Annotated in this window: 41 protein-coding genes, 3 tRNA genes and 1 pseudogene (2 of these 45 cut by a window edge); 15 read left to right on the forward strand and 30 right to left on the reverse strand. The window is 34.9% G+C overall.

The features are described from left to right. From ACFFU9_RS02380 to ACFFU9_RS02425, 10 genes are all read right to left on the reverse strand, one after another. Positions 1-3584 carry the 5' end (the start) of a T9SS type B sorting domain-containing protein gene (locus tag ACFFU9_RS02380; protein WP_379859767.1) on the reverse strand. It extends 10252 nt beyond the left edge of the window, so only the first 3584 of its 13836 coding nucleotides appear in the window; it begins with the start codon at positions 3582-3584; its stop codon lies off the left edge, out of view. An 85-nt stretch (positions 3585-3669) separates the two neighbouring features. After that, positions 3670-6096 (reverse strand): PorP/SprF family type IX secretion system membrane protein, encoded by a 2427-nt coding sequence (locus ACFFU9_RS02385; protein WP_379859768.1) that lies wholly within the window; start codon positions 6094-6096, stop codon positions 3670-3672. Position 6097: 1 nt separating this feature from the next. Further along, the gene (locus ACFFU9_RS02390) at positions 6098-7537 is read right to left on the reverse strand and encodes a T9SS type B sorting domain-containing protein (RefSeq protein WP_379859769.1); all 1440 of its coding nucleotides are present in this window, start codon (positions 7535-7537) and stop codon (positions 6098-6100) included. A gap of 173 nt (positions 7538-7710) precedes the next feature. Then, positions 7711-9024 (reverse strand): beta-helix domain-containing protein, encoded by a 1314-nt coding sequence (locus ACFFU9_RS02395; protein WP_379859770.1) that lies wholly within the window; start codon positions 9022-9024, stop codon positions 7711-7713. 340 nt (positions 9025-9364) lie between these two features. Then, positions 9365-9811, reverse strand: coding sequence for a hypothetical protein (locus ACFFU9_RS02400; RefSeq protein ID WP_379859771.1), 447 nt, complete (start codon positions 9809-9811; stop codon positions 9365-9367). A 315-nt stretch (positions 9812-10126) separates the two neighbouring features. Next, positions 10127-11353: an ATP-binding cassette domain-containing protein gene (locus ACFFU9_RS02405; RefSeq protein ID WP_379859772.1), complete on the reverse strand. Its 1227-nt coding sequence runs from the start codon at positions 11351-11353 to the stop codon at positions 10127-10129. Between the two features lie 113 nt (positions 11354-11466). Then, positions 11467-12330 carry a BadF/BadG/BcrA/BcrD ATPase family protein gene (locus ACFFU9_RS02410; protein WP_379859773.1) on the reverse strand — a complete coding sequence of 288 codons (864 nt, stop codon included), beginning with the start codon at positions 12328-12330 and terminating at the stop codon, positions 11467-11469. A 69-nt stretch (positions 12331-12399) separates the two neighbouring features. Then, entirely contained in the window at positions 12400-13401 is a 1002-nt protein-coding gene (gap, locus tag ACFFU9_RS02415; RefSeq protein ID WP_379859774.1) for a type I glyceraldehyde-3-phosphate dehydrogenase, read from the reverse strand. A 17-nt stretch (positions 13402-13418) separates the two neighbouring features. Next, positions 13419-14405, reverse strand: a complete 987-nt coding sequence (gene pfkA / locus ACFFU9_RS02420) for a 6-phosphofructokinase (RefSeq protein WP_379859775.1) — start codon at positions 14403-14405, stop codon at positions 13419-13421. Positions 14406-14557: 152 nt separating this feature from the next. Further along, entirely contained in the window at positions 14558-18958 is a 4401-nt protein-coding gene (locus ACFFU9_RS02425) for a translocation/assembly module TamB domain-containing protein (protein ID WP_379859776.1), read from the reverse strand. 241 nt (positions 18959-19199) lie between these two features. On the opposite strand from ACFFU9_RS02425, the gene tsaD reads away from it, so the two are divergent. The 7 genes from tsaD (at position 19200) to ACFFU9_RS02460 (ending at position 25232) form a co-directional block, all read left to right on the forward strand. Continuing rightward, positions 19200-20222 (forward strand): tRNA (adenosine(37)-N6)-threonylcarbamoyltransferase complex transferase subunit TsaD, encoded by a 1023-nt coding sequence (gene tsaD, locus ACFFU9_RS02430; protein WP_379859777.1) that lies wholly within the window; start codon positions 19200-19202, stop codon positions 20220-20222. Between the two features lie 125 nt (positions 20223-20347). After that, positions 20348-20986 (forward strand): peptidylprolyl isomerase, encoded by a 639-nt coding sequence (locus ACFFU9_RS02435; protein ID WP_379859778.1) that lies wholly within the window; start codon positions 20348-20350, stop codon positions 20984-20986. Then, a complete protein-coding gene (locus ACFFU9_RS02440; RefSeq protein WP_379859779.1) occupies positions 20986-21693 on the forward strand; it encodes a 16S rRNA (uracil(1498)-N(3))-methyltransferase in 708 nt (235 codons plus the stop codon). The genes ACFFU9_RS02435 and ACFFU9_RS02440 overlap by 1 nt, the downstream gene beginning before the upstream one ends. A 1-nt stretch (position 21694) precedes the next feature. After that, entirely contained in the window at positions 21695-22336 is a 642-nt protein-coding gene (locus ACFFU9_RS02445; RefSeq protein ID WP_379859780.1) for a DUF4159 domain-containing protein, read from the forward strand. Positions 22337-22359: 23 nt separating this feature from the next. Next, positions 22360-22860, forward strand: coding sequence for a TrmH family RNA methyltransferase (locus ACFFU9_RS02450; protein WP_379859781.1), 501 nt, complete (start codon positions 22360-22362; stop codon positions 22858-22860). Positions 22861-22955: 95 nt separating this feature from the next. Continuing rightward, a complete protein-coding gene (locus ACFFU9_RS02455) occupies positions 22956-24044 on the forward strand; it encodes an AI-2E family transporter (protein WP_379859782.1) in 1089 nt (362 codons plus the stop codon). A gap of 6 nt (positions 24045-24050) precedes the next feature. Next, a complete protein-coding gene (locus tag ACFFU9_RS02460; protein WP_379859783.1) occupies positions 24051-25232 on the forward strand; it encodes a class I SAM-dependent methyltransferase in 1182 nt (393 codons plus the stop codon). Between the two features lie 147 nt (positions 25233-25379). Here ACFFU9_RS02460 and ACFFU9_RS02465 read toward each other — a convergent pair whose 3' ends face one another. From ACFFU9_RS02465 to ACFFU9_RS02515, 11 genes and pseudogenes are all read right to left on the reverse strand, one after another. Further along, entirely contained in the window at positions 25380-27452 is a 2073-nt protein-coding gene (locus tag ACFFU9_RS02465) for a hypothetical protein (protein WP_379859784.1), read from the reverse strand. Between the two features lie 281 nt (positions 27453-27733). Continuing rightward, the gene (locus tag ACFFU9_RS02470) at positions 27734-28516 is read right to left on the reverse strand and encodes an MBL fold metallo-hydrolase (protein WP_379859785.1); all 783 of its coding nucleotides are present in this window, start codon (positions 28514-28516) and stop codon (positions 27734-27736) included. Beyond that, positions 28513-28929, reverse strand: coding sequence for an acyl-CoA thioesterase (locus ACFFU9_RS02475; RefSeq protein ID WP_379859786.1), 417 nt, complete (start codon positions 28927-28929; stop codon positions 28513-28515). Before ACFFU9_RS02475 ends, ACFFU9_RS02470 begins: the two co-directional genes overlap by 4 nt. Next, on the reverse strand, positions 28926-29555 hold the full coding sequence (ribA, locus tag ACFFU9_RS02480) for a GTP cyclohydrolase II (RefSeq protein ID WP_379859787.1): 630 nt from the start codon (positions 29553-29555) through the stop codon (positions 28926-28928). Before ribA ends, ACFFU9_RS02475 begins: the two co-directional genes overlap by 4 nt. A 116-nt stretch (positions 29556-29671) precedes the next feature. Beyond that, positions 29672-30001, reverse strand: a complete 330-nt coding sequence (locus ACFFU9_RS02485) for a NifB/NifX family molybdenum-iron cluster-binding protein (RefSeq protein ID WP_379859788.1) — start codon at positions 29999-30001, stop codon at positions 29672-29674. A gap of 82 nt (positions 30002-30083) precedes the next feature. Continuing rightward, positions 30084-30491 carry a DUF134 domain-containing protein gene (locus ACFFU9_RS02490; protein WP_379859789.1) on the reverse strand — a complete coding sequence of 136 codons (408 nt, stop codon included), beginning with the start codon at positions 30489-30491 and terminating at the stop codon, positions 30084-30086. Positions 30492-30762: 271 nt separating this feature from the next. Next, a tRNA-Arg gene (locus tag ACFFU9_RS02495) sits at positions 30763-30836 on the reverse strand. Between the two features lie 29 nt (positions 30837-30865). Continuing rightward, positions 30866-30940: transfer RNA gene (locus tag ACFFU9_RS02500), tRNA-Pro, on the reverse strand. Between the two features lie 16 nt (positions 30941-30956). Beyond that, positions 30957-31040: transfer RNA gene (locus ACFFU9_RS02505), tRNA-Ser, on the reverse strand. 93 nt (positions 31041-31133) lie between these two features. Beyond that, positions 31134-31811 (reverse strand): HDIG domain-containing metalloprotein, encoded by a 678-nt coding sequence (locus tag ACFFU9_RS02510; protein ID WP_379859824.1) that lies wholly within the window; start codon positions 31809-31811, stop codon positions 31134-31136. 72 nt (positions 31812-31883) lie between these two features. After that, positions 31884-33182: pseudogene (locus ACFFU9_RS02515) on the reverse strand (phosphohydrolase); the annotation flags it as partial. A gap of 212 nt (positions 33183-33394) precedes the next feature. Between ACFFU9_RS02515 and ACFFU9_RS02520 the strand changes: the two are divergent. Both ACFFU9_RS02520 and ACFFU9_RS02525 read left to right on the forward strand, forming a co-directional pair. Continuing rightward, on the forward strand, positions 33395-34573 hold the full coding sequence (locus tag ACFFU9_RS02520; RefSeq protein ID WP_379859790.1) for an acetyl-CoA C-acyltransferase: 1179 nt from the start codon (positions 33395-33397) through the stop codon (positions 34571-34573). 128 nt (positions 34574-34701) lie between these two features. After that, positions 34702-35451: a C40 family peptidase gene (locus ACFFU9_RS02525; protein ID WP_379859791.1), complete on the forward strand. Its 750-nt coding sequence runs from the start codon at positions 34702-34704 to the stop codon at positions 35449-35451. Between the two features lie 57 nt (positions 35452-35508). Here the strand turns inward: ACFFU9_RS02525 and ACFFU9_RS02530 are convergent, their stop codons facing one another. Both ACFFU9_RS02530 and gyrA read right to left on the reverse strand, forming a co-directional pair. After that, positions 35509-36753 (reverse strand): tetratricopeptide repeat protein, encoded by a 1245-nt coding sequence (locus tag ACFFU9_RS02530; protein ID WP_379859792.1) that lies wholly within the window; start codon positions 36751-36753, stop codon positions 35509-35511. Between the two features lie 16 nt (positions 36754-36769). Then, complete coding sequence (gene gyrA, locus ACFFU9_RS02535) at positions 36770-39334, reverse strand: DNA gyrase subunit A (protein ID WP_379859793.1); 2565 nt, start codon at positions 39332-39334, stop codon at positions 36770-36772. A 262-nt stretch (positions 39335-39596) separates the two neighbouring features. Here gyrA and ACFFU9_RS02540 point away from each other — a divergent pair, with 262 nt between their 5' ends. Next, positions 39597-42143 (forward strand): ATP-dependent Clp protease ATP-binding subunit, encoded by a 2547-nt coding sequence (locus ACFFU9_RS02540; RefSeq protein ID WP_379859825.1) that lies wholly within the window; start codon positions 39597-39599, stop codon positions 42141-42143. Positions 42144-42207: 64 nt separating this feature from the next. On the opposite strand, the gene ACFFU9_RS02545 is transcribed toward ACFFU9_RS02540, so the two are convergent. After that, entirely contained in the window at positions 42208-42693 is a 486-nt protein-coding gene (locus tag ACFFU9_RS02545) for an Lrp/AsnC family transcriptional regulator (protein ID WP_379859794.1), read from the reverse strand. Positions 42694-42827: 134 nt separating this feature from the next. Between ACFFU9_RS02545 and metE the strand changes: the two genes are divergently transcribed. Continuing rightward, a complete protein-coding gene (metE, locus tag ACFFU9_RS02550; protein WP_379859795.1) occupies positions 42828-45131 on the forward strand; it encodes a 5-methyltetrahydropteroyltriglutamate--homocysteine S-methyltransferase in 2304 nt (767 codons plus the stop codon). Between the two features lie 59 nt (positions 45132-45190). Here metE and ACFFU9_RS02555 read toward each other — a convergent pair whose 3' ends face one another. Next, positions 45191-46492 carry an MFS transporter gene (locus ACFFU9_RS02555; protein WP_379859796.1) on the reverse strand — a complete coding sequence of 434 codons (1302 nt, stop codon included), beginning with the start codon at positions 46490-46492 and terminating at the stop codon, positions 45191-45193. Between the two features lie 131 nt (positions 46493-46623). Further along, entirely contained in the window at positions 46624-47439 is an 816-nt protein-coding gene (locus ACFFU9_RS02560) for a M48 family metallopeptidase (protein WP_379859797.1), read from the reverse strand. Positions 47440-47615: 176 nt separating this feature from the next. Between ACFFU9_RS02560 and msrB the strand changes: the two genes are divergently transcribed. Together msrB and ACFFU9_RS02570 are read left to right on the forward strand one after the other, a co-directional pair. Continuing rightward, on the forward strand, positions 47616-48095 hold the full coding sequence (gene msrB / locus ACFFU9_RS02565) for a peptide-methionine (R)-S-oxide reductase MsrB (RefSeq protein WP_379859799.1): 480 nt from the start codon (positions 47616-47618) through the stop codon (positions 48093-48095). A 121-nt stretch (positions 48096-48216) separates the two neighbouring features. Then, entirely contained in the window at positions 48217-48798 is a 582-nt protein-coding gene (locus ACFFU9_RS02570) for a MiaE family protein (RefSeq protein ID WP_379859801.1), read from the forward strand. Here the strand turns inward: ACFFU9_RS02570 and ACFFU9_RS02575 are convergent. The 4 genes from ACFFU9_RS02575 to ACFFU9_RS02590 all read right to left on the reverse strand — a co-directional run bounded on the left by ACFFU9_RS02575 (position 48795) and on the right by ACFFU9_RS02590 (position 53165). Continuing rightward, on the reverse strand, positions 48795-49322 hold the full coding sequence (locus ACFFU9_RS02575) for a porin family protein (RefSeq protein ID WP_379859802.1): 528 nt from the start codon (positions 49320-49322) through the stop codon (positions 48795-48797). The genes ACFFU9_RS02570 and ACFFU9_RS02575 overlap by 4 nt on opposite strands. Before the next feature lie 150 nt (positions 49323-49472). Further along, positions 49473-50378 (reverse strand): Ppx/GppA phosphatase family protein, encoded by a 906-nt coding sequence (locus ACFFU9_RS02580; protein WP_379859803.1) that lies wholly within the window; start codon positions 50376-50378, stop codon positions 49473-49475. Between the two features lie 3 nt (positions 50379-50381). Continuing rightward, positions 50382-52445, reverse strand: a complete 2064-nt coding sequence (gene ppk1 / locus ACFFU9_RS02585; protein ID WP_379859804.1) for a polyphosphate kinase 1 — start codon at positions 52443-52445, stop codon at positions 50382-50384. Positions 52446-52676: 231 nt separating this feature from the next. Then, positions 52677-53165 carry a SixA phosphatase family protein gene (locus ACFFU9_RS02590; protein ID WP_379859805.1) on the reverse strand — a complete coding sequence of 163 codons (489 nt, stop codon included), beginning with the start codon at positions 53163-53165 and terminating at the stop codon, positions 52677-52679. A 436-nt stretch (positions 53166-53601) separates the two neighbouring features. On the opposite strand from ACFFU9_RS02590, the gene ACFFU9_RS02595 reads away from it, so the two are divergent. Both ACFFU9_RS02595 and ACFFU9_RS02600 read left to right on the forward strand, forming a co-directional pair. Then, entirely contained in the window at positions 53602-54117 is a 516-nt protein-coding gene (locus ACFFU9_RS02595) for a hypothetical protein (protein ID WP_379859806.1), read from the forward strand. Between the two features lie 38 nt (positions 54118-54155). Then, positions 54156-57671, forward strand: the 5' portion of a protein-coding gene (locus ACFFU9_RS02600; protein WP_379859807.1) for a T9SS type B sorting domain-containing protein. The gene runs 816 nt beyond the window's last position; 3516 of the gene's 4332 nt are visible here — the first part of the coding sequence; its start codon is at positions 54156-54158; its stop codon lies beyond the right edge, outside the window.

Here is a 57671-nt window from a genome sequence, read left to right on the forward strand (position 1 = left end):
CCAAATGTTTCATATAACAAATTACTATAGGTGGGTACAGATTCTAATTTATATTTTACCGAAACAGTATGCTCTCCCACTGGTACATTTAAAAAGGTTTTAGGATCGGCTGTGTTCGTGTTTTCTACACCATTTAAAAAATAAGTGTAGGAGTAAGTCGCGTTTTCAGGATTATTAACGGTTATTGTACCAGAAGCCGTACCATCGCAATTATAATCAATAGCTATATTATTATCAATAACAGGATCGACCGGTTTTTTATCTAAAATAATGCCTGGCATGGCATACACACACTCATTAGCATCCTTTACATATACGGTATACGTACCTGGTGCTACATAAGCTTCATTTACAGTGCTCCATGTGGCCTGATTATTAAAACTATATTGATAAGGCGCCGTACCTCCCTGTGGATTGGTAATACGTATTTTACCAAAACCGTTACCTGAAGGGTCGCAACCTGCCAATTCTGCTACTCCAGCAGATGCCGATATGGCGTAATCAGGTTGTGTTATAGTCACTTGCGAAACCTCACTAAAACACTCAATGCCATCCAATGTGTATTTAATTTGCGTGGCATAAGTGCCCGCAGCAAGATTTGAAAAAGTTTCATTTGGCATATAGGTATTACCATTGTCTATACTATATCCAATAGTGTAACCGTTGGCATTGGTAACATCAAAATGTATTTCTCCCGTGTTAGAATCGTAACAGAGAATATTTGTAGAGTTTACTTCGTAAACAGGTTCTGCATTAGCTTCAATGGTTATAGAGGTACTTGCCTCACAATCATTAGAGTCTACAATTCTCACGCTATAATTACCAGCAATTGTGATGGGTATCACCGGATTATCTACAAAGTCTTCGCTCCCATTAATAAAATAGAAATAAGGAGGGGTACCGCCTGTTGGATATACGGTTATCTCTCCATCGGTACATGTTATGGGTTTAGTAATGCTAGAAGTTGCTTCTAATAATGTTGGTGCTATAATTTCAACGTCTTCTGTAAACTCACACCCATCCTCTGTACTTACTACAATAGTGTAGTTTCCTGGGTCAAGACTTGGAAATGTATAGAAATTATCTATAACAAGACCAGAATCGTTTACAGAAGTTCCGTTTTGACTAAGTGTAAATTTATATTGCGGCCTTACATCTCTTGCTTCCACATAAATATGCCCTTTATCTCCATAACATAAAGGTTGGGTTACAGTAGATTTTACAGTAAAATCTCTTTTTCGGATTTGAACTTCTGGAACTTTAAAAATACAGGGATTAGAAGTTACACCAATTTGTCTAACAGAAGCGATATAAGCCCCTGGAACAAGCACTTCAAACTCATTACCTTCCTGATAATCAACACCATTAATACTATACTCATAGCCTGTTGGTACATCACCAATTATAATTTTTCCAGGCGTATTACAAATAATGTCCTCAACGGATGCAGAAGGGGCTAATAAATTTTGATACACATTAAAATAATACTGATTAAAACAGCCGCCTTGATAGTTTAGGGTTAATCTGAATTGACCAGACTGATTAGCATCAAAAGTTGGTCCCCTACTAACTTCACCCCAACTACAAGACTCACTTTCATTAGCACAATCGTCACCAACAGTAGTCGTACAGCTTCCTTCTACTAGTTTTTCCCATATAATGGATGAAGCATCTGTAATTTTTGTATCTATTAATCTAGAATCATTAGCACCGCATAAAAAAACTTTAGGTAATTTCCTACCATTATTTGGGCATTCTGCTGTAACATCCGCAAAAGGAATCACAGGGTTGTTAAGAACCGCACCGACAAAGCTTGTAACCTCAAAAATTTGATCTATACTCTGACAAGGCGCAACAGCCGTATTATGGACATAATAAGTCCCGATTGTACTAACGCTGATGCTTTGATCAGTTCCAATAACAGGAGAACCGCTAGGATGTGTTGACCAAGAGTATTTATCATAACCATTAGCAGCAGTTAGCACCACGCTATCTGCACAAAGCGTAGCATTTTCTCTAAAGATACAGTCATCTAAATCTGCCAAGAAATTAGTAGCTTGAGGAATTAATGCACAGAAAGTATTGCTGTTCACACTTGGATCATCCGAAATTTCAAAAGTAGGATTTTCCACGCCAAAATACGTAGTAAAGGCTTGATTTTGAATAATATTAGAACACATATCATTCAATTCATTACAAGACTCTACAACTTTAACACGAATTCTAATTTCACTTAATGGACTCTCATTTTTCTTTAAATAGGTTTTATCTATTGTAAAAACCAGCTCTCTGGTAAGTGGATCATAGGTATGACTAGAAACGGCAGGGGGCAAATCGACTAAACCAGAGGGATAATTAAAATGCACATTAATAGGCAAAATATCTCGAATCACCATATTTTGAGCATCGTCATTCCCTTTATTTTGGAATCCGATAATATAATTCAATTCCTGTCCTAGATCAACAGTTTGTCCACCAATGTCGTTGTCATCATCATCTAATACAATTTTTGTCAATACAATTTTTGGCTGTATAACATCCACAGCAAAGGCAAAGAAATAAGCAAAATACTGATCTTGAGAACTTTCCATGCGTATAATTGCAGAAGTATCTCCATTCCCAATCACCTTTTTGGTAGGGTTTGGAACGTCCATAATACCGGTATCAAAACCTAAAGTATTCGTGCTATTTGGGTTTCTATTGGTAACTAAACCACCACCGAGCTTTGTAACTGTAGAATTAAAAAAGTTATTAATGGGTCTATCTGCCGTAAACATGGTAGTCCCATTTATTTTTAGTTTATCACCAGTAATTGGCTTATCGCCTTCTAAAGCAGCGAACGCAAACTTAGCGGTTACAGGAATTGGAGCAGGAGGTGTTTGAAATCCAGAAATTAAAACATCCACATCATTCGTTTTATTTACAGAACTAAAGCCATCAAAACTCGTAATGTATTTTCCTGGTAAAGTGGGGTCTTCAAAAACAATAAACAAAGACCATCCCGCAGAATGCCCCGTTCCATTATTGGCGTTTTGTGTTCTTCCTTGACCAGTAGAGACATTCCCTACCGTATAGGTTCCTAAATTATTAGAAAAACCTGTAACAATACTGGTAACATCAGCATAACAAGCATAAGGATAACTATTTCCTGTTGAAGTGCTTTGTGCATCGTAAATAATTTCCCCTTTTATGTCATGATAGCCACCCTCAGGCCCTTTAAATTTAACATCGGTTATGGACTCAGAGTTAGCGCCTCTATTAACAGCACCCCAATATAAACCGGCATGAACAATTTGATAACAACCCGCGTTAGGGATTTCTAAATCGGCACTACTAGAATTAAATGTTGAATTATCATTATCGATATCAACATATTTCATGTTCACCAAATGGTTATATTGATAAGTGCCATAAGGCTCTGTTTTATGCTCACTTAGAATGTTATTCCCAATTAGGCGAATGTCTCCCTGAAGCGTTTTATTAAACTTGGGAGTAAAGTCTACAAAATTTTGGGCAAAAGATTGTAAGCCCAAAAAAAGCATTAGGATATAGAATCCTATTTTTAAATAAGTAGGTTGTTTCATGGCTGGTTATGGTTGTTATTTTTTTTTCCTATTTTTTTGGGGCTAGGAAAAAAAAGACATCATTATTTAGTTCTGTTTCATCGTTTTAGTTCTCTATTTTAACCATAGATCGCTCTTCGTCATAAGGTGCTTGTCCTTTTGATTCCATGGCATTTTTAGCGGTATCTAGATTAATAAATTTCTCATAATAAATATAATATTTGCTTGTATTGGCATCATAGAAAAAATCTATATTATTTTGTCCTAGAGATACTGCTTTTTGTAAAAACTCATCTCTTTTAGCAACGTCACTATGGACTGCCAATACTAGGTAATATCCTTCTTCTGTGTTTTTAACATCTTTTACAATCTGAATATTCTTGTTACGATTTTCTCCAAAATCAAAATCTGATGCACTTAAAGGCGTATTAACTTTTGGTGTAAACGATTTAATTTGTTTTAACGCTGCTCTATCTTTTAAATAACGATCTTCTTCATTATCGTAGCTCGCACGTTTTATGCGTCGCTTTCGTTCTATTTCCGTAGCAATTCTAATTTCTTCTAATCTCGACAGTAAAAAATCTTTTCCTCTAACCGCTAAGATCTGCTCTTTCTTTAAGGTTTCAATAGCGTTTGTATAATAAGCAGTAATAGCATCTTTCTTATTACCTACTCTTTTTAAGCGATTTGTATTTATTTTTTCTAATTCTGAAATTTTAAAATCTTGAGATTTAATAGAGTTATCAAGCTCTATTTTTAATGCCTCCAAGGCTGCATTCTCTGCAGAGATACTTTTAAATGGTTTCGGTTCATTGTAAATACCTTGTTCACTTAAATCATTTTCATCTTTTAAATCTTTAAGATCTTTTTCTCTACCAATTAATTTTTCGTTTAAAGCTTTTAACAGATCCTTCTGTTCTACTTTAGATTTTTGTACTAATGCATTTAAATCTTCTAAAGATTTTGAAGTTGCATCACTCGGTGCTATTTGAGATTTTGCTTCTTCGGCTAAACGAGCTTTTTCAGCTTCGGCTAATTTAGCGCGTTCTGCTGCTTCCGCCTGAGCTTTAGCTGTAGCTTCACGTTTTGCCAAGGCTTCTGCGTCTGCTTTCGCTTTAGCCTCTGCTGCCAATTTCAATCTAGCGGCTTCTTCTGCTTGTAGTCTTGAGGCTGCTTCTTGTTGCGCTCTAGTTTCTGCTTCGGCTAATTTAGCGCGTTCTGCTGCTTCCGCCTGAGCTTTAGCTGCAGCTTCACGTTTTGCCAAAGCCTCCGCATCTGCTTTCGCTTTGGCCTCTGCTGCCAATTTCAATTTAGCCGCTTCTTCTGCTTGTAGTCTTGAAGCAGCTTCCTGTTGCGCTTTAGCCTCTGCTTCGGCTAATTCTAACTTAGCACGAGCCTCCAACTCTCTTTTTTCCTTTGCCTCTTCAGCTAAAACAGTTCTTGCCTCTGATTTTATCTCGGCCTGGGCTATTGCATCTTCCCTAGCCTTATTTTTTGCTTCTTCAATGGCTTCTCTATCCACTTCTGTTTTACTTGAATTGTCTTTCGCTAAGTAACGCTTCGGTTTTTGTTCTGGAATAATTAAAGCGACCTCTTCATCATCTCCACTATAATTGTAGCGGTATCTGTTTTTAAACTTAAAAGCTAATGTAATGTCATGAGAATTTCCAAAACTTGATAAATTCCCCATCGCTTTTTCAAAATTATACTCTATGGCTATTTGAGAAGTAATATTAAGCCCTATACCCGCCGACACTCCGTAAAGGGTATTATAACCTGCTTGTGCCCAAATGCCTTTAGGTACCATTAACATGGCTACTCCTGAAACAATAGTATTATCTTTTTGAAATTCAGATCGTATTAAAGTAGAGAATTTACTATCATCGAAAAAACCAGAAGTATTTACGTAACCTGTGTACATGATGTGTGGTTGTACACTTTGCTGCGGATTATTTTCTATAATTTTAGAGGTATTAAAATTATATGAAACCAAATTATTTACCGACAAACCAAAATCAAAGAAAGAAACTCCGTAGTTTATCCCTGGGTTGATAGTTATTACCGTGTTTGATGGTATGTTATTTAATGAAGGGTCAGAAAAATTTGTGATAATTTTACCATCATTTAAACCGCTTTTATAAACTGCTAGATTCATTCCAAAAGTTAAATGACTATCTGTATTTATAACGGCATTATAGGCATAGTTCAACACGGCACCAAAATTGGTCAATACACCATAATCTTGCTGAAATAACCCAACCCCGATACCTGCATTTTCTCTAAACCTACCAGAAAAACTAAACAAATAGGTTTGCGGCGCATTATCAAACTGAGCCCATTCCCGCTTATTGGAAAACGTAATGTATTTATTTTGTTCCCTTACAAAACTAAAGGTAGGGTTGATAACATATTGATTAAATTTTAAAGAGTTTCTAACGGGTAATGCAAATGCCGCTGCGCCATCCTCCTTTTCTTGAGAATAAAGCTGTGTGAAACACAAAATCAAAACTATATGTAAAAGGTAGTTCCTCATGTTATTTAACAACCGTAATGGAGCCTTTTTTAGTTTTATTGTCTGGGGTAGTAATGATATAATAGTAAACTGGGTTTATATGTTGAAAATCTAATTGGTTTTCTGGCCAATTATTTTGGTAATTATTAGTTTTAAATACCGTTTTACCTTGCGCATTTATAATGAGGACTTCGGTATTTGCCCCATTTACATAATTTTGTGGGATAACCCATGTGTCATTAATACCATCTCCATTTGGACTAATTAAATTTGGAATATCTGCTACATCTGGAAAAGGTTCTTTTACTATAAACTCAAATTCATTAGTACTTATACACCCTATTGTTTGTTTTACTATAGCTTTATATCGCCCAACTTGTGTTGCTTCATAGCTATTAGTGGTTGCTCCTGAAATAACAACCTCATTAAAAAACCATTCGAATTCTGGAGCAGTAGCATCTGTAGTGATAGACGCTATTACAGCCCCCCCTTCGTTTATGGTTTCGGTATCTGCCACATCAATACTACTTGTAAATCCATTACTTTCCAAAAGGATAGAGGCACTAGCCGTACAGCTTCCTAAATTTATAATTACAGAAAACTCTCCAGATTCCTCTGTAACATATGTTTGACTTGTAGCCCCTGAAATTTCTTTACCATCCTTCAACCATATGTAGCTATCTCCGCTTATAGCACTAAGAGTGGTAGCGCCCTCAGTGGAACAAAACGGATTTCCAAGACTAGAGTTTATACTGCTTGTGGTGTTTCCAGAGCCCGCCTCACTTATGGTTACATGATTAGAAGAGGAATCGGAAGTACAGGTACCATAATCCGTTTTAACAAAATAAGTTCCAGGCTCGCTAACAGAGTAGCTAGAGCCATTTGCTACAAAAACGGACGTGGTTGGACTGGTTTTTTTTCGCCATTCGAAAGTAAGAGAAGGATATTGCAATGGAGAATCACTCATGCCGTCACTAGGATTATCGATAGTAAGCAAGTAACTACCACCAGAACAATAGCTCCCATTTTCATTTGAATTGTTTATTGTAAAAGGGCTGTCATGAACTTTATAATATGCTGCAAATGTACTCGAATTTTGACTCGTAACTCCCGAACCCGTGCTTTTTACTCTTATTTTATACGCCTCCCCTGATGTAGAAGTAGGTAAAGAGAAGTTTAATGTGGCAGGCGATTCAACAACACTTCCAGCAGTTGATGTAAATAAAATGTTAGGATTTGCAAAGCTTCCCGAACTATCTGAAAGCTCAATTATAAATTGATTTGTTGGATTTGAATTCGTTTCAGGCGTAAAGGAAAACGTAATATCAAAAGTATTAAATAAAGGTGATGCACAGGCCTGTGTAAAGCCCAAGCTAGGCTTAGATATAAATGCCTGACCACCAACTATTTGAATAAAAAAAACAAAAAAAACAACAAGAAAAGAAATGTAAAGGTGCTTCATGCGATATTATTTTCTTTTGTAAATAAAACGCCTAGATATTATTATACCACCTGCTATGCCTATAAGTCAAACAGGGTGCTCCAAATTTATAAAAATGTAAGATGGAAAATTATAAGGTTCTAGGAAACTTACTAGACAAATAGTTTTGGTTTTTAGTTTATTTATTAATTCCTTTAATCTAAGTTTATGGTGCTTGTTGCGATTATTTTATTAATTCGCAATCTAAAATCTGGTCTTTTAGGATTTTTTAAATCAATAAAGGTTTCAGAATCATCGCTTTTTGAATACACATTGAAGAAAGCACTATTACCATACCAATTCTCTAAATCTTCATTGTTATAATTATTTTCTACAAAAATATTGCCATCACAGTTATTGAAATACATAGCGGTAAATTTAATTTTCTCTAAATTTTCTTGATTCACCATAATACTTTCTTCAAAGAGTACCGCTGGATTAAAACCGGATACAACACTTTTACTCATATCCAATGAAGCATTTTGTCCGATAAAAATAGCTTCCTTAACCAAACCTCTCTCAATATCAGATTTCAAATTATCACTTTCTGTTAAAAGTGTTATGTTTTGCACTTCTACAAAAGAGCCTTTCTTTGTAAAATCTATCTCGTCTTTTTTATCATACGAAATAACTTGCAAGCACCTTGACCGTTGACTACTTGAAACATATGGGCTACGAACCGCTAGTGAGTTGTATAGTTTAGACTGTGTTCCTAAATTAAATTTAAAATCATTACTACTTGATTTATATGACACGACTTTTTCAAAATGAACCTCTCCTCCCCATACTTCATAAGAGTTTCCTGCACAAAAACTAATCATGATATTTTCAAAAATAGTTTCGTTACCAACACCTGCTAAAAACAAACCACTAAAATACGTATCGCTACTAATTCTTTTACCAGCATATTCTATACGAACATATCGCATAACACCAGAATTAGCATTTGGATTTTCTCCGCCGAAATTTGAATTTTTATAAACTGCAGCATTAAGTTCTGTATAATAACTCGATACCGACCCATTACCAAACTTATTGGTAGGGCCATCTCCAAGAATAATAATCCCTCCCCAATCGCCGGGTCTTTTAACACTTCGACTTGAAGTAAATACTATAGGGTCTGTTTCTAAGCCATTAGCAATGATAGACGCTCCTTTAGCAATGGTAAGAGAAGCTTTCGTATTAAAATCACCAATTATCACAGTTCCTGGCTCAATAGTAAGTGTGGCGTTGTTGGTTACGAAAACATTTCCCATTAAAAGATAAACCTCTCTTTTGCTAAGCTTCGTATCTTCAGTTATAGTTCCTGTTAATATTTGTGTAGGCTCGCCATATTCTTTTTGATTAGAATTAAATTCTGTCCAGTTGTTCAACCAGTTATTGGTGCCTACAATTCCTTTTTCCTGTTGCGCAAAAACGCTTCCTACTGCAAAAAGAAATATGAATGAGATTTGGATAAAGTGTTTCATAGTCGAGTATTTATAGTTATATGCGATAAGGTTTTTTTTAATCTATTTTCAAAAATAGAAATAAATCTATGAAATACCAATTATTTCGTTAAAATACACTAAATAAGAGGGATTGTATTAAAAATCAATCGATGAACGGCATTTTATTATAAAAGTTAATATTTATTTAATTTAAAAATATATGTTTCAATAGCTGCTGTATTAAATTACAATATATGTACGAAAAATTACTCTGTTTTAAATTGTTTCAAAAACAACCATTTAATCCATTTCTTACAGCAGAAGCATATTAAAAAAAATATTAGTAATATGGTTTTTATATGCCCCTTAAACAGACCTCTTAATTAAATTGACTATATTGATGTAAAGACTTCATGGTTTCTTCATAAAATAGAATTGCTGAAACCAATTTATTGGTATCGGAATAGGGCAATATCCTGCCATGAAAATCAGAAGTACTACTTAAAAAAGCATCAGTAGCTTTAAATTGATTGTCGAGTGCTTTACTATTATCACTATCATTAGGAATCCCTAATGTTGTCATCGTTACTCCTGGTTTGGTAGCAAATGCAATATAGGGCAATAATTTTACCAGACTTTCTATACGCTCTTTATATAGTGTAAGTAATTCTCCTTTTGGCAAACGCTCCAGTTCCTCTTTATTGTGATATTTTTTAATAGAAACCTTATCACTGATAATGCTTTTGGCTTCTCCTTTCTTTTGAGCAAAACCCGTACCTATTGCGAGAAAAAGAGCGAAGCAGAATAAAGTAATTTTCATATTCATATCTATAAATTTTAGATTAACAAAGCAAATCTATGTAATTAATCGTAAAAAGCAAGCATTTTATCGTGTATTTTGAAAATATTTTTAAATCGCCTTGTGTTTACGTAAGATTAACCCCTCCCGAATAAATCTCTTTTTTTTTGAATAGCATGATTTTATAAATAAATAAAAAAACCGTTCTAACTTTTTTAATTAAATAAAGTTGGAACGGCTTAATCAAATAGCTTCCTAAACTCCATAATAGGAACTGTTATTATTCAAAAAAGAAAAAAAACACTTCTGTAATGCGTTTTGTTATAAATTTAAATTTAAGGTTTATTGTATTTCGCCAGTAGCACCTATGGCAGTGGGTGTTAGTTTATAGATAAACTCAGGAGTTAACCCAGATTCTTTTCTATGGGACACATACAATATGGCTGTATCACTTTCCTTAGCTATTTTATTGATCAACTCTGAAAACAGCATCACATCACTATCATCTAAACCAGTTGTTGGCTCGTCTAAAATAAGTAGCGGCGGGTTTTTTACCATCGCTCTTGCAATTAACACCAAACGTTGATGACCAAGAGACAAAGACAAAAAACTTTTTTTCCTAATTTCAAACATCCTTAAAACGTGAAGCCATTGTTGTGCTATTTTAATCTGTTCATCTGTAGGTTGCGTATAGAGCCCTACCGAATCGTAAAAGCCCGAAACAATCATATTCCCAATAGCATCACCGCGATAAAACCCCCTTAACATCTCTGAAGAAAAATACCCAATTTTCTTTTTAATGTCCCAAACACTTTCTCCGCTTCCTTTTTTTACTCCAAATAATGTAATATCCTGATTATAGGCTTTTACATTATCACCCGTAATAAGGGACAATAAGGTACTTTTACCAGAACCATTTGGTCCTATTAATTGCCAAAATTCACCCTTTTTAATTTCCCAAGAAATGTTTTTCACAATAGTTCTATCCCCATAGGCAATGGTAACATTTTGAAATTTTACTAAGGGATTTTTTTCATCATCCCTTTGATAACTTGGCTTAGGGATAGATTTAAAGTACGATGGCCTTAAGGCTTGCGCATTAGAATTAAACGCTTGGATGGGCACAAGCTCTAAATTTTGAAATTGATATACCTCTTCTATAAAGGGAAGTATATCTGCTTTTCGATTTGTTATTTGTACAATCGGTATTTTTTTACTTAAATTGGTTAACGTATGGATAATATCTTGTTGTGAACGGATATCTAAATTATCAAATACATTATCTACAATAATATAGTTGGGGTTTTTAGAAATAAGGTGCATCAATAATGCTTTTTTACGTTCTCCTTCAGAAGAATGCAACAAACTATTGCGTGTAACGGTGGTAACATTAAAATGACCATGACGTCGTTCTTGATCAATAAATTTATTAAGCGTCGTTTCTGAAAACAATGCGCCCTCTAAATCGGCTACATGACTAATGGCCTCACCAGACATAATTGCGTCTATTAAAAGAGCTTTATTATCCGTATTACGAATATAAATGGCTAAATGTTTTTTTAAACCCATTATCCTATCCTTTATTATTAAAAATATCTATTAATACATCTCGATATTACGAAATACTATAACATAAAAAAAGAGGGCTTCCCCCTCTCTTTTCACTCGCAATAAAATTATTTTTATTGTAATTGTTTTATATGAAAGGCTACTAGACCTTCAATGGGTCTACGCTCAAAATTACCAACTCTAAAGCCCATTTCTTCAGCAACCTCTTTAATCTCATTTTGTGAAAAATAAGCAATAGAACCCGCGAAATGAACAGGAACAGTATCTAGATGTTCTTTATATTGTAAAATCATATTTTTAGCAAAAATACGAATGCCATCTTTTATGAGCTTTAAGACATATTCAGAATCTTTATTTAAGAACATAAACTCAGCAAAATTGGCTAAATAAGCATTGGGATTGGGTTGTTTATAAATGTTATATTTTATATAATCAGCTTCTAGATTATACTTTCCTGCAAAAGCCACCTTAATGTCTTCTGGCATTTGGTTAAAATAGTAATCCCTAATCAATTGCTTCCCGAAATAATTTCCAGACGCATCATCCATTAATATATAGCCCAACGACAATACCTTCTGGTGCAGTGTATTTCCATCATAATAGCTACAGTTGGACCCTGTGCCCATAATACATACTACAGCAGCTTCTTTCTCGTGGTTTATAGTAGAATAGATGGCCGCCATGGTATCCTCTTCTACTTTTACATCGGCATTTACAAAGACCTCTTTCAAGGCACTATCAACCATCTCCTTACCTCTTTCTGTTCCACAACCGGCACCATAAAAGAAAACATGGCTAACATCTTTGCTATGGGTTTTTAAAACCTCATTTTTCTTAATTGTTTTTTTTAGTTTTTTTAAGGTTAAGATTTCTGGGTTTAATCCCTTGGTCCTTAACTTCTCTAAAATCTGTTTACCATTTTTGTCTACCGCAATCCAATCAGATTTTGTAGATCCACTATCAACAATTAAAATCATATGTTTTTTAAATAAAAATCTATGGCATTACAATTATATTACCGTAATGCCATAGATTATGGTCCTTAATTATAATGAACTAATATGTGTTGCTAAATCAACTAATTTTGTTGAATATCCGTACTCGTTATCGTACCATGATACTAATTTAAAAAAGTTATCGTTTAAAGCAATACTTGCTTCAGCATCGAAAATACTAGTCATAGGTTCTGATACAAAATCTTGAGACACAACAGCTTCTTCTGTATAGCCCATAACACCTTTTAGTTCGTTTTCAGAAGCATTTTTCAAAGCAGCTTTTACTTCTGCCCACGTTGCTGATTTTTCTGTTCTAACAGTTAAATCCACTACAGATACATCTTGAGTTGGAACTCTAAAAGCCATACCTGTTAATTTACCGTTTAATTCTGGAATTACTTTCCCTACTGCTTTTGCAGCACCTGTAGAGGAAGGAATAATATTTGCTAAAGCACTTCTACCACCTCTCCAGTCTTTTTTAGAAGGTCCATCCACAGTTAATTGTGTTGCAGTTGTAGCGTGAACGGTAGTCATTAAACCTTCAATAATACCGAAGTTATCGTTTATTACTTTAGCTAATGGCGCCAAACAGTTAGTAGTACAAGATGCGTTTGATACGATGGTATCTTCTGCAGTAATTTTAGTATGGTTTACTCCCATTACAAACATTGGTGCATCTGCAGACGGTGCAGAGATAGCCACTTTTTTAGCACCAGCAGTAATATGCTTTTGAGCGCCTTCTAAAGAGGTAAAAATCCCTGTACAATCTAAAATCACTTCTGCCCCAACAGCATCCCATTTTAAATCTTCTGGATTACGCTCTGCGGTTATTCTTATTTCTTTACCGTTTACTACTAAGTTTCCGTTTTTAACTTCAACAGTTCCATCAAATCTTCCGTGTACCGAATCATATTTCAATAAATATGCTAAATGTTCTACATCTAACAAATCGTTGATTCCTACTACTTCAACATTTGGTCTTTGTGCAGCAACTCTAAAAGCTATCCTACCAATTCTACCAAATCCGTTAATTCCAATTTTTACTTTTGACATAATCTTATTTATAAATGTTAAGTGCTCATAATGTCTGAGACACGCAATAATTCTAAATTTATTGTTGTTTTTCCTTTTATGGCTTTTTCCAAAGGTGTAAGTTCCATTTTATTGTTCAATAAGCCAACCATAAAATTGGATTTACCTTCTAATAAGGATTCCACGGCTTTTACGCCCATTCTACTGGCCAGTACACGATCAAAACAAGATGGAGGCCCACCCCGTTGCATATGCCCGAGCACAGAAACGCGAACGTCGTATCCTTCCATATTTTGGTCTACGTAGTCCTTAAGTTCAAATATATTTTTACCAATTTTATCTCCTTCAGCAACAACTACGATACTAGAAGATTTTCCAGATTTTCTACTGCGGTTTAAAGACTCTACTAGTCTATCCAAACCTAAGTCTTCTTCTGGAATCAAGATTTCTTCTGCACCCCCTGCAATTCCAACGTTTAAAGCAATATGCCCCACATCGCGCCCCATAACCTCTATAAAAAACAAACGGTTATGAGAACTAGCTGTATCACGTATTTTATCAATCGCTTCTACAACGGTATTTTGAGCTGTATCAAACCCTAAGGTATGTGATGTTCCAAAAATATCATTATCAATAGTTCCTGGAATTCCTATTACTGGGAATCCGAACTCTTTACTAAACACCATGGTTCCCGTAAAAGTGCCGTCACCACCAATGGCAACTAACGCATCTATACCCGCCTTTTTTAAATTTTCGTAGGCTTTCTTTCTGCCCTCATGAGACCTAAACTCTTGTGAACGCGCAGACTTTAACATCGTCCCGCCTTTATTGATGATTCCTTTTACACTTCGGGCATCCATAACTTCGAACTCGCCCGTCATCAAACCTTCAAATCCTTGATATATACCTATACATTCTTTATTATGATATGCACAAGTTCTTACTACAGATCGTATCGCGGCATTCATACCTGGAGAATCTCCTCCTGAAGTGAAAACTCCGATTTTTTTTATTTCTTTCGGCATTTAATATTACAATTAATTAGTAAAATTAATAAACTTAAACTATATATCCCTAGCATTTACATCATTTTTACGAGAGTTTCAAAACTATAACGATTTAGTTGATAAATAAAAACTTATAACTAGTCAATTAACTCTAATAATAGTTAAGATTATTATTTTTTAGTACTGGGAGATGCTTTAAAACTCATAAATTCAGGAATTGAATCATCACTGGAGAACTCTTTTTCTTCTCCTAAAACACTTTCAGAAGCTTTGGCTTTCGAAAATAAATTTTGGAGCAATTCCTTAAAAGTATCAAAGTCTAAATTATAGGAAAGTCCAACACCTTGAGTATAACCTATTTCTTCTCCAAAATTACGAATGCTATTTTCTCTATTGAATATTTTGGCTGTTAACGTCCCTTCGTCATTTAAAAGAAAGTCAATTTCAACGTTTCCGGCCACTACGGTCTCATTGGCATCGGCACCCCCAACGGGTACTCCTACCTTACCATTTATCAATACTCTATCGCTTATTTGTGTCTGTAAGGTTAAAGCAAACCTGTCATCGGTTTTATAATCTGGTCTATTTTCACCCACTTCATAGTTTACACCTATATTGAGTTTACTGTTTTTATTGGTAAAAATACCGTTAATAATACCATTAAGGCGCTCGGCAATGGTACCCGAAAAATTAAGCTCACTCAAGCCTTTAGAAAAACCTCCTGTAGATAATAGATAAAGCGCTTGGTTCTGTCTATCATCCCGTGACTCTAACCTATACTGAAGTTCAGACTTTATAGTAGAATTCACATTTGGAAACTCAAAATCGAAATACGGGTCAGGTTGTTCTAAATCTCCTCTTAACGTAATGTTTAGTTCAACAGGAATACTTCTGTTTATAGGGCTATCTAATAATGCTGAAGGATTGGCTTGGGTTTTATAAATAGCAAGCATATTGATTTGGGCCTTTAAAGGGTCTCCCTCCCATGCTAAAGTGCCCCCTGGCTGCACTTTAAATTGTTTCTGTACAATACCACCATAGGCAAAATTATAAACCCCCTCGAATACCGAGAAATCCCCATAAATATTAAATTTACCATTAGTATTGATTTCCACTAATATACCGCCACTACCACGTCCTTTTAAAGAATGCCCTGTATTTTTATCTATAATTATCTCCAATAGTGCATCTTCTGTAACATCTAAATCAAAATCCAGCTCTAGGCCTTTAATATCCTTAATAACAAGTTCGCTTCCTGCTTCTCTTGCTTGTTTTTCTTCTGCCGTTAAGAACCTGATAAAAGAATTATCGCCAAAAGACTCGGTGTCATTAAGCGGTATTTTAAAAACCGTCCCTTTTTTCGTTTCTCCAACAACACTTATCACCAGTTGTTCTGTAGGGCCTTTAATACTTGCCAAGCCACCAATAAAACCTGTACCATAGTACAAAGATTCTTCAGTTTCTTCAGTATCGAGAACCAAAAGGCGCGGCGTGTTAATATCTAGGTCTAAACGCCATTTAGAGAAGTTGGTATGCCCCAATGTGCCATTCAGTTTCCCTTTAGAATTAAATTTTTTATCTGTAATCTCAATATTTCTAAAAATAAAATCTTGGTTTTTTAAGGTTACAAATGTTTTTTTATTAAAATCGTAATCCACATTTAAATAGGGGATCGCTAAACCACCATTTAACAAGGATAAGTTTCCATTTATATCTGGTTTTTTAAGACTCCCTACAACCTTTGCCCTACCTGTTACCTGCCCTCTTATATCTCTTAAAACCCCTTCTAAAAAGGGATTTAAAGGTTGTAAATTAAAGGTATCGAACGCTACCTCTACATCGATATTAGATTGGTCTCCCAAAACATTAATATTACCTACAGCATGAAAGGATTTTGATGTGTCATCTTTTATCGAGGCGTTTACATAATAATTGGTAAGCGTTTGGTTGCCTTTTATTGTAGCATCGAAAGCCCCTAGAGCAAAACCATTGACTTTAAAATCGTCTATAACAACATTTGAATTAGGGAGATATATACCATTTTCTTGAAGAATATCCAATTTGCCATTTACGTTGCCCTGTAAAGTCAAATCGTCTATTTCAGGTATTATTTTTTCTAAATTAACATTTACAAAATCCAGTTTAATATCTTTATAGGTAGAATCCCTTACGGTACCCGAAAGCTTTATCTCTTCATCTATATGGTTTATTTGTAAGGCATCAACTTTAAAATCGGTTAAGTTTTTATTAAATGTTATTTTATTTGCATTATTCAATTTCTCATTGATAAACCAAGTGCTATTTTTAAAGGTTACATCAGATTTTTTAAACCCAACAACAGATTGATTGTCCTTATTAATAGTATGATAAAGACTTAGATTATATTTATCTCTGTTCTGTTTTCCGCCACTAAATTCCGAACGCATAAATAGCGTATCATTTAATGTAACATTAATTAAATTAAACTTGGAAACATTGTAATATTTTGTGTTAATACTGTCAATTTCCACATACGTATTAAAAAGCGGGTTATCATTGACAACTTGAAGCTCGATATTTTTAACAAAATTATCCAATAATTTTATCTGCGGCGATTTAAACGTAAGCCTAAATGCCTTGGCATTGCTCTCTACGCGTCCTCTAATAAATGTATTAGTACCCAGCTCTATATCTGGATAAAACACCTCAATTATTTTATTATAAATTTTAAAATTAAAATCTATGTTCTGGTTATCTTTAACTTTATTCGGAATATAGTTGGTGTAAATATGACCTAAAGAGTTTTCAAATAATTTTTTAAAATCCTTCACCACGAACTTACCGCTTAAGTTACCTTCCACAATTTCTGGAGAATTGATTTCAATAAAACGCTTTTCATCTTCAAACCTCGAAGTTACTTGAAACTCCTTAAAGTAATAGGTATCATTTTGATTTTTATACGAGGTCTTTTTAAAGGTTATATTTCCAAGGGCATCATCCAGATTGCTGGCATTCATGTTCATGGTCACATTACTGGTCAATACAGAAATGCTATCCTTTTTTATAAAATTTAGTGCATTTAAATTTGCATAATCTACATGGGCAGTAAAATCATATTTATTTATTTTTTCGGAATAATCTACAAGTCCGTTAAAATCCAATCTTAAATTTGTATCGTTAGCTTGAAGGTTACCGTCAAATATTTTATTCATAACATTTCCTGCTACTTTTATATTTTGATATTGGTAACGGTTAAAGCCAATATTAAAAATATCGCCTTTAACTTGTGCATTTATATTTTCGGTTAAAAAGCCAGAGCCGTTAATATCCAGATTTAAAGACGTTTTGCCCACTTTGGGGTTTTCTAGAAACGTTCCAATATCAAACTGCTTTAATATTATTTTCCCTTTATAATCGGCATTATCAATATCATTGATTTTATTAATTTTTAAATTGGAGTTTATCAAGCCCAATTCTGTATTGATTTTTAAATCTGCTATAACATTTGAGGCTGTTATTTGAGAATTTCCAACAATGGTAAATTGTCCTAATTTACTAAAAGCTGTAGGGATAGAAGCTCCTAAAACATTTGGAAGCAGCGCTTTTAAATCTCTATAAGTGGAGGATAGGTTTGAAAAACGTCCATTCATATAAAAAGTATTTTCCTCCTTATTGAATAGGTTTTCAAAACTTAAATCCCCATATATTTTCGTATTGGAGCTGGTTCTTAACCTCAATCCATGTAGCTTCAAATCATTTAATGTGCCAGAAACATCAGTGCTGAAATTCGCATATTGGTCTGCGCCAAATTCGTTGTAAAAAGTGTTTAGTTCGTCCAATAAAACAGAAGACTCCTGAAAACGGGCTTCAATTAGCACTTTATCTGTAAAGTATTGTAAATCCTCTCTATTATATATAAACTTTAAATCGCCTTTTAAAGTGGAATGTGGTGTTCTTATATCTAGGTTAGAGAAAGTCATATCCGTTAAGGTATATGCAAAATCGGTCATTAAATTTTTCATGGCCAACCCCCTACTATCTTTAAAGGCTAAGGTATTTATTCGTGTACTTACCTCTGCTCCATTAATTAAAAAGTTAGTTGCATTTATATTTAAATTATTAAATTCCAAAGAATTAGTGTCTTCACTATTTTCATTTATCAATCTAAAAACACCATTATAAATGGATACATCACTAGATGATAATAGAAAATCACTTTCTACTTTTTTGGGGTTATCGTTCTCAAACCTATGTACAAAAACATCAAGATTAGTTTCGGTTTCATTTTTGTACGTTTTTATATTGAAAACCAAATCTACAATATCAATATCCCCAAAAACCAATTTGCCCTTATAAAGGTTTCTAAAATTTAAGATAGAAGTGTTTAATTCTGAAATCCCTATAAGCGTATCCTTTTTATAATCTTCGATATAGATGTGTTTAAGCTCTACATCGCCATTAAGTTGCAAGCTTACTTTTTCTATATTGATATGCGTTTTAAACGTATCGTTTAATCGTTTCGTTGCATATTTTCCAAGACCGGTCTGTACAAAAGGAATAGAAAGCACCAACACCAAAATGATGAATAGCATCAGCAAAATGCCCAATATTTTTGATACTATTTTTAGAAACTTCTTGATAACTGTTAAAATTATAATTTAATTGAGAATAAAATTGATTTCTGTCACATTAATATTAAAAATAAATACAAGCTTCGGTATTTTCGTGTTTTCTAAAAAAATAAATGAGTAATTTTGTATTTACGAATAATGTTAACACCCCAGACGTTTATTCAGTTTCAAAATTAACAATTATTGTGTCTAATATTTATTAATGTCTTCACAAAATATCTACATTCTCGGAATTGAATCGTCTTGCGATGATACTGCGGCATCTGTTATACAAAACGGAACCATTTTAAGCAACGTGGTTGCGACACAAAAAATCCATGAAGCATACGGCGGTGTGGTTCCAGAATTGGCATCACGCGCCCACCAGCAAAACATTGTTCCTGTAGTGCACCAGGCGTTAAAAAAAGCCCATATAACAAAAGAACAATTAAGCGCCATCGCTTTTACAAAAGGCCCTGGGTTAATGGGGTCTCTGTTGGTAGGAACTTCTTTTGCAAAGTCTTTAGCATTTGGTCTTAATATCCCGCTTATAGACGTCAATCACATGCAAGCTCATATTTTAGCACATTTTATAGATGAAGTGGGCTTTAATAAACCACCATTTCCTTTTTTAGCCATGACGATTTCTGGCGGCCATACCCAAATCGTTAACGTAAAGCACTATTTTGATATGTCTGTAATTGGGGAAACGATAGATGATGCTGTAGGAGAGGCCTTTGACAAAAGTGGTAAGGTTTTAGGCCTAGGATATCCAGCAGGGCCTGAAATAGACAAACGGGCTGCCTTAGGAAACCCAAAGGCCTTTAAATTTACAAAACCCAAAGTGGATGGCTTAAATTTTAGTTTTTCAGGATTAAAGACGGCTATTCTTTATTTTATACAAAAAGAAACGAAGGCAAATCCTAATTTTATAGAAGAAAATCTAAACGATATTTGCGCTTCTATACAATATACCATTATCGGAATTTTAATCGATAAATTAAAATTGGCCACAAAAGAAACAGGCATTACACATATTGCCATTGGTGGCGGAGTTTCTGCAAATTCTGGTATACGCCAGGCCTTAAAAGAAGGAGAGAAAAAATTTGGATGGACCACCTACGTACCCAAGTTTGAATTCACTACAGATAATGCTGCCATGATAGCCATTGTAGGCTATTTAAAATATTTAGAAGGTGATTTTGCAGAACAAAATGTTGCGGCAAGTTCCCGTTTGAAAATTTAATTTCCATATAAAAACACATCGTCGTTTAAGTTATAAACAATCTGTTCTTCAAAACTTATTGTTTAGACACTTGAATGTCTCTATAATCCTTTTAAATTTGAATCCGAATTTAAAAACCTACTTACATGTTAAAAAACCTACTTACTATTTCTTTTCTTAGCCTATGTGTTGCCATTACAGCACAAACCGCTACTGAAAATGAGCTTAAAATGATTGAAACCCCAGAAGAAATTGAAAGTTTTCTTAAAACAAAAAATTCTAAAAAGAATAAATTAATTACTTTTAACGAAGAGAAACATAAAACAACTTTAGCCAAAACGCTTTTTAAACTCTCTAAAGGCGGTATAACCACCACACAAAACGAATTTCAAAAAACGCTATACAAAGTGGTCGAGAAAACCAAAACCCTGTATTACCGTGTTAGTTATATTACCCTAAATGGAGAAAATATGGATATAGACGATATGGAAGCGATACAATCCAACATTATTAAAAAATATAATGATGGTGCGTCTTTTGATTTCTTGGCAAAACAATATTCCATAGATGAAAATGCAAACAGAGGGGGCGATTCTGGTTGGTTTACGATTGATGAAGATGCTTCTGAATTTAAAAACAGCATTAGTAATTCCGCCCATGATTTAGGGGCAATTTTCACGATAGATTTACCCACAAACAACATGCATTATGTCGTGTTAAAAACCTTTGAACCTACCAGTATCTCTGAAATAAAAGTATTAAAAATAGTAGAACCCTTATATTGATGCAACTTTTTTATAATCCCGATATCCACGACACTACCACGCAATTTTCTTTTAATAGAGAAGAAAGCAAACACATTATAAAAGTTTTGCGAAAAAGCACTGGAGATACCCTGCAAATTACAAATGGCAAGGGCTGGCTTTTTCTCGCAGAGATTATTATGGCAGACATTAAAAACTGTGTAGCGTCAATAGTTTCAAAAACACATCAAACGCAACGGGATTATCATCTACATTTAGCGGTCGCTCCAACAAAAATGAACGACCGCTTTGAATGGTTTTTAGAGAAAGCCACCGAAATTGGCATAGATACCATCACCCCCATTATTTGCGAGCATAGTGAACGCAAAATTATAAAAACAGAACGTTTTGAGCGTATCCTTCAAGCTGCTATGAAACAAAGCTTAAGCAGTTATTTACCACAGCTAAATGAAGCTATTCCTTTTAAATCATTTATAAGTCAAGACTTTAAGGGTGCTATATTTATAGCACATTGTGAAGAAACGGATAGAAAGTCGTTAAAACGTTTAATAAAACCTAAAACAGATATTACTATTTTAATTGGTCCCGAAGGTGATTTTTCTCTTAGTGAAATTGAACAAGCCCTAAACAATAATTTTATTCCCGTAACTTTGGGCGAAACCCGATTACGTACCGAAACAGCCGCTATTGTGGCTTGCCACTCTGTAGCCTTTGTTAATGAATTATAAAATGAAACTAAATCTATTTATTTTATTTTTTCTCTTTTATTTTCTGTCGTTTGCTCAAGAACTGGCTGTTTTAAAATATAAAGGTGGTGGCGACTGGTATAGTAACCCAACAAGTTTACCAAATCTTATAGCCTTTTGCAATAAAAACATTAATACTAAGCTACGCATAAAACCCCAAGAAGTAGAAACGGGAAGTCCTGATATTTTTCAATTTCCTTTGGTGCATATGACAGGGCACGGCAATGTATTCTTTAACGATGATGATGCTGAAAATCTGCGGAATTATTTAACCTCTGGTGGTTTTCTTCATATTGATGACAATTATGGTATGGAACCTTTTTTAGCAAAAGAACTAAAAAAAGTATTCCCTGATAAAGAGCTGGTAGAGCTACCAGCCAATCATGCTATCTTTAATAGTGTTTACAAGTTTCCAGCGGGATTACCCAAAATCCATGAACATGATGGCAAACGCCCACAAGCCTTCGGCATTTTTCATGAAAACAGGTTGGTGCTGCTCTTTACCTATGAAAGCGATTTAGGAAATGGATGGGAAGACCCTGAAGTACATAATGATCCCGCAGAAATTCGAGAAAAAGCATTAAAAATGGGCGCAAATATTGTTAAATATGTTTTTGAAAACTAAAATTATTTTAAATCCTAAATCCTTTGCAGCTTACCCATTATAATACCAAATTTATAAAACGTAACTTCCCCATAATCTTGGTGTGTGACAACGTTAGCAATGCTTCTAATATTGGAAGTCTATTCCGGCTTTCTGATGCCTTTGGAGTTGAAAAAATAATTTTTTGTGGCTTACATGTTCCCTTAGGACGAAAAATAGCAAAAACATCTAGAGCTACAGAAAAAGTAGTAGCACACCATGTTTCAGAACAAACTTTACCAGTTGTAGAACGTTTAAAAAAGGAAGGCTACCATATTATATCGCTTGAAATAACCCATACCAGCATCCCTTTAAATACCTTCACGTTTTCAAAAGAAAACCCCATAGCACTAATTGTTGGTGATGAGAATTTTGGAGTTTCAGAATCCATTTTAAAACTGTCTGATAACATCATCCATATTGAAATGTTTGGAAAGAACAGCAGTATGAATGTAGCTCAAGCTACTAATATAACCCTTTATGAAATGACGAAGCAGCTGTTTTAAACACCAACCAGATTGAAAATAACAGGTCAAATAAAAAATGTGATTTCTCTTTTTCATTCGAAATGATTAGATTTACTTAATAAACCCGCTACCCCTTGAAATCAAAAATCATCACCAACGGCATTTTAAATGCTATAGCCATTGTTCTGGGTATTGCAGTACTCTTGTTTTTTATTTATAAAATCCAATCTGTTATTGGCTACATAGCCATTGCAGTTGTTATTTCTTTAATTGGCCGACCCGTTGTTATGTTTTTAAAACAACGGTTAAAATTTAACAATACCCTAGCTGTGGTTATAACCATACTCATGTTGCTAGGTGTTTTTGTTGGATTAGTAGGGTTGTTTATCCCTCTTGTAATAAAACAAGGCCAAAACCTATCCCTTTTAAATATTAACGAATTAGAGCGAAATGTACAGAATTTGTATGTAGAAATTATTAATTATTTCAATATCCATCAAATAGATTTAGAGCAATCCATAAAAGATTCCAATTTATTATCAAAAATAGATTATGCACTCATTCCCAATTTCTTAAATGCTGTTATAAGTGGTTTGGGAAGTTTTAGTATTGCCTTGTTTTCAGTGTTATTTATTTCGTTTTTCTTTTTAAAAGATAGCCGCTTATTTGAAAATGGTATTTTAATCTTTATACCAAAAACCAAAGAATCGCATGTAAGGAACTCTTCAACAAAAATAAAAAATCTACTCTCTAGGTATTTCGTAGGACTTATTGTTCAAATTCTAATTCTCTTTATCTGGTACACACTTTGGCTGTTGATACTTGGTATTGAAAATGCCATTGTTATTGCTTTTTTATGTGCTTTATTAAACCTTATCCCCTATTTAGGCCCTTTAATTGGGGGTTTTATAATGATTATACTAACCATGACCAGCAATCTTGGAGAATCGTTTAGTGGTATTATTTTACCCAAAACCCTTTGGGTATTTGTTGTATTTATTTCTGGACAATTAATCGATAATTTTGGGAGCCAGCCCATTATTTTTTCAAAAAGTGTAAAATCCCACCCTTTAGAAATATTTTTAGTAATTTTAATTGCAGGTGTTTTATTTGGTGTTATTGGCTTAATAATAGCAATACCAGCATACACAGCCATAAAAGTTATCTTAAAAGAGTTTTTATCTGATAATCAAATCGTGAAAAGATTTACTAAAAATGTATAAAACACCTTGAACAAATCTATTTTAAATACGGAAGTCCAAACGTTTATTAATAAGCATCTAAATTCAGAAATCAACACACTATTATTAAAGGGAACTGCCTTCGATAATGTAGACACGAAAACCATATGTGAACAGATTGAAGCCAAAAAACGTTGTAAAAACAAGTTGCCCACGTGGTTTAATACTCCAAACATCTACTACCCCCATAAGTTAAATATAGAGCAAACCTCTTCTGAAATAACAGCCCAATATAAAGCCGGATTGATTAATGGTGATAACATTATAGATTTAACAGGGGGCTTTGGTGTGGATGGTTTGTATTTTTCAAAACAATTTAAAACCGTAGAGCATTGCGAAATCGATGAAAAATTATCTGAAATCGTTACCCATAACTATGCGCAATTAGACGTTCAAAATATAAAAACCATACAAGGCGATGGCCTTGCATTTTTAAAAAAAGCTTCTAAAACATACCACTGGATCTATCTCGACCCCTCGAGAAGACACGACAGTAAAGGAAAAGTGTTTTTTTTAAACGATTGTTTGCCCAATATCCCCGAGCATTTAGAACTTCTTTTTAAACATTCTAAAAACATTTTGATAAAGACGTCGCCGTTATTGGACCTATCGGTTGGTATTAACGAGCTGAGCCACGTTAAAACCATTCATGTGGTTGCTGTTAATAATGAAGTGAAAGAATTACTGTGGGTATTAGAACTAGGCTTTAACGGCACTATTTCTATTGAATCTGTAAACATCAAAAAAAACGATGTAGAACAATTTGGTTTTTTATATGATAATGAAAACAATTCAGCCCCCAAATACCATACCCCGCTTGCCTATCTTTACGAACCAAATAGTGCTATTTTAAAAGCAGGTGGATTTCAATCTATCACCAACCAAATTCAGGTTTTCAAACTACATAAACATTCGCATTTGTACACCAGTGCAACGCTTTTAGACTTTCCAGGACGACGATTTAAAGTGATTCACAACATACCCTACAATAAGAAAGAGATTAAAAAGCACGCTATAGTTAAGGCTAATATTGCCACCCGAAACTTTCCTGAAACGGTAGAACAAATTCGGAAAAAATTCAATATTAAAGACGGTGGAACCACCTATCTTTTTTTCACGACAGATGCAGATGATCGTAAAAGGATGTTAATTGCATCTAAAGTGGATTAAAGCCACAAACTCCCACTAGTTCTAGTGAGAATTTGTGTTGCCGATATCCAACATCAAGATGATTCGCTTTTCCTCATACAAAAAAAAGGAGCCTACTAGTTATATCAAACTAATATAAAATATTTTAAACTGGCCGCCTCTTGCATATTAACGCAACAATTCAGGATGACTAAGAATTAACTCTATTTTTTTTATAATAACCGTAATTTGGTTCATTTGCACTTCTATATTTCTAAAAAAGATGCTAACATCCCTATTCACCCAGCTTTCAGAAATAACCCGCGCTCCCAAACTAATTCTTAAAACAGCACTTTGAAAATCATTGGTATATTTTACATTTACAGCTTGACCTATATGACATTTTTGAGCAGCAAGCCTAATAATCTCTAAAGGCGAATCTTCAAACTGATCGGAAATATCGGAGTTTAATAATATATAAAGCTTTTTCACATTCTCAAGAGACAGGGCTTTCTTGTTTTTCAGTATGAAAAAAGGAAAAATAGTTCGAATGTTCCGTATACCAAATTCTCCATTATTATAAGTATTCTCCTCGATTCCGTCACGATAAAGCGGTTCTAAAAAAGAGGCTTCTTTTATAGAATCATCAACAAAATTACAAAACATTTCCATCCCCATATTCCTGTAAAGTATAGGTGTTCTGTAATACCTATCCATTTCGCTTATGGCAGCATTCCAGCGCATATAAGACCCGTAGTTAAACCCTTCAGACAACTCGTTGGAACAGCACCACGACGTTGACCAATCAGAATGATTATAATAGTTTGTTAAGCCTACTGGCAAGGTACTTTTTACAGAATCTATTAACTTACTAACCTGTTTAGGCAGAATTAAGGCTCCTGAATACGGAGGTCCAGTAAAGTATTTACTTCCTGTTATGGTAACTATATACCCCTTATTTAAATAATTTTGTATATCTATGGGATCCAATCTAAGTTGTGATGCATCTACAATAATTTGTATCGATAAATTCTCAAGCGCTTCCAAATTTTGTAACATTTTTTCACTTGGAGATTGATAGCCCAGTTTGGATTGATCCATAACATGCAAGACAATATGCCTTTTTAATGCATTTGCTTTCGAAACGGCCGTTAAAACCTCTGTATCTAATTGAGAAGAGGGCTTTAAATCTCCATTTTCATCTCTAAAAGGAACCTTAATTAAATCGACATCCCTAAACCCATCAATTTTATCCCCCTTTGTAACCGGAAAATTAAGAGCTGTGGTATTTTCAAAATGACAGCCTTTTAAAGCCGACGGCACACCACTACCCGTTTCATCAGAAGCTACTAAAACATGTGTAATATCCTTATCGGAAATAATTTGAGTAATGGCTGCTATTTGCAGTGAAGAATCGGTACCGGATGGAGAAAAAATGATTTGACATTCCTCATTAAGTTTAAATATATTTCTAAGATTATTTTTTAATAATTCAGAAAAAGCCATGGTAGCCGCTTTAAAGCCGATTTTTAAACTATCCTTAATTAATATTTTCCTAACCTTATCTGTCTTATCAAACGCAAAATTGGATACACTTGTTGCTGTTGATGATGCAAAGGTAAAAGCATCTGGTCTTGGAAAGGGCCTACAGCCATACTTATTCAATAAATGAATTTCGTCTATATTCAATCTAAGATCCCCACCAGACATGAGCAAATCTTCTGTAGGTTTTGCAAGATTTTCTATAATCGGTCTCCAGGATTCCTTAAAAACAGCATGGCCGGTATTTAATCCATGAAATGCTTGCAAGCCTTCGTATTTAATTAAAGACTCTGTATTTAAAGCTTCTTCATTTTTAATTAAATCCATAAAGAACCCCTCAAGTGTTTCTAATTTTTCTTTATCCTCTTTCAATAGCAATTTGTAAAAGATTCGAGTCACCTCGAGCGCTGCTATATCACATAAAACGGTATCATCCTTTACATTGTCTAATGCCTTATACCAAAGTTGCCATTCTATACCATATCTTAAATAAGTTAAAGCTAAAACAGGTTTATCTAAAATTGAAGTGCCTATAACAATAGATTTATTAGGAACAATTTTAAAAAGATTCGGTTCGCTTTTAGATGTTATAATATTAATATTATTCATCTTAGGCACTGTGTTAAATCTTTTTAATACCCTAACCAGATCATTCACATTTTCTTTCTCGAATAAAGCCGATCTCTTATATTGATTTTCAATAAGTATATTATTTGTCATAAATTATTATTTATATGCGTGGCAAATTTAAGTTTTTTAATAGAGTTATCCCTATAATCTTATAAGCACCCTGTTTATGTTTATTTTTTTATGCTTTTTAAAGCGTGATACTTCTAAAAATGAAATTTCGTTTTGCTTATATAACAGTTGTCCCGTTCCATTTTTTAGTGTTAAAAACACTCTTCATTATTATAATTTGGTTTTTACATAACTTCGTAATCATTTGTTTTAATACCATTACACATCAGCATCCTTTCTGAATTGTTTTATAAAATAACTTTTTAAAAATTCAAGATTATTCCTGTTTTTAAAGATTCGGTTTGAAAAGCCTCATAAAAAGCAACAAGAGCTGGGAAAGCAGTACAATGTGAAGGATACACTTTTGTGATGCTTTTCTTTCTTATAAAATCTATAGTACGTTTCGTTTGTTCGTTATTTTCCTTTAAATGAAACCCACCAAGCACGGCCTTAACACGGGTTACCCCTGTTACTTTAATGGCATATTCCATAATATTACAAATACCTGAATGCGAGCATCCGGATACCACTATGAGGGCATTATTATCGATAATGACTAATGCCGAATCATCAATTACATAATCGGGTTGGCCTAATGCATCTGTAAAAGGAGTAGTTTGAGCCTCGAAATCATTTAATTTTGGTATTTGCCCCAGAAAAACCATAGTGTCAGAAATATAATAAGGGGTATCTTTAAGGATCAAATCGAATTTTTGTTCCATTTCATTCTTACTAAGCTTTAACCCCAGATTAGCATGGTGTTTCGTTCCGAATCGCTTGATAAAGCTCCCTGGGTGAGTTATTAATGTTTTATCTTTAAGATACCTTAAGCCATCACCATGGTCCCAGTGGCCATGGCTAAGAACAATTGCATCGACCTTACTGCGAATATCTATACCAAGCGTTTTGGCATTTTTAATAAAAACATCGGTATGTCCCGCATCGAACAAAACAGTCTTCCCTTCATGTTCAATTAAATAAGATACACCATGTTCTGCAAGACATTTAGATCCTGCACAATTCTCAGTGAGCACCGTTAATGTCATGCGATAGATTTAAGTTTGTTTTTAAAAATATTTTCAATAAAACCAGGAGAAGTCTTTGGTAAGCGCGATTTACTATCTGCAAAAACAACCGTAGATTTTGCTTTGGTTAAAAGTATATTTTGCTCGTTTTTAATCTCAAATTCGAAACTCAAGCGTACTTTTGGCACCTCCTTAACGGTTGTGGTTATCATAATAAGCTCATCATAAAAAGCGGGCTTCTTGTAGATGATCTCAAATGAAATTACGGGTAAAAGGATATGGATTTTCTCGAGTTCGATTTCATCCAATCCCAACTTCCGTAAAAACTCATTACGAGCTTGATGACAATAGGTAACATAATTGGCATGATACACATAGCCCATTTGGTCGACCTCGCCATAACGAGGCCTTAATTTAAATGTATCGCTTATCATAAGCCTGTTTTTATAATTTCTTTATCGTTAATAAGGTGGCCCATACGGGTTTCCTTTGTGCTTAAATAGTGTTTATTAAACGGGTTGGGAGCAATAATTAAGGAGACACGCTTAACCACCTTTATACCGTTTTTTTCTAAGCCTAAAATTTTATCAGGGTTATTAGTAAGTAATTCAATTTTATTTACACCTAAGGCATTAAGTATGTTTGCCCCTACTTGATAATCTCTATTATCTGGAAGAAACCCCAGATGCACATTGGCTTCTATGGTATCCATCCCTTGTTCTTGTAATTTATAAGCTTTTATTTTATTCATAAGACCGATCCCCCTGCCCTCTTGCTGCAAATAGACGATTAGTCCATGTCCCTTTGTCTCAATTAAAGACATGGCTTGAATTAACTGGTCGCCGCAATCGCATTTTAAGGAACCAAACAAATCTCCAGTAGCACAAGCAGAATGTATTCGAGTTAGAGTATTGGTTTGAGATGAGAGGTCTCCTTTAATTAATGCCATATGTTCAATGCCACTTTGTTCTTCTTGAAATGGAATTATATCAAAATGGCCATATTTGGTTGGGAGCTTAACGCTTTCACCTTGTATAATAGGTATATCTTTAATGGTCATGACTCTAAAATTTTATGTTCTAATAAAAAATTCTTTGCAAAACTCCCTTTTAAAGTTTCTAAAAAAAATAAGCTATACAAAAACGAGTTATCCAATAGTTTTTTTTTATCCATAGCCTACACATTATCAGATATTTCACTTTCAATAAACCTTAAAACAGTGTCCGCAGCATCGCCAGAACATCCACGTACAACATGAATACCAGCATGCTTTAGTTTACCAAGGGCTTTATTACCAATTTCTCCTGATAACATATAAGTTACCCCGTTAGTGGCCAAACGATTGAAAAGCTTGGATTTCGCATCGCACCCTTGCACTGATTCTAATAATTGCAAATCTAAAATGACATTAGAATTTGAAAACGTATAGATTTCATAAAATTTACAATGTCCAAAATGCATTTCTATTTGATTGTTTCTTGTTATGGGTACGGCTATCTTTTTCATGACCTTAAATGTTTTTACTTTCTTTTTCAGAAGGAGACTACATGGGGTGTTTAAATTTAATAGAATTACCCGTTACGCAATTCTATCCATTCAGATTAAGCAGTTCAACAGTATCATCTGCAGGACAATCTTTGCATGCTTTTTTATTTTCAATACCACTAATAAGCTGAAAACATCTTTTACATTTATACCAATCTTCATCAAATTCAAAATCTCCACCCTTAATAACTATAGATTTACCTTCTACAAAAGCTTGTGCTATTTTTTTTAACGCACTATTGTAGATTCTAGTAAGCGTAGGCCGTGATACTTCCATACGATCTGCGGCTAAATCTTGTGGAAGATCATCATAGATAACCAGTTTAAGCGTCTCATATTCGTCATATTGCATCATGATTTGCTCTGTATCACAAAAAGCAATTCCAAAAGGTTTAAAACCATGCATTTTTGGGGGATGATCAACTTTTCTCTTTTTTTTGGGACGTGGCATTTATCTTGTTTTATAATACAAATGTAATGAACTTGCGTTCATAATGAAATATAATTACAATTTATTTTCAGTATTTTTTAAAAATAAAATGGTCGTAAGGATGAGATCAACATTTTATATACACCCTAAATAACGCTAAGTGTTTAGTATATGTTAGAAGTATTTTAAATACTAGAGAAGCTTTTATTAAGGATGTTTTAAAATAAAGTAGTTGATAAGCAAAACATTATATAAAACAAAAAAGCCTCACTATTTCTAGTGAAGCTTTAAGTGAGCCCTGAAGGATTCGAACCTTCGACCGCCTCCTTAGAAGGGAGGTGCTCTATCCAGCTGAGCTAAGAGCCCGTAGATTTAATGTTTCTACGAAAACAATGTCGGGGTGGCAGGATTCGAACCTGCGACCTCCGCGTCCCAAACGCGGCGCGATAACCGGGCTACGCTACACCCCGATTGGTTATCTAATTGCGGAGAGACAGGGACTCGAACCCTGGCGACAGTTACCCGTCGACAGATTAGCAATCTGCTCCATTACCACTCTGGCACCTCTCCTATTTTTGATATGAACGTTGCAATAAAATTGCGGTTGCAAATGTACTTTATAAGAACGTATAAAGCAAGTATTTTAATGAAATTATTAAAAAATTATTCTGGATACTCAATTCTTAAATGGTATATGTTTGCTAGCTTGTGCTTTAGCACTTTTTTAATAGATTGTATTTCTTTAAAAGTAATGTTGGCATTTAAAAATTGATCCTCATCAATTTGTTTATTTATAACATTTTCTACAAAAACATCAATTTTAGATGAAGTTGGGTTTTTTAAACTTTTGGAAGCCGCCTCTACACTATCGCACATCATTAAAATAGCTGTTTCCTTACTAAATGGTTTTGGTCCCGGATAACTAAAATCTGCCTTATCCGCTTCTGGTTCATTTTCTTTTTCTTGCATATAAAAATAATACACCGCACTAGTCCCATGATGGGTTCTAATAAAATCAATCACCCTATCGGGAAGGTTGTTCTTTTTTGCAATCTCAATACCATTAATAACGTGATCTATGATAATTCTAGCGCTTTCCTTTGGAGACAATTCATCATGCGGATTAATCCCTGTAGATTGATTTTCTATAAAGTAAGTAGGACTTTTCATTTTTCCTATATCATGATATAAAGCCCCCACTCGCACCAGCATGGCATTAGCACCTATTTCGTTCGCAGAAGCCTCTGCAAGATTGGCAACGTTTAAAGAATGGTGAAAAGTGCCGGGCGCTTTGTTTGAAAGCTCTTTTAGTAGTTTTGAATTGGTGTCGGACAATTCCAAAAGTGATACATCAGAAACGAGTCCAAATAATTTCTCATAAACATATATTAAAGGCTGGACAAACAGCGTTGCCAGTCCGCATAAAATAAACAATCCAAATGTTTGCCATTTAATGGTTTCAACACTGCCCTCGTGAATTACAAAAAAAGCAAAATAGGCAATAATATAAATTAACGTAATCTGCCCTACAGATATAAAAAGATTGGCACGCTTGTAAAGTTCTGAAACCGTTAAAATAGTTACAATTCCCGCAATAATCTGTAAAAACATATATTCGTAACTATTAGGAACAATAGATCCCAACAACAGCACCGTGATAACATGTGCAAAAAGACCTAGCCTAGCATCAAAAAACGCTTTAAACACAAGAGGTAAGATACATATGGGAACAACATAAATATATTTTGAATTGTAATTAATGACCAAGGTGGTCAATAAAACCATCAAAAAAATATTAAAAAATATAAAGGTCACTTTCGTATTGTTTTCAAATACTTCTTTTCTGTTTTTCTTTAAAAAAAGCAGCATCATCAAGAGCGCCAAGGACACCAACAAGGTGTAGGCAAAAATAATCCAGTTATAGTTGGACTCATTCCATACCTGTGACTCGTATTCAGATTGTAGAGATTTTAATATTTGAAATTTATCACCTTCAATAATTTCACCCTTCGAAATAATAAGCGTTTCTTTTGCAATACTTCCTCGTGTATATGAGATTTTATTAAGTTCCTCTTGTAGAACTTTTTCAGTAAACGATTTGTCATAAATTAAGTTAGGCTCTATAAGATCAAAGAACAAGGAGATAAAGTCTGTTTTAAACCCATTTAAATTGTTCTCAAAAAGTATTTTCTCAATAGTAGGTGAGATTTTATCTTGAAGCACTAAATTAGAAAATGTGGTTTTATGTTTTTCTACGCGCCCTTCTAATATTACGACCGTTTTTTTCTCTGAAAAGCTATAATCCTCATTTAAAATACCATATTTAAAAAGTTTAGAGATAACTTGATTACCAACTTTAAAAAGTTTTTCTTTTTTAAATTTACCAATAGAATCTGAAAACACCTCATAAAAAACTTCTGAATACCTCTCCTTCAAACTATTTACAACAATCGTATCTAAATCAAAATACAAAGTGGCATTATCTGTAATCGTACGCTTTTCCGTAGCAATCTCTTCTTCAGATTTTTTAATAGCAAAATCAAAGGGAGCATATAAATTTTCAGATTGCCAAGGTTTACCTTTTTCAAAACTATACTTAAACTTTCCACTTTTAGGAAACAAATACACGATTAAAAAAGTTGTTAAAATAAAGAGCAACCCCTTATATATTAAGGAATGGTTCCGGTATAGTTTGTTTATAAAATCATCCATGTATCGATCACATTTGCTTCTGAGGATTTATTTCTCTTAAAAAATAAGTTTAGCAGCTCTCATTTTTAGTCAATGATTTACTTCTAACAATTTCCATTTTTCAAATGTAATAAATTTATAAGGCTTATAGTTTTTTTTTCATAATACATCAAAGCTTATAATTTCTATCAAAAAATGATTATTTTCGCTTCTAGTCAATTAAATCTCTATCCATGCACAAAGAAGTCGTTATTGTATCTGCAGCAAGAACTCCAATAGGAAGTTTCATGGGAGCATTATCTACTATCCCTGCTCCAAAACTTGGTGCTATTGCCATTCAAGCTGCTTTAGAAAAAATAGATTTAAAACCAGAGCTTGTAGAGGAGGTTATCATGGGCAATGTAGTGCAAGCTGGCGAAGGTCAAGCGCCAGCAAGACAAGCTGCTTTATTTGCAGGGATCCCTAACCATGTACCATGTACAACCGTTAATAAAGTGTGTGCCTCAGGAATGAAAGCCATTATGCAAGCGGCTCAAGCCATCGCATTAGGAGATATTGAGGTTGCGGTTGCTGGTGGTATGGAAAACATGAGTTTAATTCCCCATTATATGTATGCTAGAACCGCCACTAAATTTGGCCCTTCCACTATAATCGATGGAATGCAAAAAGATGGATTAATAGATGCGTATGACCAAAACGCTATGGGGGTTTGTGCCGATTTATGTGCTAATGAATATCAATTTACTCGTGAGGAACAAGACGCGTATGCTATACAATCCTATAAACGATCTGCAGCAGCCTGGGAGGCTGGAAAATTTAATAATGAGATAGCCCCTGTTAAAGTACCTCAACGTCGTGGAGAGCCTGTAATAGTTGTTAAGGACGAAGAGTTTACCCATGTTAGTATGACTAAAATATCTGAACTGCGTCCAGCATTCTCAAAAGACGGCACTGTAACTGCCGCAAACGCTTCTACTATAAATGATGGTGCGGCAGCTTTGGTGTTAATGAGTAAAGAAAAAGCTGAAGCATTAGGACTAACGCCATTAGCAACGATAAAAGGCTATGCCGATGCTGCACAGGATCCTAAATGGTTTACTACCGCTCCAGCTAAAGCTTTACCTATAGCATTGGCCAAAGCTAAAATTTCTATAGACGATGTGGAATATTTTGAATTAAATGAAGCCTTTGCCGTTGTTGGCTTGGCGAACATTAAGTTACTAGGCCTAGATAATAACCGTGTAAACGTAAATGGCGGCGCCGTATCCTTAGGACATCCTTTAGGCTGTTCGGGTGCTAGAATTTTAGTAACCCTTCTGAATGTATTGGAACAGCACCATGCAAAAATTGGTGCTGCTGCTATCTGCAATGGAGGCGGAGGCGCTTCTGCTTTAATTATTGAACGCCACTAAATATTAAATAGTTCTATCGTGTTTGTAATTATTATGAAATATTTTTTAAAATCTGTATTTAACCGTATCAAATGGTGTTCAAAACGTGAGCAACACCTAAATAATTAATAGCAATATATTGAACCTGTATGCAATACGGAATATGTAATTTAAGCATTGCGCCTTTAAGATTTGAAGCTTCGGATGCTAGCGAATTGGTTTCGCAACTTCTATATGGCGATCACTTTAAAGTATTAGAGCAACGAAAATCTTGGAGTAAAATACGGCTTGCCTATGATAAATATGAAGGCTGGATTGACAATAAACAATACTTAGAAATCACTGAGGAACAATATACCGGCTTACAGCTTGCAGCCCCAAAGCTTTCGTTAGATTTAGTGGAGTTTATTGAAGATGAGAGGGGGCAGCTCTACCCTATCTTACTAGGGTCTTCCTTAAACGGGCTATCCCTATTAAACCATTCACATGATAGCCCTTTTACACAAGGTGAACAGCCTAAAAAAAACTTGATCCCAACCGCCTATTCATATTTAAATTCACCATATCTGTGGGGAGGAAAAACACCTTTTGGCATCGATTGTTCCGGATTCACACAAATGGTTTATAAATTAAATGGATTTAAGTTGTTGCGGGATGCTTCACAGCAAGCTACCCAAGGTGAAGCTTTAAGTTTTATTGAAGAAAGTGAGCCTGGAGATTTAGCTTTTTTTGATAATAATGAAGGGGTTATTACCCATGTAGGAATTATTATGGAGGATAACTACATTATACATGCCCATGGCAAAGTAAGAGTGGACCGCTTAGACCATTCGGGCATATACAATGTGGACAAAAACATGCACACGCACAAACTTCGTGTCATTAAAAAAATAGTATAAAAAAAGCCGCTATTTGCGGCTTTTTTATTTATAAATTAAAATACAACTAAAGGCACTTTATTCAAGGGCTTCTACTTTAGCTTTCATATCTTTATAATTATCGGTCTCACCTAATATGCTATAAATGTTCATTAAGGTTTTTGCAGCATCGATATTTTCAGGATTGATTTCAAGCGCTTTCGTTAAATATGGCAACGCATCTCTATAAAGTTGTTGGCGTGCTTCTTTTAACTCATCGTAACGTAGATTATCCTTTTTAGAATTACCCAAACCATTCATTTCTTTCACATACACTTCCTCTTCTCCTAATATTAAAGCTGCCAAGTTTATATAAGCGTTAACATATTTCGGATCCAATTCTACAGCTTTCTTGTAATATTTTTTAGCAGAATCAATATCTCCAGATTCTGATGCAATAACCCCAAGGTTATATTGCAACTCTGGATTCGCTGGATCTTTTTTAGTCGCTTCTTCAATTAAAGCTCTAAAACCTTCTCTATTGCCAAGTTTAAGCTGTAAGTCTGCTTCAACCAATAATAAGTTCAAGTCGTCTGGATTTTCTTTTCGTGCTTCCTTCAAAGCCGTTATGGCTTTCTCATCATCGCCATTGGACTTATAAATTAAAGCGATGTTTTTTACAATTTCAGCTTTTTTAGACTCCGAAACCTTCTGAGTAGGATTGACGTGGGTCTTTGCCTTAACTGAAAGATCCCGCATTTCTTTACTTTGAAAAACCTCTTGCTCTTTGGTTTCACTGTTAACAGCTAAGTATTGCTTTTCAACACCTGTATAACCTAAATCTTTAAGTTCTTCATATAAAACTAAAGCCCGGTTATAATCTGGGACACTAATCGCCGTACTTGCAGCATAGTATAAGTAAGTGGTATCTTTAGGAGATAATCGATATATTTTCTCAAAGTAATCAGAACTTCCTACATAATCTTTACTCTCATAAGCTTTATTACCGCGCTCTAATAATTTATTTATCATATCGCGTTTTAAATCTTTCACTTCTTGCCCATAACCCGCTTTAACGTTATTAAGACTTTCCAAAGCCTTATCAAAATCGGCATTGGAGCCTGCCCCATTCGCATATAATGCTTGTCCAAAAAGATAATAGTACTGAGCCTCCTGCTTACCATCCATTTCGGACATTGCTGATTTAGCCTGATTTAAAGCTGCTTTTGCTTCAGCATAATTGTTTCCTTTAATTGCTTTTTCAGCAGTTCTCAATTCCTTTTTTTGTGCGAAGGAAAATACACATGCTGAAAACGCTAAAGTTATAATAACTCGATTTTTCATATTCTTAATATTTAATTTAATTGTCATTACTTGTTTCGTCTTGGGAATTATCAAGAGTTGTGCCATCTTCTAATCTGTCTAATTCATCATCACCCTCCAGAATATCCATAACCTCTTCTTCCTCATGCATAACTTTAGCCACTGCTGCTATAGAGTCCCCGTTTTTAAGGTTTATAAGCTTCACACCCTGTGTAGCTCTTCCCATAACCCTTAGGTCTTTCACACCCAATCTTATGGCTATACCCGATTTATTGATAATCATTAGATCATCCGTATCCGATACACTTTTTATAGCGACCAATTTTCCGGTTTTTTCGGTTATAGAAATAGTTTTCACACCTTTTCCACCACGGTTTGTTATTCTATAAACAGGTTCTCCATCTTCGGGATCATCGATATAAGTACGTTTACCATACCCATTTTCCGAAACAACCAACACCGATTCTTCTTGCGGATTTTCAATAGTTATCATGCCAATAACTTCATCAGTATCGTTATCCAGCCTAATGCCGCGAACACCGGAAGCACTACGCCCCATAGGACGGGTTTTTGCTTCTTCAAAACGGATGGCTTTACCAGATTTTAAAGCTAACATGACTTGGCTTTCTCCCGTTGTTAATCTCGCTTCCAGTAAAATATCATCCTCTTTTATAGTAATGGCATTAATACCGTTTGTTCTTGGTCTCGAGTACTGCTCTAAAGAAGTTTTCTTAACTTGACCATTTTTAGTAGCCATAATGACATAATGGCTATTAATGTAATCTTCATCCTTTAAATCTTTTGTACAAATAAATGCTTTCACATTATCATCTTGCTCAATGTTTATTAGATTCTGAATGGCTCTACCCTTAGAGGTTTTACTGCCTTCTGGAATTTCGTAAACACGCATCCAGAAACATTTTCCCTTTTGAGTGAAGAACAACATATATTGATGATTTGTACCTACAAATAAATGTTCTAAGAAATCTTCATTACGTGTGGTAGACGCTTTTTGCCCTACACCACCTCTGTTTTGTGTTTTGTATTCATTTAAAGACGTGCGTTTAATATAACCTGCATGAGAAATGGTAATAACCACTTGCTCATCGGGTATCATATCTTCAATACTAAGATCACCTCCTGCATATTCAATCACAGAACGACGCTCATCACCGTATTTATCTTTAACCACAAGCAATTCGTCTTTAATGATTTCCATACGCCGCTCTTTATTGGCCAAGATATCTTTTAAATCTTCTATGGTTTTCATTAACTCTTCGTATTCAGCCCTTAGCTTATCCTGTTCTAAACCAGTAAGTTGACGCAGACGCATCTCTACAATGGCTTTTGCTTGAATTTCTGAAAGCTCAAAACGTGCAATTAATTTTTCACGAGCTTCATCCGCATTCGAAGATCCCCGTATTAAAGCGATAACCTCATCAATATTGTCGGAAGCTATAATCAAGCCTTCCAATATATGGGCACGCTCTTCAGCTTTACGCAATTCGTAAGTCGTTCTTCTTACCACGACATCATGTCGGTGTTCCACAAAGTATTGAATCATATCTTTCAGATTCAGCAATTGCGGACGGCCTTTTACTAAGGCAATGTTATTGACACTAAAAGAAGACTGCAATGCAGTAAACTTATAAAGTTTATTCAAAACAATATTAGGTACAGCATCACGTTTTAAAACATATACGATACGCATACCATTTCTATCGGACTCGTCACGAATGGTGGCAATACCATCCATTTTCTTTTCGTTTACCAAATCAGCAGTCTTTTTTATCATCTCTGCTTTATTGACTTGATACGGTATTTCTGTTACGATAATACACTCCCGCCCTTGAACCTCTTCTATAATGGCTTTCGCACGCATTACTACACGTCCGCGCCCCGTTAAAAAAGCTTCTTTCACACCATCATAGCCATAAATAATTCCTCCCGTAGGGAAATCTGGCGCTTTAACGTGTTTTATAAGTTCCTCTATTTCTATATCATGGTTTTCAATATAAGCAACTATACCATCTACAACTTCACTTAAGTTATGAGGCGGCATATTAGTAGCCATACCAACAGCAATACCTGAAGCTCCATTTACCAATAGTCCCGGAATACGAGTTGGCAACACCTTAGGCTCATGCAATGTATCATCAAAGTTAAGCTGAAGATCTACAGTTTCTTTATCAATATCCGCAAGCATGTCTTCAGATATTTTTCGCATACGGGCTTCTGTATAACGCATGGCCGCCGGGCTATCACCATCGATAGACCCAAAGTTACCCTGCCCATCTACCAGCATGTAACGCAAGCTCCACTCTTGGGCCATACGTACCATCGCATCGTATACGGATGTATCACCATGAGGGTGGTACTTACCTAAAACCTCTCCAACAATTCTCGCTGATTTTTTATGTGCGGTATTTGATCTAATCCCTAATTCATGCATACCGAAAAGCACACGGCGGTGCACCGGTTTCAAACCATCTCTTACATCTGGCAAAGCACGTGACACAATGACCGACATTGAATAATCAATGTAAGCCGATTTCATTTCATCTTCAATGTTAATAGGGATGAGTTTTTCTCCTTCTGTCATAAATAAATTATTAAGATGTTTTTTAAAATTTCAAAACGTGCTAAGTTAACCATTTCCACAGTCATAGTAGGGTTTTTACTAAGCTTTTTTCGTGTTTTTTATTAACAATTTAATCCTGTTTTTTCGTTAATAAGTTAAAGGTCTAAAATTTTGATTTTATAAAGTTTTTTTCGTCAATTAGCAACTTACTTACATTTTAAGGTATAGTTTTTGCCATTAGTAAAATGTTTTAGTATTTTTAATGCAGAAAGGAAACTTAATTATGGACGATAATTTTTCACCCAGAGTAAAAGATGTTATTGCATACAGCAAAGAAGAAGCGATGCGTTTAGGCCACGACTTTATAGGTACCGAACATTTAATGCTCGGCCTACTTCGAGATGGCAACGGCAAAGCAATCAATATACTGAATGCTTTAGACATTGATTTAAATCATTTAAGACGAAAAGTAGAAATATTGAGCCCCGCCAACCCAAATATACCTGTAATTTCAAATCAAAAAAAGAACTTACATTTAACTAGGCAAGCAGAGCGTGCTTTAAAAACCACATTTTTAGAAGCGAAGCTATTTCAAAGTAATTCTATAAATACCGCACATTTACTGTTGTGTATTTTAAGAAATGAAAACGACCCCACTACCAAGCTTCTAAATAAACTTAAAGTGGATTACGACAATGTTAAAGAACAATTCAAACTCATGATTACAAACGACAACGACTACATAGAACCAAAGGCCCAGTCTTTTCAAGATGATGACACTTCGCCAGAGGATTCCTCCAAAGACAACCTTTTTAGCACTCCAACAGGGAAAACTAACAAAAAATCTAAAACACCTGTTCTAGATAACTTTGGACGCGACCTAACGGCCATGGCCGAGGAAGGAAAACTAGATCCAGTGGTAGGGCGCGAAAAAGAAATTGAACGGGTTTCGCAAATTTTAAGCAGAAGAAAGAAAAATAACCCGTTACTTATTGGTGAACCTGGTGTTGGTAAATCTGCAATTGCCGAAGGTTTAGCCCTGAGAATAACAAAACGAAAAGTATCCCGTATCCTTTTTAACAAACGCGTGGTGACTTTAGATTTGGCAAGCTTGGTGGCTGGCACAAAATATCGTGGCCAATTTGAAGAACGGATGAAAGCCGTCATGAACGAACTTGAAAAAAATGACGATGTCATCCTCTTTATAGACGAAATCCACACTATTGTTGGGGCTGGCGGCGCTACAGGAAGCTTAGATGCTTCCAATATGTTCAAGCCTGCTTTAGCACGTGGTGAAATTCAATGTATTGGCGCCACCACTTTAGATGAATACAGACAGTATATAGAAAAAGATGGTGCTTTAGAGCGTCGTTTCCAAAAAGTCATTATAGAGCCTACAACGGTTGAAGAAACCATTGAAATCCTTAACAACATTAAAGGGAAATATGAGGAGCACCATAATGTGGATTATACTCCAGAAGCGATTGAAGCTTGTGTAAGGTTAACCAATCGCTACATGACAGAGCGTTTTTTACCAGACAAAGCCATTGATGCTTTGGATGAAGCAGGATCTCGTGTCCATATAACCAATATCGAAGTTCCTAAGCAAATAATTGAACTGGAAAATCAATTGGAGGCGATTAAAGAAACCAAAAATGCGGTTGTAAAAAAGCAAAAATATGAAGAGGCCGCAAAGCTTAGGGACGACGAGAAGCGTCTTGAAAAAGAATTGGCCATTGCTCAAGAAAAATGGGAAGAAGACACCAAACAAAATCGTGAAATTGTAACGGAAGACAATGTTGCAGATGTGGTATCTATGATTACCGGCATCCCTGTTAACAGAATCGCCCAAACAGAAATTAACAAACTAGCATTATTGCCAGAATTGATTAGAGGCAAAGTTATTGGCCAAGACGAGGCTGTTGCAAAGGTCGTAAAGGCCATACAGCGTAATCGTGCAGGACTTAAAGACCCCAATAAGCCCATTGGCTCATTTATATTTTTAGGGCAAACAGGCGTAGGGAAAACACAGTTGGCCAAAGTACTGTCTAAAGAATTATTTGACAATGATGATGCACTGATTAGAATCGACATGAGCGAATATATGGAGAAGTTCGCAATCTCTAGATTAGTGGGTGCACCTCCAGGCTACGTCGGTTACGAAGAAGGTGGGCAATTAACAGAAAAAGTAAGACGAAAACCTTATGCAGTCATTCTTTTAGATGAAATAGAGAAAGCACATCCAGATGTATTCAATATGCTGCTACAAGTATTAGACGATGGTTTTCTAACAGATAGCCTAGGCAGAAAAATTGATTTCAGAAACACGATTATCATCATGACCTCTAATATTGGAGCTAGAAAATTAAAAGATTTTGGATCTGGTATCGGTTTTGGCACCGCTTCTCAAAAAGCACAGGAAGACGCTAATGCTAGAAGTGTAATTGAAAATGCATTGAAAAAATCTTTTGCCCCAGAATTTTTAAATAGAATTGATGATGTTGTGGTATTCAATCCTTTAGAAAAAGAACATATCAGTAAAATTATCGATATAGAGCTTAATAAGCTACTTATTAGAATTAAAGATTTAGGCTATACTTTAAAATTAAGCGACCCAGCTAAGGCCTATATTGCCGAAAAAGGCTTTGATAAGCAGTATGGTGCAAGACCACTAAAAAGAGCTATTCAAAAATATATTGAAGACACTTTAGCGGAAGAAATTGTGGCATCACATGTAGATGAAGGCGATGAAATCCTTATCGATTTGGATGACAAAACAAACGAATTGAATGTGGAAATCAAAAAAGCCGAAAAATCAACAGAATCTTAAAAATAGTATTACCTAACAATTCAAGAACCCAGAAAAAATTTCTGGGTTTTTTTATATCCTTTTTTTAAATCGGCACACTATATGTATTCTTAATTTCTCCCATTACAAAAGTACTGTGCGCACTCCCTATATTTTGAATTCGCCCTAAACGATCTAAAACAAAATTTTGGTATTCTTTCATGTCTTTCACCAATATCTTCAAAAAAAAATCATAATCCCCAGAAATATTATAGCACTCTACCACTTCATTTAAAGCTAAAATATCCTTAACTACTTGATCCCCTATTTCTCGCGTATGTTCCTTTAGGGTAATGTTACAAAATATCATCAACCCCTTATTTAATTTTTCAGCATCCAAAACCGCTACATAACGCTTGATATACCCTCCTTTTTCCAACTTTTTTACCCGTTCAAAAACCGGTGTTGTAGATAAGTTTACTTTGGCGGCCAACTCTTTAGTCTTCAAGCTCGAATTGGCTTGTAAAAGTTTCAAAATTCGAATGTCGATGGCATCTAAAGTTGATGTAGAATTATTTTCTATAAAACCCATAATTTACGCTTATCAATAGTTTATAAATCTCTTATTAACAGCAAAAATAGTCTATTAACCTAAAAAAACAGCCTTATTATTTTATTTTATTCTTTAAACATAACTTTGCTTAGACATTAAAACTACTTAAAATTATGAAAACTACCGTTTTAGGATATCCACGGATTGGAAGCCAACGTGAATTAAAAAAAGCTTGTGAAGCCTTTTGGTCTGGAAAATCTAGTGAAGAGGCGCTATTACAGATAGGAACCGAATTAAAGAAAAAGAATTGGTTACAACAACAACAATTAGGTATTGATTTAATACCGTCTAATGATTTTTCGTTTTACGACCAAGTTCTGGATGCCTGTTTAACCTTTGGGTGTATTCCAAATCGTTATAAAAACATAGACAAAAGTAACGTTCTGGAACTGTATTTTGCTATGGCACGCGGACTTCAAAAGGAAAATATTGACGTAACCGCTATGGAAATGACCAAGTGGTTTGATACCAATTATCATTATATAGTGCCAGAATTTGAAAAAGAACAAACTTTTGAATTCTTTTCGAAAAAAATAATCAATGAATATAAAGAAGCTCTTGAGTTAGGCATAAAGACCAAGCCTGTATTAATTGGCCCTGTAACCTTTCTTCTTTTAGGAAAAGAAAAGGAAGCCGGTTTCCATAGGATAGATTTATTAGAGAAACTTTTACCCGTATATTTTGAAGTCTTATCGGCATTAACCGATTTAGGGGTTACGTATGTACAATTTGATGAACCTTGCCTAGCCCTTAACCTGTCTGAAAAAGAACAACAGGCAATAAAAATTACTTATGAAAAAATAAATGCGGAATTCCCTAAACTAAAAGTATATCTTGCCAATTACTTTGATTGTTATGGAGACAATCTAGATATCGCACTTCAACTACCAGTAGACACCCTACACCTTGACTTAGTAAGATGTACTTCCCAATTAGATGACATTTTAGAATCTAAGCATTTTAACCCTAAAACAAAACTTTCTTTAGGTGTTGTAGACGGCAGGAACATTTGGAAGAACGATTTTGAAGCCTCTCTAAAACTCATAGAAAAAGCTTCTAAAAAAATAGCATCAGAAAATTTATGGATAGCCACATCCTGCTCGTTGTTACACACGCCTTACGATTTGGATTTAGAATCCACTTTAAAACCGGAAATAAAACAATGGTTGGCTTTTGCTAAACAAAAACTTGAGGAAGTTGTTACGCTTAGAAATCTGTTATCTGATGAAAGTGATGCCTATTTATCTCTTTTTGAAGAAAACAAACTAGCCAATCTTACAAGAAAAAATTCTAGTTTAATACATAATGAAAACGTTAAAGAACGTATTCTAAACCTAAAACCTTCAGATTCGCACCGCGACAATCCGTTTTCTATACGTCAGGCCCAACAAAAACAAACCCTTAACCTACCTTTATTCCCCACTACAACTATTGGGTCTTTCCCACAAACTAAAGAAGTGAGAAGCTGGCGGTTAAAACACAAAAAAGGACTTATAAGCCAAGAAGAATATGATAGTTTAATTGCTAAGGAAATTGAAGATTCTATACGTTTCCAAGAAAAAATTGGGCTAGATGTATTGGTTCATGGTGAGTTTGAACGTAACGACATGGTAGAATACTTTGGTGAAAAACTAAATGGATTTGCCTTTAGCAACTTTGGTTGGGTACAAAGTTACGGCAGCCGATGCGTTAAGCCTCCTATTTTATTTGGTGATGTGTCTCGTGAAAAGCCTATGACTGTTAAATGGTCCGAATACGCACAGTCTTTAACAAAAACTCCAGTAAAAGGGATGTTAACAGGGCCGGTTACCATTTTACAATGGTCTTTTGTTAGAAACGACCAGCCCAGATCGACTACTTGTAATCAAATAGCTTTAGCCATAAGAGACGAAGTCATCGACCTGGAACAACATGGTTTAAAAGTGATTCAAATAGACGAACCAGCCATTCGTGAAGGCTTACCATTAAGAAAAGAAAATTGGAACGCATATCTGGATTGGGCCATAAAAGCTTTTAGAATTTCGGCTAGTGGTGTTACTGACGATACCCAGATACACACCCATATGTGTTATTCTGAATTTAACGATATTATGAGCAGTATTGCCGCTATGGATGCTGATGTGATTACCATAGAAACCTCGCGATCTAACATGGAACTATTAGATGCTTTTGTAACCTTTAAGTATCCTAATGAAATTGGTCCGGGCGTGTATGACATCCATTCGCCAAGAGTGCCATCCTTAACCGAGATTGAAGACCTGTTAATAAAGGCTAAAAATGTTTTGCCCAAAGAACATATATGGGTTAATCCAGATTGTGGCTTAAAAACCCGAGCATGGCCAGAAACAAAAGAAGCTTTAAGAAATCTTGTAAAGGCTGCTGAAAATTTAAGAAAAAGAGAATTGGAATTAGTTTAGTTTATTTATTTATTTATTTGAAGTTTAAAAGTCTGGAACCTGATGTGAGAAATCAGGATTCAGACTTTTTTATTTTCCTTAGGTACCCTAAAGAGCAAAATAATACCAAACAAAAAGAATACGAATAGAAACAAAATAGCATGGCGCATGCTACCTGTAATCTGATCAATAGTTCCATAAATAATCATACCTATAACTATTCCTATTTTTTCTGCCACATCATAAAAACTAAAATACGAGGTAGTATCTTCTGTTTCTGGTAGAAACTTTGAGTAGGTAGATCTAGCAAGCGATTGAATACCGCCCATAACCAACCCCACAACACTTGCTGCGATATAAAATTGTACGGGCGTTTTCATATAATAGGCATAAAAACATATGCCCATCCAAATAAAATTAATAGCAATAAGCGTTTTAATGTTTCCAAACTTAGCAGAAGCTTTAGACGTTAAAAAAGCTCCTAAAATGGCAACCAATTGTATTACTAATATACTCACGATCAATCCGGTGGTTTTCTCTGCATCCCCACCCCAATTAATTTCTTCTTCTCCAAAATAAACTGCGACCAACATAATGGTCTGTACCGCCATACTAAACACAAAAAAAGCATGCAAATAGCGCTTTAACCTTAAATTTAACTGCAATTGTTCCCATACTAAGCGCAGCTCCTTTAAACCATTAAACACAATAGCTCGAGTGACCTTATGCCCAGACGACGTTCCTTTTGGTAAAAAATAAAAAGAATATTGAGCGAATATTATCCACCATAAGCCTACCGTTACAAAAGCATATCGCATCATTTGTATTTTAGCCTCACCAGTACCTTGACTCATAACCATTGCTAAATTCAAAATAAGTAAAATAACGCTTCCAATATAGCCCATTGAAAACCCTTTGGCACTTATTTTATCCTGCTGTTCTAAAAAAGCAATGTCTGGTAGGTAAGAATTATAAAAAACCAAACTGCCCCAATACCCTATAAGTCCCATAAAATAAAACAAAACACTAAGGTAAATATGTTCTAAACTAAACCAATACAACCCAATACAGCCTGCACCACCCACATAGCAAAAAAATTTTAAAAAGTTTTTTTTGTTACCCACATAATCTGCAATTCCAGAAAGTATAGGAGACATACATGCCACGACCAAAAAAGTAAACGCTGTTACAAAGGTTATCAGTACCGTGCTTTTAAACTCAAATCCAAAAGCATCCACTTTTTTTACTTCTGAAATAAATAATGCCGAATAAAATATAGGAAAGATAGAAGACGCAATGGTTAGCGTATAAACTGAATTTGCCCAGTCGTAAAATGCCCAAGCATTTAATAATTTTTTACTCCCCTTTTCCAGTTGTTTCATATGTGGTGTTTAACTATAGCGCATGTCGTTATAAAAGCGCGATAATATGGTGGATATACTCAATAAAAAAGCCGCTTTTTATAAGCGGCTTCTAAAGTAATTAAATATTTTTAAATGGAGCATTGCTATGATTACCTAAAACTGGTAACTCCAAATTTTTTGGCCTCTTCCTTGGCTTTTGGAGCTAAGGCAGTCAGATTTGCAATTCTAGTATCATTAGACGGATGTGTACTTAAAAACTCTGGGGGTGCTTCCCCCCCACTATTGGCTTTCATACGTTTCCATAGTTCGGCTGCTTCATCAGGATTATAACCTGCTACAGCCATAATGTAAAGTCCGATTTTATCTGCTTCACTTTCATGGCTTCTACTAAATGGCAACATAAGTCCTACTTGAGAACCCACGCCATAATATTGATTAAAAGCATTACGAGTTTCTTCATCACTAATGGCAATATTTCCCGCTACAGCACCAAATTGCTGTAACATACCAGCACTCATACGTTGTTGACCGTGATTTGCTAAAGCATGAGCCACCTCATGCCCCATAATAGCCGCCACACCTGTTTCGTTTTTTGCTATAGGCAAGATACCGGTATAGAAAACAATTTTACCGCCTGGCATACACCAAGCATTAACGGTTTTATCGTCTACTAATTTGTACTCCCATTTATAATCGTTTAAATAGCCCACATATCCATTGGCAGATAGCCAGCGCTCTGCAGCAACAGCAATACGCTGTCCAACTCGTGTTATCATTTCAGCGTCTTTAGTACCTGTTACCACTTTGTTTTCGTTTAAAAACTCATCATACTGGGCAAATGCTGTTGGAAATAATTGTGAGTTTGGCACCAATGCCATCGTCTTTTTTCCTGTAAAAGGGTTTGTAGAACAGGCTGCCATAAGCACCAATGCTCCAAACGCTATTGTTATTTTTTTAAGTTTCATCTTTAGAATTTAATGTGGGGATAAAAATACAAAAAAGTAGCTTTATTTTTAAATACTGCCCTTATATATTTATTCCGTTTTTAAAAGACAAATGAACAACAAATTGTTAGGTTTCATTAATGCTTTCGACAAAATTGTTAACACATATCTAATCCTTTCAAATAACACCAATTCTAATGAAGACCTTTTTATATCTATTTATACCTATGTTTTTTTTAAGTTGTAACAGCTCAGCCCAAAAAAAACCTATAAAATCGGAAGTATTTACAATTACTAAAACTGAAGCCGAATGGAAAACCCAATTAACCAATCAAGAATTTAAAGTATTAAGAACATCGGGAACGGAGCCGGCATTTTCTAGTCCGTTAAACGAAAATAAAGGTCGCGGAACCTATGTTTGCAAAGCTTGTGAAACCCCGTTGTTTAAAAGTGAGCATAAGTACGATTCTGGCAGCGGTTGGCCAAGTTTTGATAGAGAAATAAAGGGTCATGTAGCATTTTCTACAGACCGCGACCTAGGATACCAAAGAATCGAAGAGCATTGCGCCACCTGTGGAGGGCATCTAGGCCATGTATTTAATGATGGGCCAAAAAATACAACTGGAAAGCGCCATTGCGTGAATGGTGTTGCATTAAAGTTTGTTCCTGAAAATTAAAGAATAGGCCTCAAAATTGTTTACTCTTTTGAATATAAAGAAAAAGAAGATGCATTATCTATATGATTTGTATATTTGAATACAAAATCAAACTAGGTTTAATAGCAAATTCCATAATAATATGCTCGGTTTAAAACTTCCCACAGACCCACGTTGGGTGAATATTGTTGAAAAGAATATAGAAGAAATACTAACGGATCACGCTTTTTGTGAACAGAAAGCTACAAGTACAGCTATTTCTTTAATTGTGAGTTTTCCAGAATATACAGATTTAGTACAAGAAATGGTCGCTTTGGTAAAAGAAGAAATCAGTCATTTTAAAATGGTACATGATAAAATTATCGAACGGGGCTGGACGCTTGGGCGAGACAGACGCGATGATTACGTGATTCAGCTTTTACAATTTTTCCCAAAGGGCGGTAGTAGGACTACTCAATTAGTACATCGTTTATTGTATGCTGCGCTTATTGAAGCTAGAAGTTGTGAGCGCTTTAGATTGCTCTCTCAAGAGCTAGAAGACAAAGAGCTTGCTCATTTTTATAAACAGCTTATGGTAAGCGAGGCCAACCATTACACCATGTTTCTTGGTTTTGCACGACAGTACGGAGACAAAAAAGAAGTGGATACCAAGTGGCAACAACTTCTTGAATATGAAGCAGAAATTATGAGCAACTTAGGAAAAACAGAAACCATACACGGTTAAAACTTATAACCAACACCTAATTGGATAGTTGAGTTTTTGGCGGAAACGCCTAAATACTCATCAAAAATATTTGAAATCCCATAGGTATACCGTGCATCGATAAACAAGGCATAATTAAGTTTATATTCTAAAGCACCAACCGCCGAGTAAGCCATATTCCTGATACCATCATCTTTTTTATGGATTTTCAAACCTACTTGAGGCCCTGCGCCCAGATGCATTTTATTGCCTAACCTCAACTTTAATAAAATAGGAGCCTGTAGATAATCTAACTGAATTAGTTCTTGTTTTGCACCTTCAGCAGAAAACTGGATTTCCGGTTGTAAGGAAATATTTTTAGACAGGTTGAAATCGGCCAAAAACCCTATATAAAACCCATTTCTATGCTGATTCTCCAAGGTTGGTTTTTTTTCAAAGTCTAAATTTGAAATAGTAACACCTGCTCTAACACCATATTTGGCTGCTTGAGAATACCCTTGAAATGCTAAGATGAACAATGCTGTAAAAAGTAATGTTTTTTTCATAAATGTTATTTTTAATAAGTCATTTGAAAACTTAAGAACCCTATGTTTTACACACTGATCACTTGTTTGGAATTGACTTTAAAGTATTACAAAAACGAATATATATTATTAATTCAGAAAACAAATATTTAAAAGTCAAAGTGCATAATTTTACTGTGAATTGCTTGAAACAGTATCATAATAAATGCTTTTAATTATGCCATCTGCCAATCCTATTTTGGGCACATAGATGTTTTTTGCACCGCTCCATTTCATCGACGATAAATAAATTCTCATAGCTGGAATGATAACGTCTGCCCTATCTTGATTTAAATCCAATTCAGTAATACGCTCTTCATAAGAATAGGTTTGAAGCATATTAAAATAAGAAGTCATGTAAAAATAAGACAAAGGTTTGCCCATAGCTTTTCCAGAAACTTTAAATATTTTATTAATGTTTCCTCCAGAACCGATCACGTCTAGTTTATCATAGCCCCTAACATTGGTTTTTATCCAACTTTCCAAATCCTGCCAGGCTTCTTTTTGAACCATATCGTTAAGCAACCTCACTGTACCTATTTTAAAAGATTTTGAAGCCACCTGTTCTCCTTGATGAATCACTGTAAACTCTGTACTGCCCCCTCCTACATCCACATATAAATATGTTTTATTGGGATCAATATATTTATGAAGGTCTGTTGCAGCAATAATAGCGGCCTCCTCTTCCCCTATAATAACATCAATGCTTATTCCAGAATTTTCTAAAACCATATCCACCACCTGTTTGCCATTTTCCGATTCCCGCATGGCAGATGTAGCACAAGCTTTATATTTTACAACCTTATGGGATTTCATTAACAACTTAAAAGCCAGCATCGTATCTAAAATACGTTGTGTATTTTCTTCTGATATTTTATTTTCAATAAAAACATCTGCACCTAACCGAATGGGCACTCGAACCAAAGAGTTTTTTTTAAATTGAACAGGTTTTCCTTTTTGCTCAATAATATTGGAAATTAATAATCTTACAGCATTTGAACCAATATCTATGGCTGCATATTTTTTTATTGATAACATACTTTATTCTTGTAGTTTTTTTACGTAATAATTATAGGTTTCAACCTGAGACCTTACTTTCTCATTATTATTGACACGATATGTGTTTAATTGCGATTCATCTAAGAGTCTCGCTTTTACGTTGTCGCTCCAACAAATGTTAAAGGTGTCGATAATTTCATTTTTAATCGACTCGTCATAAATAGGGCAACTTACCTCTACTCTATTATTGATATTTCTCGTCATCCAATCTGCCGATGATATATATATACTAGGATTATTATTATTCCCGAAAATATAAAGTCTGGTGTGCTCTAAAAATTTATCAACGATACTAATAACTTCTATATTTTCGCTCATTCCTTTTACTCCAGGAACCAAGCAGCAGATCCCCCTTACAATCATCTGTATTTTAACTCCTGCACGACTTGCTTGATAGAGCTTATCAACCATTTCGTAACTCGAAATACTATTCATTTTTAACCTAATACTTCCTTCATTTCCATTTTTAACATGCTTTATTTCATTGTCAATAAGTTTAAATATAGCTTTTTTTGTGTAGTGAGGCGAGGTTATTAAATGTTTATATTTATAAATCCTATAATTGGTCTCGAAAAAATTGAAGACTTTAAGAAAATCTTTCAATAAACTTTGGTTTGACGTTAATAAGGTATAATCTGTATATATTTTTGCTGTAGATTCATTAAAATTCCCCGTACTTACAAACCCATAGCGTTTAATCTTTTTATCTTCTTCACGTTCGATAACACACAATTTACTGTGCACTTTTAAACCTTGTACCCCAAATATTAAATGCACGCCTTCGTCTTCCATTTGTTGGGCATAATTAATATTGGCCTGCTCATCAAAACGTGCCTGCAACTCTATGGATACTGTAACCGATTTACCGTTAATAGCAGCGTTAATCAATGAACTTGCAATATCTGAAATCTCAGCAAGTCGATAAATGGTAATTTTAATGGTTTTGACCTGAGGGTCTAAAGCAGCTTCTCGTAAAAACCTAACTACATAAGAGAAGGTATGATATGGGGTATAGATTAAATAATCTTTTTTGGCAATTTCCTTAAATATATTACTTTCTAGACTTAGGCCTTTTACCTGTAGCGGCTCTATTTTCTTGTAAAGTAGGTCTCTTCTACCAGAACTAGGGAAATTCATATAATCGCGCCTATTGTGATACCGCCCACCCGGGATAATACTATCGGTAATATCAATCCCCATTTTTGACATTAAATACTCTAAAGTTTCATTATGGATGGTATCGTCGTAAACAAATCGTACTGGAACTCCAAATTCGCGGTGCTTAACACTGTCTGAAATTTTATCGATAAAACTTTTGCTTAAATCACTTTCAAAATCCAATTCGCCATCGCGGGTTATTTTTATCATGTGCGCAGAAATGCTATCGAAATCAAAAATATTGAAAATATCATTTAAACAATAGCGCAATAAATCATCAATCATAATAATATAACTATTATTATTCTTTTTGGGCAACTCTACAAACCGATCTATGGTTTTAGGTATTTCAATTAAAGCAAATTGGCGCTCCTTATTTTTCATAACCATTCTAACCGCCAAATAAGCTGCTGTGTCTTTTAGATTGGGCAATTTTACTTGATCACTTAAAATGATGGTTACGAGTGCAGGACTAACCGTTTTTAAATAATATTTCTTTATGAAACTTTTTTGGGGCCCTTCAATTTGGGTCTCATCAATAATAAAAATATTTTCTTTTCTTAAACTAGCTTTAATAGCACTTAAAATTTTCAAACTATCGCTCTGTTGCTGAATTACAATTTGTGTAATCATTTCCAAAAGTTTGGCGGCTTTTATGCCACCTAATTCGTTTTTCCCAGCTTTACCCGCCTCGACAATACGTTTTATGGTCGCATATCTCACTTTAAAAAACTCATCCAAGTTATTTGAAAAAATACCCAAAAACCGTAATCGTTCAATCAAAGGCACCGTTACATCTTCTGCTTCTTGCAAAACCCGAGCATTAAATTGCAACCAGCTAAGTTCTCTATTTATATAACTGTTATCGTTTTTTTCAACTTTAATCATGCTTTTATTCTAGTTTTTCAACAAATATATTCTATTTATGCTTAAAAGAAAACCTAGATTAACTTTCATATTATGAATAAAAGAGTAAGCACAATGGCTTAAAAATTAACGAAAATATAATCTTTGGGTAAAGAAATATATTTTATTTACTATTCATGCACGAGAAAAACCAACACCTTAGCACTACAACATACTGATTAATACCGAATTTTAAAACACGCTTTTACCTTATTAGGATTTCAAATCTCTTGGAAAAACAGACAGCAGCATTTTTCCTGGTTTTAAATCGTTCCATTTGGCGATATCAAATTCTAAAATAATGGTACCAGAAGTGGGCACATTCTCTACTGGTTTGTCTCCAAAAGTGTTTACAAAATCTGTTATAGCGTGGTTATGCCCAAAAACCATAAGCGTGTTTACAGAATTATTACAGCTTTTTATAACCTCTAAAAAATTATATCCAGCAAAATCATACAAGTCATGATTTAGTAGCATAGCATCCTCATTAAAATTGAGGTTCTTTAAAAAGATATGGGCTGTGGCACGTGTTCTCTTAGCATCGCTACAAAGAATTAAATCGGGTGGCGAAAGTTTTAATTTAAGGTCTTCTGAAACTAATTTAGCATCACTTTCTCCTCTTGGAGCCAGAGGTCTTTCGTGGTCTATAACATCATAGTCCCAAGAAGATTTAGCATGTCTAACAATAATTAATGTTTTCATAGGTTTCGATTAAGTGCAAGTATTTATCGATTAAAACTCTTTTTTATCGATTAAAAGCATTGTATTTCTTTTAATCTAGAAATAAATGATAAAAATATAAAATTAAAACAACGATGCTAACAAATATCACGAATATAAAAATCCGTTTATCGGACTAAATTATCGTTAAAGGGAACAAGGGATCTTTTAGTCGAATTTATAAGTGATTTACCTTCTTTATTTGATATAACAACAACATATATGTTCTTTTGTATGGCCTACTAAAACATAAAGAAATGACCCAAAATCGAATTACACGTATTGCGCCTAGTCGTTTATCACTCTCTCACATAAATTCCCTCAAAAAAAAATTATTGATTTATCCTTAATATCATTTATGATGATTTAAAGGCCATATACACCTATTTTAATATTTTGAACTAATACGTATTAAACCATGAAAATAAAAGTCCGACAAAACGTCTTCATTCTTTTTTTAGTTTGTTTTTCTCTAGTGTCCTTACACAACAGTCATGCCCAGCAAAATAAAATCTATGAACTGAAAGACCAAAAAGCGCTTAAAAACCCAAACAACATTGGTGCTGAGGATCATACCATTCCGCATGATTTTTTATTTAGTTTGAAACCTACAATTTATTTAAAAAATAACGCTATCCTAAACGTTACCGGATTAAACAAACCCGTAGGCCTTACTTCTTATGATGGGAGTTCTTTATCAATTTTGAAAACTGAAAACCCCTTATTCAACAGTGTCAAAGTCCTTAAAATACAGCTCAATGAACCATCCGATTTAGGTAAGGTTTTAGATTTCTCGTCAATTCGAGAATTTAGCAGCCTTCAGTATATATATGTTATGTGTTATTTTAAATGTACAGAACACCAAATACGTGCATTTATCCAAAATGCAAACCCAGAAATCATTGTTTATTTCGAAAACGTCAATCCATCATAATTAAAACTACAATTAGTCCAAATTAAACTAATTAAGACATGAGCAAACTATACGCTATCAAATTAAAAGCTTTTATTAATCCCATACCTATGGCTTTAGTATTTATGGTATTATTAAGTCTTAAAAGCTTCTCCCAAATTAGAGTTCCCTTTAATTCCAGAACTTCACACTTTACCCCTAGTAAAACTACTTATAATGTTAAAGGTGATTTCACCATGTTAGGCAACACCAATTTAACATTAATTAATTATGAAGACGATGCGCATAACGGTTATAAAGACATGCGCTATGTGGATATTGATAACGATCCCAATACATTAAACTCATCGAGAGCTGAACTAAAATTGTCTGATGAAAATGGTGCCGATCCAAATTGCTCAAACATTATCTATGCGGGGCTTTACTGGACGGGAAGATCTGAAAGAGACGAAGTGTTTGGTGTTATGACAAGCCAAACCGGCCATAACGAGATATATGATGGCACCTCTTATACCATGACTGTAAGTAGAGAAGGAAGTGCAAACAATTATTACCCGCGTTACACCTTTACCGCTTCAGGGTCTGGAACACCTGTTATTTTTGAAAGTTTAAACAGCAATAATTACCAAGTAAGGTATTCCACCAATGGGGGGACGACTTGGGCCATTGCCAATAATCAAACTGTTCTATCCAAAACACCTAATAATGATAGTGTTATAATTTCATTCGACCCCATAACGTTTGGATCAGGAAACAATAAACTAAGTATTAGAGCTTTACAACGCGATGAGGATTTTAATGAAAATGAGTACAATAACAGAATTCATGCATTCGCCGTACAAGGAAAAGAATTTAATAAGCGTAAAATATCTTTAAAAGGGCCCATGGCATCTTCTTATACCGAATTTACGGCAGATGCTAACGATATTTACTATCCTTCTGGAACTGATAATGATATTTTTTCTGGATATACCGAGGTTACTGATTATGTTAAAACAAATGGTATAGGCGATTATTATGTAGCCGATATCGCTTTACGTGAAGGTAACGGTAGCAATATTGGTTATTTTGGAGGCTGGGGCATGGTGGTGGTTTATGAAAACTCTAAAATGAACTGGCGCGATATCACTATTTTCGATGGCCATGGTTTTGTTGATAATAATGGCGTAAGGGACTTTGAGTTACCTGTTTCTGGTTTTAATACTGCACAAAACGGCAATGTAAATGTAAAGTTGGGCATTATGGCCGGCGAAGGAGATAACTATTATGGTGGCGACTATTTTAATATTCGAAATGCCGCAAACACCCAATGGGTACCGCTATCGCATTCTGGTAACACGGCCAACAACTTCTTTAATTCTTCAATAATTACCGGGAACAATACCCGGTTTCCAAACTTAATAAACAACACAGGCTTGGATATAAACATGTTTGAAATAGACAATACCAACAATGCCATTATAGGCAATAACCAAACGTCTACAACATTTCAGTATGGTACTTCTACAGACACATATGCTATTTTCAACATTGTTTTCTCTGCAGATGCATATGTACCAGAAACAGAAGGCATTTTAACAACCACAGCTATTAATGGCCATACGCCTCTTAGCCATGCAACAATATTGCCAGGAGAAGAAGTCGATTATGTATTAGAAATTAAAAATAAGGGAACAGAAGCAACAGAAAACACAGTACTTACCATTCCTGTTCCTTATACTTCAAAGTATAAAGAATTAAGTATTGCTTACCACACTTATGGCCCTTTTTCAACCCCCAATGCCCCCTATTATAATCCCAATTTGGGAGCTACAGGTTCTATAGTATGGAATCTGGGTACCTTACCTGTTTCTGCTTCTCCCAGCGATGTGTTAGCAGATATTAGCTTTAGCCTTAGCGCTACCAAAGATTGCTCTATTTTAGTAAACGCTAATTGTGATTCTAGAATTGCTGTTGGCGGTACTATTACAGGGGAAGGAGCCATTTCTAAGGTTGCTTTTAACCAACAACTCATTCAGGGCTATGAAACTATGGGAACCTGCATAGGAGAACCTATACCAACTCCAAACATCGTAACCATTGATGCAGAAGATTATGTAAATGCAAATTGTGGCGATTTTACAGCTATAAGAGACTTTTTCTTTTGTAACATAGGCACCACAGCTATTGAAACCTCTAAAGTTAAGGACGCATTCCCTCCAGGATCAAAATTTTATAATGAATACCCATTAACAGGAACATCAGTTCAATACAATGCTTCAAACCCATTTCCTCCAACTGTTGGTACTTCAACATATTATGCCATACACCCTGGGTCTTCATCCTGTTATTATGAATTTACAATTGAAGTAACCTCTATAACTTCTGTACCAACAGTACAGGACATAAGCTATTGCCTAAACGAAACTGCCCTTCCATTAAGCGCTGTTCCTAGTGATGCGCCAACAACACCATCGGCTTATACCATCTATTATTATGCAGATAATAACCCCTTAACAAGTGCACAAAGTACAATCGTACCTGCCACAACCACTGCTGGAGAAACCATTTACTATGCGGCCGAAGGGTATTCTAACTCATGCATCAGCCCTAATAGAGTCCCTATAAAAGTAACGGTACGTAAAGCTATTGAAATCACCATAGAAACTATTAAAAATGTATCCTGTAACGCTGGCAGCGATGGCGCTATTGCTATTTCTGTAACAGAAGGCTCGGGAAACTATACTTATGAATGGGACCGTAATGACACTGCAATCCCAGATTCGAATCGTGAAGATTTAGAAAATTTGATGATAGGAACATATACGCTAACCGTTACCGATAACGATACTGAATGTTCTGTTTCAAAAACTTTTGAAGTTGTAACAGCGATAGACGTCATAAACCCCACCATCACCTGTCCGGCAGATATCACATTAAATGTAGATGAAGACGCTTGCGAAGCTACTAATGTAACACTAGAAACACCAATTACAGCAGATAACTGTGGTGTAGCTACCGTAGAGCACGATGCCCCAAGCAACTTTCCTATGGGAAATACTATTGTAATCTGGACGGTAACCGACCATGCTGGCAACATCCAAACTTGTGAGCAAACGGTAACGGTAATCGATACGATTAAACCCACTATAATTTGTCCTTCTAACCTTTCTGTAAATGTAGATGCAGAAGCTTGCGATGCGACCAACGTAACATTAGAACTACCAACCACAGCAGATAACTGTGGTGTGGCTACTGTAGAAAATGATGCGCCAAGTAGCTTTCCCATTGGCAATACTATTGTAACCTGGACGGTAACCGACCATGCTGGCAACATCCAAACTTGTGAGCAAACGGTAACGGTACTAGATCATACTCCTCCTGTATTTGTAGAGTCGCTTCCTGTTGATGCTACTTATGAGTGTGACCGTGTTCCTGACGCGAAAACACTAACAGCAACAGATGCGTGTGGAACAGCTGAAGTTACTTTTAATGAAGAACGTATAGAAGGCGCTTGTACTTCCAATTACTTATTAAAACGCACATGGGTAGCCACAGATTTAAGTGGACTAACAACCTCTTATACACAAACAATA

Source organism: Mariniflexile ostreae, assembly GCF_042427585.1.
GTDB lineage: Bacteria > Bacteroidota > Bacteroidia > Flavobacteriales > Flavobacteriaceae > Pseudalgibacter > Pseudalgibacter ostreae.

Excerpts from the sequence above, each read along its gene's own strand:
- ACFFU9_RS02400 (WP_379859771.1), bottom strand. The coding sequence starts at position 9,811 with ATGAATATGAAAATTACTTTATTCTGCTTCGCTCTTTTTCTCGCAATA.
- gap (WP_379859774.1), bottom strand. The coding sequence starts at position 13,401 with ATGTCAAAAGTAAAAATTGGAATTAACGGATTTGGTAGAATTGGTAGG.
- ACFFU9_RS02555 (WP_379859796.1), bottom strand. The coding sequence starts at position 46,492 with ATGAAACAACTGGAAAAGGGGAGTAAAAAATTATTAAATGCTTGGGCA.
- ACFFU9_RS02525 (WP_379859791.1), top strand. The coding sequence starts at position 34,702 with ATGCAATACGGAATATGTAATTTAAGCATTGCGCCTTTAAGATTTGAA.
- ACFFU9_RS02440 (WP_379859779.1), top strand. The coding sequence starts at position 20,986 with ATGCAACTTTTTTATAATCCCGATATCCACGACACTACCACGCAATTT.
- ACFFU9_RS02540 (WP_379859825.1), top strand. The coding sequence starts at position 39,597 with ATGGACGATAATTTTTCACCCAGAGTAAAAGATGTTATTGCATACAGC.
- ACFFU9_RS02530 (WP_379859792.1), bottom strand. The coding sequence starts at position 36,753 with ATGAAAAATCGAGTTATTATAACTTTAGCGTTTTCAGCATGTGTATTT.
- ACFFU9_RS02405 (WP_379859772.1), bottom strand. The coding sequence starts at position 11,353 with ATGGGTTTAAAAAAACATTTAGCCATTTATATTCGTAATACGGATAAT.
- ACFFU9_RS02435 (WP_379859778.1), top strand. The coding sequence starts at position 20,348 with ATGTTAAAAAACCTACTTACTATTTCTTTTCTTAGCCTATGTGTTGCC.
- ACFFU9_RS02520 (WP_379859790.1), top strand. The coding sequence starts at position 33,395 with ATGCACAAAGAAGTCGTTATTGTATCTGCAGCAAGAACTCCAATAGGA.
- ACFFU9_RS02570 (WP_379859801.1), top strand. The coding sequence starts at position 48,217 with ATGCTCGGTTTAAAACTTCCCACAGACCCACGTTGGGTGAATATTGTT.
- ppk1 (WP_379859804.1), bottom strand. The coding sequence starts at position 52,445 with ATGATTAAAGTTGAAAAAAACGATAACAGTTATATAAATAGAGAACTT.
- ACFFU9_RS02470 (WP_379859785.1), bottom strand. The coding sequence starts at position 28,516 with ATGACATTAACGGTGCTCACTGAGAATTGTGCAGGATCTAAATGTCTT.
- ACFFU9_RS02580 (WP_379859803.1), bottom strand. The coding sequence starts at position 50,378 with ATGTTATCAATAAAAAAATATGCAGCCATAGATATTGGTTCAAATGCT.
- ACFFU9_RS02385 (WP_379859768.1), bottom strand. The coding sequence starts at position 6,096 with ATGAGGAACTACCTTTTACATATAGTTTTGATTTTGTGTTTCACACAG.
- ACFFU9_RS02575 (WP_379859802.1), bottom strand. The coding sequence starts at position 49,322 with ATGAAAAAAACATTACTTTTTACAGCATTGTTCATCTTAGCATTTCAA.
- ACFFU9_RS02395 (WP_379859770.1), bottom strand. The coding sequence starts at position 9,024 with ATGAAACACTTTATCCAAATCTCATTCATATTTCTTTTTGCAGTAGGA.
- tsaD (WP_379859777.1), top strand. The coding sequence starts at position 19,200 with ATGTCTTCACAAAATATCTACATTCTCGGAATTGAATCGTCTTGCGAT.
- ACFFU9_RS02425 (WP_379859776.1), bottom strand. The coding sequence starts at position 18,958 with ATGCTATTCATCATTTTGGTGTTGGTGCTTTCTATTCCTTTTGTACAG.
- pfkA (WP_379859775.1), bottom strand. The coding sequence starts at position 14,405 with ATGCCGAAAGAAATAAAAAAAATCGGAGTTTTCACTTCAGGAGGAGAT.
- ACFFU9_RS02410 (WP_379859773.1), bottom strand. The coding sequence starts at position 12,330 with ATGATTTTAATTGTTGATAGTGGATCTACAAAATCTGATTGGATTGCG.
- ACFFU9_RS02485 (WP_379859788.1), bottom strand. The coding sequence starts at position 30,001 with ATGAAAAAGATAGCCGTACCCATAACAAGAAACAATCAAATAGAAATG.
- metE (WP_379859795.1), top strand. The coding sequence starts at position 42,828 with ATGAAAACTACCGTTTTAGGATATCCACGGATTGGAAGCCAACGTGAA.
- ACFFU9_RS02545 (WP_379859794.1), bottom strand. The coding sequence starts at position 42,693 with ATGGGTTTTATAGAAAATAATTCTACATCAACTTTAGATGCCATCGAC.
- ACFFU9_RS02465 (WP_379859784.1), bottom strand. The coding sequence starts at position 27,452 with ATGACAAATAATATACTTATTGAAAATCAATATAAGAGATCGGCTTTA.
- ACFFU9_RS02560 (WP_379859797.1), bottom strand. The coding sequence starts at position 47,439 with ATGAAACTTAAAAAAATAACAATAGCGTTTGGAGCATTGGTGCTTATG.
- msrB (WP_379859799.1), top strand. The coding sequence starts at position 47,616 with ATGAAGACCTTTTTATATCTATTTATACCTATGTTTTTTTTAAGTTGT.
- ACFFU9_RS02590 (WP_379859805.1), bottom strand. The coding sequence starts at position 53,165 with ATGAAAACATTAATTATTGTTAGACATGCTAAATCTTCTTGGGACTAT.
- ACFFU9_RS02490 (WP_379859789.1), bottom strand. The coding sequence starts at position 30,491 with ATGCCACGTCCCAAAAAAAAGAGAAAAGTTGATCATCCCCCAAAAATG.
- ACFFU9_RS02445 (WP_379859780.1), top strand. The coding sequence starts at position 21,695 with ATGAAACTAAATCTATTTATTTTATTTTTTCTCTTTTATTTTCTGTCG.
- gyrA (WP_379859793.1), bottom strand. The coding sequence starts at position 39,334 with ATGACAGAAGGAGAAAAACTCATCCCTATTAACATTGAAGATGAAATG.
- ACFFU9_RS02595 (WP_379859806.1), top strand. The coding sequence starts at position 53,602 with ATGAAAATAAAAGTCCGACAAAACGTCTTCATTCTTTTTTTAGTTTGT.
- ACFFU9_RS02390 (WP_379859769.1), bottom strand. The coding sequence starts at position 7,537 with ATGAAGCACCTTTACATTTCTTTTCTTGTTGTTTTTTTTGTTTTTTTT.
- ribA (WP_379859787.1), bottom strand. The coding sequence starts at position 29,555 with ATGACCATTAAAGATATACCTATTATACAAGGTGAAAGCGTTAAGCTC.
- ACFFU9_RS02475 (WP_379859786.1), bottom strand. The coding sequence starts at position 28,929 with ATGATAAGCGATACATTTAAATTAAGGCCTCGTTATGGCGAGGTCGAC.